This is a genomic window from Arsenophonus apicola, from assembly GCF_020268605.1.
Classification (GTDB): domain Bacteria; phylum Pseudomonadota; class Gammaproteobacteria; order Enterobacterales; family Enterobacteriaceae; genus Arsenophonus; species Arsenophonus apicola.
Window position 1 is genome coordinate 3,056,589 of the sequence record NZ_CP084222.1, and the last position, 57,671, is coordinate 3,114,259.

Genomic DNA, 57,671 nt, shown 5'->3' on the forward strand with positions numbered 1-57,671 from the left:
AAAGTCCATAATAACGACGACGACAATTAGAAGTGAAGTACCACCAAAATAGAATGGAACTTTCATTGCGTCACGCATGAACTCCGGGATTAAGCAAATAAAAGTAATGTACAATGCACCTACTAATGTGAGGCGCGTCATTACTTTGTCGATATACTTTGCCGTTTGCTCTCCCGGACGAATTCCTGGTACAAATGCACCGGACTTCTTCAGGTTATCTGCTGTTTCTCTCGGATTAAAAACTAATGCCGTATAAAAGAAACAGAAGAAGATGATTGCAGATGCATAAAGTAACACATAAAGCGGTTGTCCTGGCTGCAAATACATTGAAATAGCTGTCAGCCAACCCCAACCTGTTCCATCACCAAACCAGGAAGCTATTGTACCTGGGAACAGTATAATACTGGAAGCAAAAATTGCAGGAATAACGCCTGCCATATTTACTTTTAATGGTAAATGTGTGCTTTGTGCAGCATAAATGCGACGACCTTGTTGACGTTTTGCGTAGTTAACCACTATACGGCGCTGACCACGCTCCATAAAAACCACAAAATAAGTCACAGCAAATACTAAAACTGCAATCAACAACAACAGGAGGAAGTGCAAATCGCCTTGCCGAGCTTGTTCAATGGTATGGCCGATAGCCGGCGGGAGCCCCGCAACGATACCTGCAAAGATAATGATAGAGATACCGTTTCCAATACCTCTTTCAGTAATTTGCTCGCCTAGCCACATCAAAAACATTGTTCCTGTCACTAAACTAACAACAGCCGTGAAATAAAACGGAAAACCAGGATTGATTACCAGCCCCTGCATTCCGGCCATATTAGGCAAACCTGTCGCAATACCAATAGATTGGAATATCGCTAATACCAAAGTACCATAACGCGTATACTGGCTAATTTTACGACGACCGGCTTCCCCTTCCTTCTTAATCTCTGCTAACCGTGTATTAACTACTGTCAGTAATTGGACAATAATTGATGCCGAAATATACGGCATAATTCCCAACGCAAAGATAGAAGCACGACTAAGCGCACCACCTGAAAACATATTAAACATTTCAATGATGGTGCCTCTTTGCTGTTCAAGCAATTTGGCAAGCACAGTGGCATCAATACCAGGAATAGGAATAAAAGAACCAATACGGAAAACAATCAGCGCCCCAATTACAAACAAAAGCCTGCGTTTAAGTTCGCCTATGCCACCTTTAGCACTTTGAAAATCTAAACCTGGTTGTTTTGCCATCTGTAACTTATTCCTCGATTTTACCGCCAGCGGCTTCAATTGCAGTCCGTGCACCTTTTGTTACACGAAGACCACGCACAGTAACTGGACGATTAACTTCACCAGAAAGAATAACTTTCGCATATTCTATTTGAATGCCAACTATATTAGCAGCTTTCAGCGTATTCAGATCAATGACATCGCCTTCAACTTTAGCAAAGTCTGACAAACGAACTTCTGCAGAGATCATTGCTTTACGTGAAGTAAAACCAAATTTTGGTAAACGACGATATAAAGGCATTTGACCGCCTTCAAAACCACGACGTACGCCACCGCCAGAACGAGACTTCTGACCTTTATGACCACGTCCGCCCGTTTTACCTAAACCGGAACCAATACCGCGACCTACGCGTTTAGGTGCATGTTTAGCACCTTCAGCTGGAGACAGAGTATTTAAGCGCATCTGTTACTCCTCAACTTTAACCATGTAGGAAACCAAATTGATCATGCCGCGGATCGCTGGTGTATCTTCACGTTCTACAGTATGACCGATACGACGCAGACCTAAACCAGTCAATGTTGCCTTATGCTTTGGCAAACGACCAATAGAACTGCGAACTTGTGTAATTTTAATAGTCTTAGCCATGGTCCATTACCCCAGAATTTCTTCGACGGATTTACCACGCTTAGCTGCGACCATTTCTGGAGACTTCATACTGTCTAAAGCATCCAGTGTTGCACGAACAACATTAATTGGGTTCGTGGAACCATAGGTTTTAGCCAGTACGTTATGAACACCGGCAACTTCCAATACAGCGCGCATTGCACCGCCTGCGATAATACCCGTACCTTCATGAGCAGGTTGCATAAACACGCGAGAGCCTGTGTGAGCACCTTTTACTGGATGATACAAAGTACCATTATTGAGAGCGACGTTTTTCATGTTGCGACGGGCTTTTTCCATCGCTTTCTGGATTGCTGCCGGAACTTCGCGTGCTTTACCATAGCCAAAACCAACACGACCGTTACCATCACCAACAACAGTTAGTGCAGTAAAACTAAAAATACGGCCACCTTTAACAGTTTTAGCTACACGATTTACCGCGATCAGCTTTTCCTGCAGTTCGCCAGCTTGTTTTTCGATGTGAGCCATCTTACACCTCTACCTTAGAACTGAAGGCCAGCTTCACGGGCAGCATCTGCCAGTGCCTGGACTCGACCATGATATTGGAAACCAGAGCGGTCAAAAGCAACTTCTTTGATGCCTTTTTCCAACGCGCGCTCAGCAATTATTTTACCAACTACTGCTGCGGCTTCTTTGTTTCCTGTGTATTTTACTTGCTCATTGATAGCTTTTTCTATAGTAGAAGCAACCACCAAAGTTTCAGAACCGTTTGGTGCAATAACCTGCGCATAAATATGACGAGGGGTACGGTGTACCACCAAGCGCGTTGCACCCAGTTCATGGAGTTTGCGGCGTGCGCGGGTCGCACGACGGATACGAGCTACTTTCTTATCCATAGTGTTACCTTACTTCTTCTTAGCCTCTTTAGTACGCACGATTTCATCGGCGTAACGAACACCTTTACCTTTATAAGGTTCAGGACGACGGTAAGCACGCAATTCTGCTGCAACTTGCCCAATTGCCTGTTTATCTGCACCTTCCAACACAATTTCAGTCTGTGAAGGACATTTTGCAGTAATACCTGCTGGCAGCACATGCTCAACCGGATGAGAGAAACCTAAAGACAAACTTACACTATTGCCTTTAATAGCTGCACGATAACCGACACCAACCAGCTGAAGTTTCTTAGTGAAGCCTTCGGTAACACCAATAACCATTGCATTCAATAAAGAACGCGCTGTACCCGCTTGTGCCCATGCATCAGCAAAACCTTCGCGAGGTGCAAACGTTAATTGATTATCAGCATGTTTGACTTCAACAGCTTTATGGATTGTACGAGTAAGCTCGCCATTTTTACCTTTAATCGCTATATCCTGACCGTTAAGTTTAACTTCTACGCCGGCAGGAATGACGACAGGTGCTTTTGCCACACGAGACATTCTTTCCTCCCGAATTAAGCTACGTAGCAGAGAATTTCGCCACCTAAACCTGCTTGGCGAGCTGCACGATCAGTCATGACACCTTTAGAAGTAGAAATAATAGCAATGCCTAAACCAGCCATAACCTGTGGTAGCTCATCTTTTTTCTTATAGATGCGCAAACTTGGGCGGCTTACACGCTGAATGCTTTCTACAACAGCCTTACCTTGGAAATATTTCAATGTAATTTCCAATGTTGGCTTGATGTCGCCTTCAATTTTATAATCTTCGATATAACCTTCTTCCTTAAGCACTGTAGCAATCGCCACTTTTAGCTTAGCGGAAGGCATGTTGACCGCAGCTTTATTAGCGGCCTGACCGTTACGGATACGGGTTAGCATATCCGCGATGGGATCTTGCATGCTCATCTGTCTTTACTCCCGTGATTCAATTGGTGATAATTACCAGCTAGCCTTTTTAAGACCCGGGATTTCACCGCGCATAGCGGATTCACGGACTTTAATACGGCTTAGACCAAATTTCCGCAGAAAACCATGCGGACGCCCAGTTTGACGACAGCGGTTGCGTCGACGAGAAGGGCTGGAATCACGTGGCAGCGTTTGCAGCTTAAGAACAGCATTCCAACGATCTTCATCAGATGTATTCACATCAGAAATAATAGCTTTCAATTTTGTGCGCTTTGCAAAGAATTTTTCAGCTAATTTTGCACGTTTCACATCACGTGCTTTCATTGATTGTTTAGCCATGAATACCCTGCCTTACTTACGGAACGGAAAGTTAAACGCCATCAACAGTGCAAGACCTTCATCATCTGATTTCGCAGTCGTGGTGATAGTAATATCTAAACCACGTACACGATCCACTTTATCATAATCGATTTCAGGAAAGATGATTTGTTCACGTACACCCATGCTGTAGTTACCGCGACCATCAAATGATTTTGTGGATAAACCACGGAAATCACGAATACGTGGTACAGCAATAAAAATCAGACGCTCAAAGAATTCCCACATACGTTCGCCACGCAGGGTCACTTTACAGCCGATTGGATAGCCCTGACGGATTTTGAAGCCTGCAACAGATTTGCGCGCTTTGGTGATAAATGGTTTTTGTCCTGTTATTGCCGCTAAATCAGCAGCTGCATTATCAAGCAGCTTTTTATCAGCAACAGCTTCACCAACACCCATGTTCAGGGTGATCTTCTCGACCCGAGGGACTTGCATGACAGAATTGTAGCCAAACTGAGTCATCAGCTTTTGGACTACCTCGTCTTTGTAGTAATCATGCAGTTTCGCCATCGTATACTCCAAAAATTACTTAATAGTTTCACTATTAGATTTGAAGAAACGCACTTTTTTGCCATCTTCAATTCTAAAACCTACTCGGTCAGCCTTGCCAGTTGTCACATTAAAGATTGCAACGTTAGAAACATCAATTGCTGCTTCTTTTTCGACGATGCCACCTGGTTGATTCAGAGCCGGGACAGGCTTCTGATGTTTTTTAACCAGATTAATCCCTTCAACAATGACTTTACCAGAAGAAAGAACCTGTTTTACTTTACCGCGCTTGCCTTTATCTTTGCCAGCCAACACGATAACTTCGTCATCACGACGGATTTTCGCTGCCATTGTGCCCGCTCCTTAGAGTACTTCTGGTGCCAGAGAGATAATTTTCATAAACTTCTCAGTACGAAGTTCACGAGTTACCGGCCCAAAAATACGCGTACCGATAACTTGCTCACTTGTATTGTTTAACAACACACAAGCATTGCCATCGAAGCGAATGACAGAACCGTCAGGGCGACGAACACCCTTCTTGGTGCGCACCACTACCGCTTTCAGGACATCACCTTTTTTTACTTTACCGCGTGGAATTGCTTCTTTAACAGTAATTTTGATGATATCACCTACATCTGCGTAGCGACGGTGCGAGCCACCTAGAACCTTGATACACATTACGCGACGTGCGCCGGAGTTGTCGGCTACGTTCAGCATAGTCTGTTCTTGGATCATTTTAGTGCTCCGCTAAATGTCAACTACAACTAAGCCGCTTCCTATATAAATTGAAGAGGCAGTACAATTACCCATATATGAGGGCGCAGCATTATAACACCACATCATCAATATGGACAGAAAAAATAAACGGCCGCTTTGTTAAGAGCCGCTTATTCTATTATGAAATGGCTATCCTATTACAGAACAGCTTTTTCTACAACGCGAACAAGTGTCCATGACTTTGTTTTGGACAGTGGGCGGGTTTCACGGATTTCCACTAGATCACCGATACCACATTCATTGTTCTCGTCATGTACATGCAATTTGGTCGTACGACGGATAAACTTACCATATAAAGGATGTTTTACCATACGCTCAATAGCAACGACAATAGATTTCTCCATCTTATCGCTAGTTACACGACCTTGCAAAGTACGGATTTTATCGCTCATTACGCACCCGCCTTTTCAGTCAATAAAGTCTTAACGCGTGCAATATCACGACGTACTTGTTTCAACAGGTGAGACTGTTGCAGTTGGCCACTTGCTGCCTGCATACTCAAGTTAAATTGCTCACGTAGCAGATTAAGCAGTTCAGTGTTCAACTCTTCAACGCTTTTTTCGCGCAGCTCTTTTGCTTTCATTACATCACCGTCTTAGTTACAAAGGTGGTTTTGATAGGCAGTTTTGCTGCTGCCAACTTGAATGCTTCACGAGCTAGCTCTTCTGGAACACCGTCCATTTCATAAAGAACTTTGCCAGGTTGGATCAAGGCAACCCAATACTCTACGTTACCTTTACCTTTACCCATACGCACTTCAAGTGGCTTTTCAGTAATAGGTTTATCTGGGAACACACGGATCCAGATTTTACCCTGACGCTTAACTGCACGGGTCATGGCACGACGTGCCGCTTCAATCTGACGTGCAGTCAGACGTCCACGACCTACTGCCTTCAGACCGAAAGTGCCGAAGCTAACATCCGTACCCGCAGCCAGACCGCGATTGCGACCTTTATGCATTTTACGGAATTTCGTACGCTTTGGTTGTAACATCAGCGACTCTCCTTGCGGCCTTTACGCTGCTGCTTTTTAGGTTGAACTGTCGGTTTTTCAACCTGTTCAACAGCAGCCATACCACCTAGAATCTCACCTTTGAAGATCCATACCTTAACGCCGAGTACACCATAAGTGGTGTGCGCTTCTGCAGTGTTATAATCGATATCAGCACGCAAGGTGTGCAATGGCACACGGCCTTCACGATACCACTCAGTACGTGCAATTTCAGCGCCGCCTAAACGACCACTGACTTCCACTTTTATACCTTTTGCACCTAGACGCATAGCATTTTGTACTGCACGTTTCATAGCTCGACGGAACATAACACGACGTTCCAGCTGTGAAGCGATACTATCAGCAACTAATTTAGCATCCAGTTCAGGCTTACGTACTTCAGCAATATTGATTTGCGCAGGAACACCAGCAATATCTGCTACTGTCTTACGCAGTTTCTCGACATCTTCACCTTTTTTACCAATAACGATACCAGGACGAGCAGTGTGAATAGTTACACGGATGCTCTTCGCAGGACGTTCGATAACGATACGTGAAATAGATGCCTTTGCCAGTTCTTTATTCAAATACTGGCGTACTTTAAAATCGCTGTCTAGGTTGTCAGCGAATTCTTTTGTATTCGCATACCAAGTAGAGTTCCAAGGTTTGACAATACCCAGGCGAATACCATTAGGATGTACTTTCTGACCCATTGCTAGTCTCCAGAGTCTCAGCGATCGGACACAACCACAGTAATGTGGCTGGTGCGCTTCAAAATACGATCTGCACGGCCTTTCGCGCGAGGCATGATGCGTTTCATAGTTGGACCTTCGTTAACGAAAATTTTCGTAACTTTTAAGTCATCAATATCAGCACCATCGTTGTGCTCGGCGTTAGCGATAGCAGACTCAAGTACTTTCTTCACTAAACCAGCAGCTTTCTTGTTGGTATAGTTCAGAATTTCTAGAGCTTGCGACACTTTCTTACCGCGAATCAGATCAGCCACTAAACGAACCTTCTGAGCAGAAGAACGAGCGTGGCGATGCATAGCGATAGTTTCCATCTCTTCCTCCTACCTTAACGTTTCTTGGCCTTTTTATCGGCCGCATGGCCGCGATAAGTACGGGTCGGCGCGAATTCACCCAATTTATGCCCAACCATTTCGTCGGTAACATAAACTGGAACATGCTGACGACCATTATGGACAGCGATGGTCAAACCGATCATGTTAGGAAAGATCGTTGAACGACGGGACCAAGTCTTGAGAGGCTTTTTGTCTCCGCTTTCCACCGCTTTCTCTACCTTCTTCAGCAAGTGCAGGTCAATAAAAGGACCTTTCTTGAGAGAACGTGGCATGGTTTATCCTCTAATTATTTTTTAGAACGGTGACGTACGATATATTTATCAGTACGCTTATTGCTACGGGTCTTCTTACCTTTGGTTTGAACGCCCCAAGGTGTTACTGGGTGTTTACCAAAGTTACGACCTTCACCACCACCATGTGGATGGTCTACTGGGTTCATCGCTGTACCACGAACGGTAGGGCGAATTCCACGCCAGCGGCTAGCACCAGCTTTACCCAGAACACGTAGCATATGCTCCGCATTACCAACTTCACCTAATGTTGCACGGCAATCAGAAAGTACTTTACGCATTTCGCCAGAACGTAGACGGATAGTTACATAACTACCATCACGTGCAACGATTTGCACATAAGCACCAGCTGAACGAGCCAACTGACCGCCTTTACCTGGCTTAAGCTCAACATTATGAACTGTTGAACCGACAGGAATATTACGCATAGGTAAAGCATTACCTGTTTTAATTGCTGCATCTACACCAGACTGAATTTGGTCACCAGCTTTTAAGCCTTTTGGTGCCAGAATATAACGGCGTTCTCCATCTTTATAGAGAACTAATGCAATATTCGCAGAACGGTTTGGATCATATTCCAGACGTTCAACAGTAGCAGCGATACCATCTTTATTACGTTTAAAGTCAATCAGACGATAATGCTGCTTGTGACCACCACCAATATGACGCGTAGTAATACGACCATTATTGTTACGTCCACCGGTTTTATTGCTTTTTTCTAGCAACGGGGCATAAGGTTTGCCCTTATGCAGCTCAGGGTTAACCACTTTAAATACGTGGCGACGGCCCGGAGACGTAGGTTTACATTTAACAACTGCCATTGTTCTTTACTCCTCCGACTTACTCTGCACCACCGATGAAGTCCAGATTCTGGCCTTCTTTCAGAGTGACGTAAGCTTTTTTCCAGTCGCTACGACGACCAATTCGCTGACCGTGGCGTTTGGTTTTGCCTTTAACCAGTAGTGTATTTACACCTTTGACTTCAACTTCGAACAGTTTTTGTACGGCAGCCTTAATCTCTGCTTTAGTTGCATCTTTCGCAACTTTAAGCACGATGGTGTTACTTTTTTCCATCGCTGTAGAAGCTTTTTCAGAGACATGCGGTGCACGTAGTACTTTTAGCAGACGTTCTTCACGGATCATGCTAGCATCTCCTCAATTTGCTTCACAGCGTCAGCCGTCATAACTACTTTGTCGAAGGCAATTAGACTAACAGGATCGATACCTATTGCATCACGAACATCAACTTTGTATAAGTTACGAGCTGCTAAAAACAAGTTTTCATCAACCTCATTCGTGACGATCAATACGTCATCCAGAGCCATTTCCTTTAATTTTTGCACGAGAAGCTTAGTTTTTGGTGCTTCCAGAGCAAATTTTTCGACAACTATTAGACGATCCTGACGTACCAATTCGGACAAGATGCTTTTCAAAGCACCGCGGTACATCTTTTTATTTACTTTTTGACTGTGGTCCTGTGGTCTCGCTGCGAAAGTGACACCACCAGAGCGCCAAATTGGGCTCTTAACTGAACCAGCACGTGCACGACCAGTGCCTTTCTGACGCCATGGTTTTTTACCAGAACCTGAAACCTCAGCACGAGTTTTCTGAGCACGAGTACCTTGACGAGCACCAGCTGCATACGCAACAACTACTTGATGCACAAGCGCTTCATTGAAATCACGCCCGAAGGTAGTTTCGGAAACAGTCAGCGCGCTTTGCGCGTCTTTCATTACCAATTCCATTCCTATCTCCTCGACGTTATGCCTTAACAGCTGGTTTTACAATCAGGTTGCTACCAGTCGCACCTGGAACAGCACCCTTGACCAACAGCAGATTACGCTCAGCGTCAACGCGTACTACATCCAGACTTTGAACAGTTACACGTTCATTACCCAATTGGCCTGCCATTTTCTTGCCTTTAAATACCTTACCCGGCGTTTGGTTTTGTCCAATAGAACCCGGAACACGGTGTGACAAGGAGTTACCATGAGTAGCGTCCTGAGTGCGAAAATTCCAGCGTTTAACCGTACCAGCAAAACCCTTACCTTTAGAGGTACCAGTAACGTCGACTTTCTTGACGTCAGCAAAAATTTCAACACTAATGCTTTGACCTACGGTAAATTCTTCATTTTCACTCAAACGAAATTCACGTAGGATACGACCAGCTTCAACACCAGCTTTAGCAAAATGCCCAGCTTCAGGTTTTTTTACACGGTTTGCTTTTTTGCTACCCGTAGTAACCTGAATTGCATTATAACCATCGGTTTCCAGGCTCTTAACCTGAGTCACTCGGTTATTTTCTATTTCGATAACAGTTACAGGAATAGAAACACCATCTTCAGTGAAGATACGCGTCATTCCTACTTTCTTCCCGACTAAACCAAACATTGTTTCAACCTCTCAATCGCGCAACGACCTGATTAACCCAGGCTGATCTGCACATCTACACCGGCAGCCAGATCCAGACGCATCAGAGCATCAACGGTTTTTTCAGTTGGCTCAACGATGTCAACCAGACGCTTATGAGTACGAATTTCGTACTGATCACGTGCATCTTTATTAACATGCGGCGAAATCAGAACGGTAAAACGTTCTTTACGTGTAGGTAACGGGATCGGACCACGTACTTGAGCGCCAGTGCGCTTAGCAGTTTCAACGATTTCCGCAGTTGATTGATCAATTAAACGATGATCAAAGGCTTTCAGGCGGATACGGATTCTTTGGTTCTGCATGAGACCAGAGCTCCAACTATTTTATAAACGTAAAAAATTACTCCTCGCACCCATTTCGATTGATAGGGGAGTGTAATCGTTCTCATAATAACCTCCAAATCGGAGGTATTGTTTTTAACGCAGTTTTACTGCTTGCTAGCTTTTACGACCAGGCCCCTAAATTAAAGAGCCCGTGCATTATACGTAATTTCAAAATAAGAGCAAGCCATAGATAAAAAAAATTGCATAAAATTTATATATAAAAATCTTATGCAATAATATTTGTGAGATATCTTAATAAATAAAAAAATAAATACCTGTTAAATCATTTCTCTTCTCGGAGCTGAGACTGTAAGTAATTTTTTAGGCCTATACTTGCTATCAAACTCAATTGCGTTTCCAGCCAATCAATATGATTTTCTTCATCGGTTAGTATTTCAATCATTAAATCACGACTAACATAATCACCAACTGAATCTGCATAAGTAATTGCTGAACGCAAATCTTTCGCTCCATCCAGTTCAAGCTGTAAATCAGATTTAAGCATTTCTTCTACATTCTCACCAATATTTAATTTACCTAAATCCTGCAAATTAGGTATCCCTTCAAGAAAGAGGATCCTTTCGATATATTTATCAGCATGTTTCATCTCATCGATAGATTCTTCATATTCAATATCGTTAAGACGTACTAAACCCCAATTTTTAAACATACGGGCATGTAAAAAATATTGATTGATTGCAACAAGCTCATTACCCAATAATTTATTTAAATGGGTGATCATTTTTTTATCGCCTTTCATTTTTTTCCTCCACTTCCAGTATCTAAAGTGTAGATAGAAATTGTTAGACGAACAGAATAGAAAAATATTTTATTGAAAAAATGACAAGTAATTTATTGATTACAGCTAGAAAGGTTTTTTATAACATTTAAATTTATTCTATTAATTCATTGCACTGTTTCAATTTCAGTAACAGCAGCTAATTTTATTTGTTCAGTTTTAATTAGCTCAGTTGCTTGAGCTAGGCATTTCCCACAATGACTACCAATAGATACACACTTCTTTAATCCACTAATGGAAGTTATGCGATTATCCCGAACTAAAGTTTTTATTGTTTTATCACTAATTCGATTACATAGACAGATATACATTTTCATACCGGTAAATTACAATCCCGCGCTAATATTAAATGATAATAATTTTCATTTCAATATTTAGATGTTGGTTTAAATTATATACACATAGAATTATGTGTATCGGTAAAAATTTTATAGCCTACATAAAAAAAGAGGCTTTCGCCTCTTTTTTCAAATTTAATATCTAATTAAGCAATAATTTTAGCCACGACACCCGCACCAACTGTACGACCGCCTTCTCGGATCGCAAAACGCAACCCTTCATCCATCGCGATTGGCGCTATCAACGTCACTTTCATGTTGATATTATCGCCTGGCATTACCATCTCCACGCCTTCTGGCAATTCGATTGTGCCCGTGACATCCGTCGTTCTAAAATAAAACTGGGGACGATAACCTTTAAAGAATGGCGTGTGGCGTCCGCCCTCATCTTTGCTCAAAATATAGACTTCTGATTCAAATTGAGTATGCGGTTTGATTGAACCTGGTTTGGTCAATACTTGACCTCGCTCTACATCTTCACGCTTTGTACCACGTAATAATACACCTACGTTCTCTCCTGCACGTCCTTCGTCCAACAGTTTGCGGAACATTTCTACGCCCGTACACGTAGTTTTCGTCGTCTCTTTAATCCCTACTATTTCGACTTCTTCACCAACTTTTACTATACCACGCTCTACTCGACCTGTTACTACCGTTCCACGGCCTGAGATTGAAAACACATCTTCAATTGGCAACAAGAATGGCTTATCTATCGCACGCTCTGGCTCTGGAATATAGCTATCCAACGCATCGGCTAACTCAATAATTTTCTCTTCCCACTCTGCAACGCCTTCCAGCGCTTTCAACGCTGAACCTCTGATTACCGGCGTGTCATCTCCTGGGAAATCATACTGAGAAAGCAACTCACGTACTTCCATTTCAACCAGTTCCAGCAACTCTTCATCATCAACCATGTCACATTTGTTTAGGAAAACGATGATATAAGGAACTCCTACCTGGCGGCCTAATAGGATATGCTCACGTGTTTGTGGCATTGGGCCATCGGTTGCTGCTACCACTAAAATTGCACCGTCCATCTGTGCCGCACCGGTGATCATGTTTTTTACATAATCTGCGTGGCCTGGGCAATCTACGTGGGCATAATGGCGGCTAGGGGTATCGTATTCTACGTGAGAAGTAGAAATGGTGATCCCGCGCGCTTTTTCTTCTGGTGCATTATCTATTTGATCAAATGCTCGCGCACTTCCACCATATTTTTTCGCTAATACGGTAGTGATTGCTGCGGTTAAAGTTGTTTTACCATGGTCAACGTGGCCGATTGTACCAACGTTAACGTGCGGTTTTTTACGTTCAAATTTTTCTTTAGACATTAGATTGTCCCTCTAAGACACGGAATCGGTGGTTACACCACATTAACCAAGCAGTGAAAATCATATATTCGTTGCTTGTTTTATCGCAGGAAAAAAATCAGGGAACAATTAAGAACACTTTCTAGGAGTGGTGCTGATAGGCAGATTCGAACTGCCGACCTCACCCTTACCAAGGGTGTGCTCTACCAACTGAGCTATATCAGCACATCTTGGAGCGGGCAGCGGGAATCGAACCCGCATCATCAGCTTGGAAGGCTGAGGTAATAGCCATTATACGATGCCCGCGATGAACTCGGCTACCTGACTTTAATCAGCTGCAAATTTTATCTTAAGTATTTTGCATGAGGTAGCATTTTAAGCTGAACACTTAAGATCAAACTTTATGGTGGTGGGAGAAGGATTCGAACCTTCGAAGTCTGTGACGGCAGATTTACAGTCTGCTCCCTTTGGCCGCTCGGGAATCCCACCTTTTACTTATATCCAAATTTTTAATGGTGCCGGCACCAAGAGTCGAACTCGGGACCTACTGATTACAAGTCAGTTGCTCTACCAACTGAGCTATGCCGGCATCAGGTGCTGCGCATTCTAGGTAGAGAACGAGCATGTTGCAACAAAAAAATTAAAAAAATTGTTTTTTTGCTTATAAAGTATTCACTTTAGCCATTTTTGCTGTTTTTTTCTATAGTAAATGTTTAAATACTCAACAGTGCTAAATTTTTTATTTACTATTTACTCTAGTGAAAAACGACATCAAATTTTTCTCACTAATAAAAAGTATCGTAAATCATACAATATTATTTTATTACTAAAAATAAAAAACGGATAAATTGTGATCAATTATTTATTTGATACAAAAAAACAGAAAAAACTCTACGCCTAAAGATATTCAATCGTTATTATGCAATCTATTTTTTATCGGTTATGAATGATTATGACAACCTGTACACAGGTAAATGTTGACTTATGAAACAACAACAAAACTTTTCAATAACACCTTATTTAGAATTTGATCGTGAACAGTGGGCGACATTACGTGATTCAGTTCCATTAGAACTACTAACGGATGAAGAACTGCTGGAACTAAAGGGTATTAATGATGAAATTTCAATGGATGAAGTTAATAAAATTTATCTTCCTATTTCACGACTGCTTAACTTTTATATCAGTTCAAATTTACGTAGACAAACTGTTTTAGAACAGTTCTTAGGTACTAATGGTACTAAAGTACCTTATGTCATCGGTATTGCAGGCAGTGTTGCGGTTGGTAAAAGTACCACAGCCCGCCTATTACAAACTTTATTAAGTCGTTGGCCTGAACATCGTAAAGTTGATCTTATTACCACAGATGGTTTTTTATACCCTAATCGGATTTTAAACGAACGTGGGATAATGAAAAAAAAGGGGTTTCCGCAATCCTATGATATGCATCGTTTGGTAAAATTTGTTTCTGACATCAAATCTGGGGTTAAGCAAGTCACTGCCCCGGTATATTCCCATTTTACTTACGATATTGTTCCCGGAAAAAAACAAGTGATTGAACAGCCTGACATTCTTATTTTAGAAGGTTTGAATGTTTTGCAAAGCGGTATGGATTATCCGCATGATCCGCATCATGTTTTCGTATCTGACTTTGTCGATTTTTCCATTTATGTTGATGCCCCAGAAAATTTATTAAAAAAATGGTATATCAGTCGATTTTTAAAATTCTGCCAAGGCGCCTTCTCCGATCCTCACGCCTATTTTTACCATTATTCTAAATTAGAGCAAGAAGAGGCGATCAAAACGGCTAAAACAATATGGGAAGAAATTAATAAAATAAATTTGGAAGAGAATATAATACCAACCAAAGAAAGAGCCAGTTTGATCATGACTAAAGGCTCTAATCATTCAATTACAAATGTTAGATTAAGAAAATAATTTCAAACATTGGGTCGATAATTAACTTCGACTCAATTGAGCTAATTATCCGGCCGTAATGAAATTTCACCACCTATATAGGAAACAATTTCACCATTTTGTTCTAACAAAATTGCGCCGTGTTCATTAATTCCTTTCACGATACCGACCTCAAGCTGATCACCAATATGCAACTTTACTTTTTTATGTAAAAAATTATCCAACGCCAGCCAACGTTTAATAAAAGGAACAAGACCATATTTCTCAAATTGCACTAATTCATGGCGTAATGCCAAAATAATCTGACCTGCAATCACATTTCTTTCTATTTGAATACCAGCCTGCTCAAGATTAATCCATCCTTGATTAATATTTGTTTCATAATTGCAACTCATTGCAATATTGAGCCCAATACCAATCACAATATGCGCCGCATCGCCAGTTTTACCTATCATTTCAATTAAAATACCAGCAAGCTTTTTTTCATTAAGATAAAGATCATTAGGCCATTTAACTTTTATATTACTACCGCTCAATTTATTAAGGGTTTCAGCTATTACAATTCCCGCAACTAAACTTAGTCCCATAGCGGCAGCTGGACCTTGGTGTAAATGCCAGTATAATGATAAATAAAGATTACAACCGAAGGGAGAAGCCCAATATCGACCGCGTCGACCTCTACCAGCTGTTTGATATTCGGCAACACAAACATCACCAGAACTTAATTGATCAATACGCTCAAGTAGATATTGATTAGTAGAATTAATAACCGGTTTTACAATTATATTTCCACGTCTTACTAAACCATAAATTCGTTCGTAGTCTAACAAATCCATTTTTTTAGTAAGTTGATAACCCTTACTAGTAATAGTATTAACCTCAATTCCCCATTTACGAAGTGTATGAATATGCTTATTAATACCAGCTCGCGTCATGCCAAGTAATTCACCTAATTGCTCGCCTGAATGTATACTACCATCAGAAAGTATTTTGATGAGTTTTAAAGGAATAGTTACATCTTTCATGAAATAGTATCCATAGCGTTTACTTCTCCATATTTACCAATAAAACGTACTTCTGGTTCTAGTGTAATAGCAAATTTCTCTATAACTTTTTTCTGGATATAACGGGCTAAATCTACAATATCTTTTCCGGTCGCATTATTTTTATTAATTAAAACCAATGCCTGATCACTATGTACCGCTGCACCACCACATTGAAAACCCTTTAGATCACATTGATCAATTAGCCATCCAGCAGCAAGCTTTACTGTACCATCGGTTTGCGGATATTCTGGACATTGACGATAACGCGCCTTTATTTCATTTGCTGCCGTACTAGAAATAACGGGATTTTTAAAAAAACTACCCGCATTTCCTACTAAAAATGGATCAGGTAGCTTACTTTGCCGTATTTTACAAACAGCATCAAAGATTGTTTCCGCTGTCACTGTCTGTGCAGCCAAAGAAGTCAAACCTGCATATGTTAATATGGGTTTCCATCGTTTATTAAGTTTTAAACCCACTGAAACGATAGCAAAATTGTCACGATATTTATGCTTAAAAATACTATCTCGGTAACCGAATTGACATTCAGCAGTATCTAAACGATATTGTTTACCATTATTTAGATCAACAATATCGACATAGTGACATACGTCTTTAAATTCGATGCCATAAGCACCGATATTTTGTATAGGCGCAGCCCCTACCGATCCTGGTATTAACGCCATATTTTCCAATCCGTAAATACCATTTTTTATAAGTTCTTTAACCAATTGATGCCAATTATTTCCTGCGCCAACATGAATAAACCATTCGTGGGATGATTCAGTTATCATCAGTGAGGTAATTTGATTTAAAATGACTAGGCCATCAAAGTCATTAATAAAGAGAATATTGCTCCCGCCGCCCAATAATAAAACAGGCCACTCTTTCAGTCGGGCATTTTTCCATAACATAAGCAATTCTTCTACTGAAGTAGCTGAGTATATTGCTTTCGCCTTGGCATCAAGACCAAAAGTATTATAATTTTTTAATTTACCATGATTATCAGAATGCATATATCAAAACTCAATTCATATATAGTAATTATATAGTCTATTACTATAGATATATAGAGAATAGATAAGAGTTATAAAATCAAACAATAAAACGTCAAAAAGCCACCCTTAGGTGGCTTTTTAAACATAATTAACGTCTGGCAGCTCCCTACTCTCACATGGGGAGACCCCACACTACCATCGGCGCTACGGCATTTCACTTCTGAGTTCGGCATGGGATCAGGTGGCACCACCGCGCTATTACCGCCAGACAAATTCTTTTTTCGCTATCCTGTTTCGTTACGCTACTGCCTCGGGCGCTCATCTCGGCTGCCTCTCGCTATGCGCAGGCCATCTCGCCCGTTGACTTCTAGCGCCGTAACCGCTTACAGGCACCAATCTCTGAACAAGCTAAAATCTCTTCTCTCTTCTCAAAACACCTTCGGTGTTGTCAGGTTAAGCCTCTCGGGTCATTAGTACTGGTTAGCTCAACGTATCGCTACGCTTACACACCCAGCCTATCTACGTCCTCGTCTCGAACACCCCTTATAGGACATTACTGTCAGGGAAGACTCATCTTGAGGCAAGTTTCCCGCTTAGATGCTTTCAGCGGTTATCTCTTCCGCACTTAGCTACCAGGCGATGCCATTGGCATGACAACCTGTACACCAGTGGTGCGTCCACTCCGGTCCTCTCGTACTAGGAGCAGCCCCCCTCAATCTTCCTTCGCCCACGACAGATAGGGACCGAACTGTCTCACGACGTTCTAAACCCAGCTCGCGTACCACTTTAAATGGCGAACAGCCATACCCTTGGGACCTACTTCAGCCCCAGGATGTGATGAGCCGACATCGAGGTGCCAAACACCGCCGTCGATATGAACTCTTGGGCGGTATCAGCCTGTTATCCCCGGAGTACCTTTTATCCGTTGAGCGATGGCCCTTCCATTCAGAACCACCGGATCACTAAGACCTACTTTCGTACCTGCTCGCGCCGTCACGCTCGCAGTCAAGCTGGCTTATGCCTTTGCACTAACCTCACGATGTCCGACCGTGATTAGCCAACCTTCGTGCTCCTCCGTTACTCTTTGGGAGGAGACCGCCCCAGTCAAACTACCCACCAGACACTGTCCTCAGCCCGGATTACGGGCCCAAGTTAGAACATCAAACATTAAAGGGTGGTATTTCAACGTCGGCTCCATGCGAACTGGCGTCCACACTTCAAAGCCTCCCACCTATCCTACACATCAAGGCTCAATGTTCAGTGTCAAGCTATAGTAAAGGTTCACGGGGTCTTTCCGTCTTGCCGCGGGTACACTGCATCTTCACAGCGAGTTCAATTTCACTGAGTCTCGGGTGGAGACAGCCTGGCCATCATTACGCCATTCGTGCAGGTCGGAACTTACCCGACAAGGAATTTCGCTACCTTAGGACCGTTATAGTTACGGCCGCCGTTTACTGGGGCTTCGATCAAGAGCTTCGCCTTACGGCTTACCCCATCAATTAACCTTCCAGCACCGGGCAGGCGTCACACCGTATACGTCCACTTTCGTGTTTGCACAGTGCTGTGTTTTAATAAACAGTTGCAGCCAGCTGGTATCTGCGACTGGCTTCAGCTCCATGGGCGAACCACTTCACCTAACGCCAGCGTGCCTTCTCCCGAAGTTACGGCACCATTTTGCCTAGTTCCTTCACCCGAGTTCTCTCAAGCGCCTGAGTATTCTCTACCTAACCACCTGTGTCGGTTTGGGGTACGATTAATGGTTACCTATCGCTTAGAGGCTTTTCCTGGAAGCCGGGCATCAACTACTTCACCACCTTAGTGGCTCGTCATCACGCCTCAGTGTCTTGGTCATGCGGATTTGCCGGCATAACCCACCTACACGCTTAAACCGGGACAACCGTCGCCCGGATAGCCTAGCCTTCTCCGTCCCCCCTTCGCAGTCACCCTTAGTACGGGAATATTAACCCGTTTCCCATCGACTACGCTTTTCAGCCTCGCCTTAGGGGTCGACTTACCCTGCCCCGATTAACGTTGGACAGGAACCCTTGGTCTTTCGGCGAGCGGGTTTTTCACCCGCTTTATCGTTACTTATGTCAGCATTCGCACTTCTGATACCTCCAGCAGACCTCTCAGTCCACCTTCGACGGCTTACAGAACGCTCCCTACCCAACAACATTGCTGTCGCTGCCGCAGCTTCGGTGCATGGTTTAGCCCCGTTACATCTTCCGCGCAGGCCGACTCGACCAGTGAGCTATTACGCTTTCTTTAAATGATGGCTGCTTCTAAGCCAACATCCTGGCTGTCTAAGCCTTCCCACTTCGTTTCCCACTTAACCATGACTTTGGGACCTTAGCTGGCGGTCTGGGTTGTTTCCCTCTTCACGACGGACGTTAGCACCCGCCGTGTGTCTCCCGTGATTACATTCTTCGGTATTCGGAGTTTGCATCGGGTTGGTAAGTCGGGATGACCCCCTAGCCGAAACAGTGCTCTACCCCCGAAGATGAGTTCACGAGGCGCTACCTAAATAGCTTTCGGGGAGAACCAGCTATCTCCCGGTTTGATTGGCCTTTCACCCCCAGCCACAAGTCATCCGCTAATTTTTCAACATTAGTCGGTTCGGTCCTCCAGTTAGTGTTACCCAACCTTCAACCTGCCCATGGCTAGATCACCGGGTTTCGGGTCTATACCCTGCAACTTGACGCCCAGTTAAGACTCGGTTTCCCTACGGCTCCCCTATGCGGTTAACCTTGCTACAGAATATAAGTCGCTGACCCATTATACAAAAGGTACGCAGTCACCCCATCCTCAAATGTCCCGCTTGTCTTTGCGGCCAATCTTGTCCGCTTTTTTAACTTCCGCTGCTCGTGTACTTTTAGGTACACTGCGCTGCGGCTTGAAAAAACCGAACAACCTTGTTGGCAAAGCCTGCGCTGTTATTGTGATGGTATGCCATCACCCAACTGCCGAGGCACTTGAGTGATGGGGCTCCCACTGCTTGTACGTACACGGTTTCAGGTTCTTTTTCACTCCCCTCGCCGGGGTTCTTTTCGCCTTTCCCTCACGGTACTGGTTCACTATCGGTCAGTCAGGAGTATTTAGCCTTGGAGGATGGTCCCCCCATATTCAGACAGGATAACACGTGTCCCGCCCTACTCTTCGAGCTCACCATACTAACATCTTCGGATACGGGGCTATCACCCTTTATTGCGCGCCTTTCCAGACCCTTCTCCTGATGCTAATATCGATGCTGACTCTGGGCTGCTCCCCGTTCGCTCGCCGCTACTGGGGGAATCTCGGTTGATTTCTTTTCCTCGGGGTACTGAGATGTTTCAGTTCCCCCGGTTCGCCTCGTTTGACTATGTATTCATCAAACGATAGTGCATTAATGCACTGGGTTTCCCCATTCGGACATCGCCGGCTATAACGCTTCATATCAGCTTACCGACGCTTTTCGCAGATTAGCACGTCCTTCATCGCCTCTGACTGCCTAGGCATCCACCGTGTACGCTTCATTCGCTTAACCTCACAACCCGAAGGTGTCTTTATTTCACTATCATTCTGATAGGTTATGGCTGCGCGTACAGTAATTCTTTGTTGGGTAGTGCTCGCAATGCTCACGTACTTTTGTACGCTGCGCTTGCTGCGCGCTGGCCGCCTCGAATTCCTGACTGCTCGCTCATAACGCCTGCCTTCCTGACTGTGATGACACTTCACGTTGGAGTATTGAGAGTTCTCCACATTATTTTCTCAATAATGTGTGTTTCAATTTTTAGCTTGTTCCAGATTGTTAAAGAGCATAATTGTTAAACCAACTCGTTGAATTGGCTTAATCATTATCAAGTAAAGCACCGGCTTCACACATCGGTTCATGCGCGGCCTTTCTAATCACCGAAGTGGCGTCCCCTAGGGGATTCTGAACCCCTGTTACCGCCGTGAAAGGGCGATGTCCTAGGCCTCTAGACGAAGGGGACTACAAGGTCTTCAGTCAATCTTAGATTGGCTTTACTCTCATCTTCATCAGACAATCTGTGTGAACACTCACATTCCATCTATCTCGGTAAGGAGGTGATCCAACCGCAGGTTCCCCTACGGTTACCTTGTTACGACTTCACCCCAGTCATGAATCACAAAGTGGTAAGCGCCATCCCGAAGGTTAAGCTACCTACTTCTTTGCAACCCACTCCCATGGTGTGACGGGCGGTGTGTACAAGGCCCGGGAACGTATTCACCGCGACATGCTGATCCGCGATTACTAGCGATTCCGACTTCATGGAGTCGAGTTGCAGACTCCAATCCGGACTTCGACGTACTTTCTGAGTTCCGCTTCCCCTCGCAGGCTCGCCTCTCTCTGTATACGCCATTGTAGCACGTGTGTAGCCCTACTCGTAAGGGCCATGATGACTTGACGTCATCCCCACCTTCCTCCGGTTTATCACCGGCAGTCTCCTTTGAGTTCCCGACCGTATCGCTGGCAACAAAGGATAAGGGTTGCGCTCGTTGCGGGACTTAACCCAACATTTCACAACACGAGCTGACGACAGCCATGCAGCACCTGTCTCAGCGCTCCCGAAGGCACGCCTCTATCTCTAAAGGCTTCGCTGGATGTCAAGAGTAGGTAAGGTTCTTCGCGTTGCATCGAATTAAACCACATGCTCCACCGCTTGTGCGGGCCCCCGTCAATTCATTTGAGTTTTAACCTTGCGGCCGTACTCCCCAGGCGGTCGATTTAACGCGTTAGCTCCGGAGGCCACAGTTCATGACCACAACCTCCAAATCGACATCGTTTACAGCGTGGACTACCAGGGTATCTAATCCTGTTTGCTCCCACGCTTTCGCACATGAGCGTCAGTCTCTGTCCAGGGGCCGCCTTCGCCACCGGTATTCCTCCACATCTCTACGCATTTCACCGCTACACATGGAATTCTACCCCCTCTACAAGACTCTAGCTAACCAGTCTTGAATGCCATTCCCAGGTTAAGCCCGGGATTTCACATCCAACTTAATTAACCGCCTGCGTGCCCTTTACGCCCAGTAATTCCGATTAACGCTCGCACCCTCCGTATTACCGCGGCTGCTGGCACGGAGTTAGCCGGTGCTTCTTCTGTCGCTAACGTCAATTGCTAAGAATATTAACCTTAACACCTTCCTCACGACTGAAAGTACTTTACAACCCGAAGGCCTTCTTCATACACGCGGCATGGCTGCATCAGGCTTGCGCCCATTGTGCAATATTCCCCACTGCTGCCTCCCGTAGGAGTCTGGGCCGTGTCTCAGTCCCAGTGTGGCTGATCATCCTCTCAGACCAGCTAGAGATCGTCGCCTAGGTGAGCCTTTACCCCACCTACTAGCTAATCTCATATGGGTTCATCCGAAGGTGTGAGGCCTAATGGTCCCCCACTTTGCTCCTTAGAGATTATGCGGTATTAGCCACCGTTTCCAGTGGTTATCCCCCGCCTTCGGCCAGATCCCCATACCTTACTCACCCGTCCGCCGCTCGCCGGCAAGAAAGCAAGCTTTCTCCCGCTGCCGCTCGACTTGCATGTGTTAGGCCTGCCGCCAGCGTTCAATCTGAGCCATGATCAAACTCTTCAATTAAAAGTTTGATGCTCAAAGAATGTTTTACTGGCCGTAACGCTTCTTTTTGCCGCTTTGTCGACGTTTTAACGCCTTCGCTGTGGCCCAAAATCACGTTACTGCTTATTAGTTCATATATGAATTAACTGTTTTGTCACTCTTCAAGACTTAATCTTCAAATAGTTTTTGATGATGTCTTGCGAGTGCCCACACAGATTGTCTGATTAATTGTTAAAGAGCGTGCGACCCAGGTCGCGAGGTGGCGTATATTACGCTTTTCACCTGTAAAGTCAAGTAGTTATTTCTACTTTTCTTTACCCTAAGTCGATAAAATCCTCTTTAATTGATTCGTTCTATCCTGACTCAGTGGGGGCGCATTATAGGGAGTTTTAAATTGCTAGCAAGCTTATTTTGCATAATTTTGTTCAATTGATTAATTAAACAGCAAAGCGTTATATTATACCGAATTATTAACAGAGTTATCCACAAAAATAAAATGATAAAAATTTAGCGAAATACGCAAACGTTTGCGTTACAATTGCGTTTGAAACAAAAAATATTTAATTGAAATCTGTTATTTTTGAATATCATTTGTAATTGCAAATAGCCATAAAATTTAATCGATGTGTTAAAACATTTTATTATTCCAAGGGATCTATTTCATGTCACAACTCCGCCCTATTCAGCGTGCTCTACTGAGTGTTTCTGACAAAGAAGGTATTGTTGAATTTGCCAAAGCTCTATCTCAACGTAAGGTTGAACTTATCTCTACTGGCGGTACAGCTAAATTATTGCTAGCGGCCGGGTTAACGGTTATAGAGGTTTCTGATTATACAGGATGGCCTGAAATGATGGCTGGCCGCGTCAAGACACTTCACCCAAAAGTACATGGCGGTATTCTTGGCCGGCGCGGGCAAGATGATGAAATAATGCAACAACATCATATTAGGCCAATTGATATGGTTGTTGTTAATCTTTACCCTTTTGCTGAAACTGTTGCCAAGCCAGATTGTACGCTGGATAATGCTATTGAGAACATTGATATTGGCGGACCTGCCATGATCCGTTCTGCCGCAAAAAATCATAAAGATGTTGCTATTGTAGTTAATAGTCTGGATTATCCCAAAATCATTCAAGAGATGGATAATCATCAAAACTCGCTAACTGACAGGTTTCGCTTTGACTTGGCAGTTAAAGCTTTTGAACATACCGCAGCTTATGATGGAATGATTGCTAACTATTTTGGTAAGTTAGTACCTTCTTATTATGGCCCAGAGAACCAGCCTTCAGGTAAATTTCCTCGTACATTAAACCTAAATTTTATTAAGCAGCAGGATATGCGTTACGGCGAAAATAGTCATCAAGCTGCTGCTTTTTATATCGAAGAAAATAGAGTCAAAGCCTCTGTCTCTACAGCAAGACAGCTACAAGGTAAGTCGCTTTCTTATAATAATATTGCTGACACTGATGCAGCCTTGGAGTGCGTAAAAAGTTTTTCCAAACCTGCATGTGTCATTGTCAAACACGCTAATCCTTGCGGCGTTGCAATCAGTAACGATATCTGTACCGCTTATGATCATGCTTTCAAAACTGATCCTACCTCAGCATTTGGTGGTATTATTGCATTTAATCGTGAATTAGATGCAAATACGGCTAAAACAATTTTTGAGCGCCAATTTGTTGAAGTCATTATTGCCCCCACTGTCAGTGACGCTGCCCTAGCAATACTTGCAAGTAAGCCGAATGTGCGTGTTCTGGCATGTGGCCAATGGCATTTTGCAGTTGCGAGTTTAGATTTCAAACGCGTAAATGGCGGTTTATTAGTGCAAGATCGCGATCTAGGCTTAATTACCAAAGCTGATTTGCGTGTTGTTTCTAAGCGTCAGCCAAGCGAACAAGAGATAGAAAATGCGCTGTTTTGTTGGCAAGTGGCCAAATTTGTAAAATCCAATGCTATTGTTTATGCCAAAAATAATATGACAATCGGTATTGGCGCTGGACAAATGAGCCGTGTTTATTCAGCAAAAATTGCAGCATTAAAAGCACAGGATGAAAGTTTGGAACTTGTCGGATGTGCAATGGCATCTGATGCTTTCTTTCCATTTCGAGATGGTATTGATGCTGCCGCAGCAGCTGGCATAACCTGTGTTATCCATCCGGGTGGTTCAATTCGTGACGATGAAATCATAGCTGCAGCTAATGAACATGATATGGCGATGATTTTTACTGATATGCGCCATTTCCGCCACTAATTTAGAGAGCAATAGCATGAATATTTTAATTATTGGCAATGGTGGTCGTGAGCATGCTTTAGCATGGAAAGCAGCACAATCACCTCTTGCTGACAAGGTTTATGTTGCACCCGGTAATGCCGGCACTGCATTAGAAAAAAAACTAACCAATATTAATATTGCAGTAACCGATATTGCTGGATTAGTCGATTTTGCCAAAAATAATAATATTGGTTTAACGATCGTTGGACCAGAAATCCCCTTAATCCTCGGTGTAGTTGATGCTTTTCAAGATGCCGGTTTAACGATCTTTGGTCCTAGTCAAAATGCAGCACAGTTAGAAGGCTCTAAAGCTTTTACGAAAGATTTTCTTACTCGTCATCATATTCCAACCGCCACTTATCAGAACTTTACCGAAATTGAACCCGCTCTCGCCTACTTAGACAAAATGGGCGCCCCGATTGTTATTAAAGCGGATGGGCTAGCCGCAGGTAAAGGGGTCGTTGTTGCTATGACCTTAGAAGAAGCAAAAAATGCTGTTCTGGACATGCTCGCCGGTAACGCCTTTGGTCAGGCGGGTCATCGTATTGTTATTGAAGAGTTTCTTGACGGTGAAGAAGCTAGTTTTATCGTAATGGTTGATGGTGAAAATGTCATTCCCATGGCAACAAGTCAAGATCATAAGCGTGTTGGTAATAATGATAGCGGGCCAAATACGGGTGGCATGGGCGCATATTCTCCTGCTCCTGTTGTCACAGACATTGTTCATCAGCGTATAATGGATCAAATTATTTATCCTACAGTACAAGGTATGGCGCTTGAAGGGCGGCGATATCAAGGCTTTTTATATGCAGGATTAATGATAGATAAACAGGGAAACCCAAAAGTTATTGAATTTAATTGTCGATTTGGAGATCCAGAAACCCAACCCATCATGATGCGCTTACAATCTGATTTGGTAGCACTCTGTCTGGCCGGCGCAAAAGGAGAGTTAGCGGGTAAAATATCATCTTGGGATGATCGCCCTGCTTTAGGTGTTGTCATGGCGGCTGAAGGCTATCCGGCCAATTATCGCAAAGGTGATATTATTCACGGGATCACGGATAAATTAGCGGAAAAGTGCAAAATTTTTCACGCTGGAACAGAATTAAAACAAAATCAGGTTATCACTACCGGTGGCCGTGTACTGTGTGTTACCGCCCTTGGCAATACTATTCTTGATGCCCAAAAAACAGCTTATCAGCAAGCAGCAAAAATATCCTGGATCGGTTGTTTCTATCGGGATGATATCGGTTATCGAGCACTGGCTCGTTTAAAATAAAAGATTTAAAGTTTGTCTTTGGTTGGCGCCCATAGACAAAAATCCTCATTGGCAACGAGTAATAACTCGTTGCCTGCTGGTGCTTCTAGCCAAGCAATAGCTAAGTCACCGCTACTCGTCTTCGCTCTTTGCAGCAACCTATTTTCAGCCTGAGCAGTAAACGATATATTACGTTTTTCACCGCTACAAGTTATAATTTGCCCTTCACGCCAATACCCTTGATAGAGATGAACATTACCAGCAATAAGAGTGGTGCTCAACTCAATTAAACGGTCTGATTCAAAGCGCCAGCGAACAATATCATCCTCAGTTAGAGAAACTTTGTTATCATTTACTCTGCGCTGCATAAAAATAACATGGTCATTTTGATCAAATCTTAGCTGTTGTTGTTCTTTATTTTTATAGTCAAAAGATTGATGTCGAATTTGCCAAAGTTTACCTTGACGATATTCAAAAAAAGTAATGGTCGTATTTTTTCCTTGATAAGGACTATATACCGCAACGATTACCTGAGGGTTACTGTTTTGATCATTTAAGCGCCATAGCCTAACGACGCCAGCATCGGAAATAAATCCACTTGCGCTAAATTCGGGGATTTTAGCTTGATTGGTGCAAGCGCCAAGCAGCGAAGCAGCACCAAGTAAAATGAGGATACGCCCAATCAATAAAAGGGGTTTAATACCCCCTCTGAATATTCTATTTGGCAATTGAATTACTTAACTGCTTCTTTCAGTGATTTTCCAGCAACAAATACTGGTACATTAGCCGCTTCAATTTTGAGTTCTTCGCCTGTTTTAGGATTACGACCAATACGTGCAGCACGATGATTAGTCCTAAAAGTACCAAAACCAACGAATTGCACTTGCTCACCTTCTTTCAGTGCATCTGTAATACATTCGATGAGTGCTTCTAAGGCATTTTTAGCTTGAGTCTTATTCAGGTTTGCTTTTTGCATGACATATTGAACTACATCACCCTTTTTCATGGTCTCATTTACAGTCTTATTCATAAGTTATCCTTACACAGTGTGTTTATCATTTGCATAGCATCGAGTACGTTGGATATGTAGAACTTATTAATTCTTAATATACGTCCCGAAAGCACTCCTCTCCGCCTTCACAGTAGAACATAGTACGGGCGAATGTGAAGCGTTAAAAGTCAGCATTTATGGTACCAAATCACGTTTTTAAACACTATGAACGGAAATTAGGTAACCTTAATGCCAATATTGCTGATCCCTACTTCACGGAGGTCGGATTTTAATCCTTTAATCAGCGCTACATCCCGCTCTTCACAAGCGGCAAGTAAACGGTAGATCTCCCATTGAATATCCCATTCTTCTTCAATGGTAAGCAATTCTTTCAGTTCTTCATCAGACATCTCTTTACCTGTCCGAGTCATCTCAAACATTGCAATAGTTCGAATCGAAATTTTACTTACTTCAATAGCACCGTCTAATGTTTCCCCACTTAAGTAAGAATGAATTATTTCACTTAAAGCTATACATGCATCAATAGCAGGATGGACGCCGTATATATCAAAATCATTTGCGACGGGAATAATTTCCTCTAATTTTTCCAACTGATTATCAAAATCAATTTTACTATCTTTAATAATTAGCGATTCCCAAATTAAATCTAAAATAATACGATAACGTATTGGATTTAAAAAGCTCGTTTGTTTACAAAACAATTGATAATTAGGATACATACGCTCACACAAACAAGCCATGAAAGTGATATGCTGCCAACTATTTAATTTTGCCAACCTCAAATGAATGGGGTTTCTTAACATCAAATTTCTACTCACTTGCGTTTTACGCTGAAGTTTACCTGAAAATCAATAGGTTCCACATATTTTAACTTTAATTATGCCAAATTCTGTTTTATTCGATTAAAAAACGCTCTATTAGAAGCGATTCCATCAGCCCAACGAGTAGGTTCTGGTAAACGATAACCTTTAATACACCGCTTAACCCATAATAATGAAGCGTCTAAACTGATTTTATGCCCAGGTGAGATATAAAGTGGTTTACATCTTTTTTTACTACGAAATACCCAACCAATTTGTTCATTATTATCATTCAACGGTTGGCAGCTTTCCACTATCTCATCTAAAGCTTCATGGTGACCACATAGACGTTTTTTCGCTATACCAATCGTTGGGATATCTAATAAAAGCCCCAAATGACTAGCAACCCCAAAACGGCGAGGATGGGCAATTCCTTGGCCATCAACCATGATAAGATCAGGCTTATGTTGCAGTTTTTCCCAAACAGCCAGTAGGGCAGGATACTCTCGGAAAGAGAGTAAACCTGGAATATAAGGGAATTCAGTGGGGATACGAGCAATATGATATTCAACAATAGCAAGTGAAGGCCAACGCATAACAACCATTGCGGCTCGGGTTACACTTCCTTTTTCTTCAAATCCAACATCAGCACCAGCAATAAGATTAGGAATAACAAAATTATCCGTAAGAATAATTTGTTTAGCTTTTATGGCCTGTTCCTGACGTAATAATTTAGTATCAATCATATTTATTTTTACTTAAAAAAAAATTTTATATAAATATATTTTAATATTTGTTTTATAACACAAAATATAAAAAAATATATTTAAATAATTGTAAATATTCAATTTCGATTTAATAATCAATAAAAAAATATAAAAATTAATATTTATTGCTTTTTCTTTCTTTGGATAAACCTTACTTATTGATGATATTGTTCTGATAATTTGTGTACTGAATTAATAAAATTTTTAACATGTTCAGGTGGAATGTCCTGATGAATGCCATGACCTAAATTAAAAACATGGCCACTACCTTGACCAAATTGCTTTAAAATAGTTTTAACTTCAAGCTCAATACGTTCTTTTGATGCATATAATATGGAAGGATCCATGTTTCCCTGTAAAGCCACCTTATCTCCTACCCGAGAGCGAGCATCTTCAATATCTGTCATCCAGTCGATACCTAACGCGTCACAACCGGTCGCAGCCATTGCCTCTAACCATTGACCACCACCTTTAGTAAATAATGTAACCGGAACTTTATGACCTTCATTTTCTCGCAATAGAGCATCGATAATCTGATGCATGTAATGTAAAGAAAATTGATGATAATCACGCCCAGTTAATACACCACCCCATGTATCAAAAATCATCACTGATTGAGCACCCGCCCGTATCTGAGCATTTAGATAGAGAATGACACTTTGGGTCAATTTATCCAATAATAAATGTAACGCTTTTGGCTCGGTATACATCAGCTTTTTAATATGGGTAAAAGCCTTACTACTTCCACCTTCAACCATATAAGTTGCCAATGTCCATGGACTACCCGAAAAACCGATTAATGGCACTTTCCCTTGTAACGCCTTGCGAATAGCGCGTATGGCATTCATTACGTAAACCAATTCTTGTTCTGGATCAGGAATTGGCAGTTTCTCTATATCAGCCAAACAGCCAATCGGACACTGAAACTTAGGCCCTTCTCCGGCTGAAAAATATAGACCTAGCCCCATCGCATCAGGAATAGTAAGAATATCTGAAAAAAGGATTGCCGCATCTAATGGAAATCGATGTAGAGGTTGTAATGTCACTTCACAAGCTAACTCGGTATTTTTACACAGTGAAAGAAAATCACCGGCTTTCTGACGAGTTTCTCGATATTCAGGTAGATAACGGCCTGCCTGACGCATCATCCATACTGGAGTTTTATCAACAGGCTGCCGTAATAGCGCGCGTAAGTAGCGATCATTTGTTAATGCAGACATCATTAGCTCCATTAAATGGCAATAAAAAATTGCCATTATCATCGTGTATTTGCCTTTTTATTGTTGCCTAGATGTGCAACAGCTTTGTTATAGCGTGATTAATATTGTTATTTATATAAGTTATAATTCTCTTGTCGACATAAAGCCAGTGTATCTTCAATTAACCGGCGAGCAATGGTATCAGGAGGCGGTATCTGCGGTAATTTATTATAATGATACCAATCTGCACTAATTAACTCATCAGGATTAGCCTGTATTTCACCACTAACATAATCAGCTAGAAAACCTATCATTAATGAATGAGGAAAAGGCCATGGCTGAGAAGCGACATAACGAATGTTACTAATGACAATATTACTTTCTTCTTTTACTTCCCTTTTCACCGCTTCTTCAATTGTTTCACCTAGTTCAACAAATCCGGCTAAGACTGTAAATATTGGCTTTTTTTTATGGCGGCGATGTTGTGCTAATAAGATATGATCAGCACGCCGGATAGCAACAATAATACAGGGCGCAATTTGTGGATAATAGCGCTCATGACAATGACCACACAAGCATGCCCATTCAGTTAAGCTGGTTGTCATTTTGTTGCCGCAATAGCCGCAATAATGGTGTGAGCGGTAAAATTCTGCCAGTTGAATACCTCGTCCAACCAGTTTAAATAGCCCCCCATCTTCATTGGCAATCCGTCGTGGTGAACACATATCTGTTGGTGATTTTGCCATAATTAACCAAATCGTTTCCGCCTGCCATTCACCAATAGGGAGAGCCTCTTTTCCTATTAGTGACCAAAATTGGGCTGAACCTTTCGGTAAATCACCATTTGGTAACCAAATTCGACCGCCAAAACTAACAACCCACCAACCTGTTTCTGTTCCGGCTAATTGTTTTCTAATCATATAGCTCAGTTCTTCTATATTTTATTGTTCGGTGAATTTTAAAAATATGTCTTGCTTGATCCTAATTAATATAGGCTAACCCATTTTCATCAATATCGAGTAACTATTCTGACTAAAGGTTGTTTGATGAAGAAGTTATCCATTGCAGTTTTCATTATCTCTCTTATATACTGGCATTATCTTGTCGGAGTGCCTAGTAGGTTTAACAATATCTACAGGCTGAGACCGTTAATTCGGGATCCGCGGAACCTGATCAGGCTAATACCTGCGAAGGGAACAAGAGTAATCAACCTGCGATTATGACTTATCAAAAGTAAGTAGCGCAATTATTATACTATTACTCTCACCGAGCTCCAGACAAGCAATTTCTCAATACAATTTATCTCTTTTATGTAAACTCTTTGTAATGATTTTAGGAATTTGCTATGTCTAAGAATATTATTGCAACCAGTGATATAGGTGTTACCACAAATACCAGTTCCCCACGAAAAGTACAACGTGAAGCGACACAACGTTTTCTCGATAATCTACAAAATATCAGCTTTCCCGGCTCAAAACGGATCTACTTAACTGGTTATCACTATAATACCCAAGTTCCTATGCGTGAAATTCAACTTTCACCGACCTTGGTTGGCGGTACAAAAGATAATCCATTGTTTGAAGAGAATGAGGCAATACCGGTCTATGATACTTCAGGTGCCTATGGCGATCCTGATGTTACGGTGGATATTAAAGTGGGTTTAAAAAAATGCCGCCAACATTAGATCTTCGATCGCAATGATACTGAACCAGTTAAAAAGCCAAGCTCCTATTTTACCCAACAACGACTCGCTGATGCCGGATTGAATTATCTTCGTTTCAATCACCGGCCACAACCATTAAAAGCCAAAAGCGGAAAAAGCATCACGCAATTGCACTATGCTCGTCAAGGGATAATCACAGCTGAAATGGAATTTATTGCGATCCGCGAAAATATGGGACGGGAGCGTATCAATAGTAAAATATTAACTCAACAGCATCCAGGTCAAAGCTTTAGTGCTACTTTGCCAAATAACATTACCCCTGAATTTGTTCGACAAGAAGTTGCTGCTGGTCGTGCCATTATTCCAGCCAATATCAACCATCCTGAAGCCGAGCCAATGATTATTGGTCGAAATTTTTTGGTAAAAGTTAATGCTAATATCGGTAATTCCTCAGTCACTTCATCGATTGAAGAAGAAATTGAAAAACTAATCTGGGCGACGCATTGGGGAGCCGATACCGTAATGGATTTATCGACTGGCCGTTACATCCATGAAACGAGAGAATGGCTGTTGCGTAATAGCCCTGTTCCTATCGGTACTGTGCCCATCTACCAAGCATTGGAAAAAGTCAATGGCGTTGCAGAAAATTTGAGCTGGGAAATATTTCGCGACACCCTGCTTGAGCAAGCCGAATAAGGGGTAGATTATTTTACTATTCATGCCGGTGTCTTATTACGCTATGTGCCAATGACCGCCAATCGCTTGACTGGTATTGTCTCTCGCGGTGGCTCAATTATGGCAAAATGGTGTTTGTCCCATCATCAGGAAAACTTTTTGTATAGTCATTTCGAGGAAATTTGTGCAATCTGTGCTGCTTACGATGTATCTTTGTCCCTTGGCGATGGATTACGACCAGGCTCTTTACAAGACGCCAATGATGAAGCGCAATTTGCTGAATTATATACATTAGGCGAATTAACTAAGCTAGCCTGGCAATATGATGTTCAAGTTATGATCGAAGGACCGGGGCATATCCCAATGCAAATGATCCGCCGTAATATGACGGAAGAATTAACCCATTGTCATGAAGCGCCATTCTATACTTTAGGGCCTTTAACCACCGATATCGCACCTGGTTATGATCACTTTACCTCGGGTATCGGAGCGGCTTTAATTGGTTGGTTTGGTTGTGCCATGCTCTGTTATGTCACGCCAAAAGAACATTTAGGCTTACCTAATAAGGAAGATGTAAAACAAGGACTGATTACCTATAAAATTGCCGCCCATGCTGCTGATCTCGCTAAGGGCCATCCTGGGGCGCAAATTCGAGATAACGCCTTATCCAAAGCACGATTTGAGTTCCGCTGGCAAGATCAATTTAATCTCGCTCTCGATCCTGAAACCGCACGTGCCTACCATGATGAAACTTTGCCACAAGCAGCGGGTAAAGTGGCCCATTTTTGCTCAATGTGTGGGCCTAAATTTTGCTCAATGAAAATTTCGCAACAAGTCCGTGAACATGCTGCACAAATGGCACAAATGTCGGCAACATTTCGCACCCAGGGCAGCGAGCTATACCACAGCATGGAGACAATTTCCGATGACAAAATGGCCTGAGCACGCATTTGCATCGACAGAACAGAAACTTGGTCTGTACCCAGTCGTTGATTCTGTCGAGTGGATCAAGCGCTTGCTTAACGCCGGCGTTACCACTATTCAATTAAGGATCAAAAATCCATTAGCCAACAACCTTGAAGCAGATATTAAGCAGGCTATTATGCTAAGCCAACGATATCAAGCCCGCCTATTTATTAATGATTATTGGCAGTTAGCTATAAAACATGGTGCCTACGGTGTCCATTTAGGGCAAGAAGATATTAATTTCGCTGATCTAAATCGCCTACAAAAAGCGGGCTTGCGCTTAGGAATTTCAAGCCATAATCAACAAGAACTCGCCAGAGCAAAGCAGTTAAGACCCTCTTATATTGCATTAGGCCATATATTTCCTACTAGTACAAAATTAATGTCTTCCTCACCACAAGGATTAATTAGCCTAAAACAGCAAGTAAATGTCACACCAGATCACCCAACTATTGCTATAGGCGGTATTACTTTAGCTCGTGTTCCCGCAGTGCTTGCAACAGGCGTAGGAGGTATTGCCATGGTTAGTGCGATCACCAAATCGCCTGACTGGCCGAAAGTTGTTGCTCAGTTACTCTATCTCATTGAAGGTAAGGAAATGAGCCATGCTTGATGATGCTATTTTTATGCGCTATAGCCGCCAACTATTACTTGAAGAAATCGGTTATCAAGGTCAACAAAAATTAACAACAAGCAAAGTGCTTATTGTCGGATTGGGTGGACTTGGTTCACCGGCGGCACTTTATTTAGCTGCTGCCGGGGTCGGTGAACTCTGGTTGGCCGATAATGATAAACTACATCTTTCAAATCTACAGCGACAAATTCTTTACCATACACAAGATATTTCTCAGCCTAAAGTCACATTAGCAGCAAAACAACTTAATCAGCTCAATCCACAAACCAAAGTGAAAACTTTTGCCAAAAAACAAAACTATCATTCACTGCGAACGCTGGTTCGCGATACGGATCTGATATTGGATTGTACTGATAATATGTCAACTCGCCAGGCAATTAATGCGGCATGTGTGGTGGAAAAAAAGACACTCATTAGTGGTAGTGCGGTAGGTTTCAACGGTCAATTATTAGTTCTTGAACCTTCCTATAACCAAGGCTGCTACGCTTGTCTTTATCCTAATATGAATGAACCTTATCGTAACTGTCACAAGGCCGGAGTTTTAGGACCGGTTGTTGGCGTTATCGGCTCGCTGCAAGCCTTAGAAGCCATTAAATTATTAGTCCATTACCCTCATCGCTCAGTGGAAAACTGAAATTATTCGATGGTAAACAATATAGCTGGCATACCTTGCAACTTAGCAAAGCGAAAAGCTGTTTAGTGTGTGGAACCAGGAGATAAATATGCACATTTTGCTAAATGATCGAATGATCGAAATTAACAGTTCGATCACGATCACCCAGTTATTTGATCAGCTGAAACTTAATACGTTAGGTATTGCGCTAGCAATTAATCAGATCATTATTCCGCGTGAAGATTGGAATCATCACTATATTAACCATCAAGATAAGATCCTGTTATTCCAGGCCATTGCCGGAGGCTAAATTATGTTAAAAATTGCTGATACCATTTTTCAATCACGTTTATTTCTCGGTAGCGGAAAATTCGCAAATTCATCATTGATGATCCAGGCCATTCAAGCTTCTGGTAGTCAATTAGTCACCATGGCGATGAAACGGATTGATTTAATTAATAAAAATGATGACATTTTGCTACCATTACAAAAAATTGGCGTCAAATTATTACCGAATACTTCGGGTGCTAAAAATGCACAAGAAGCTCTATTTGCTGCCCGCTTAGCTCGTGATGCCTTAGCCACAAATTGGATAAAATTGGAGATCCACCCCGATACAAAATATTTATTACCTGATCCAATTGAGACGTTAAAAGCGGCTGAATTGTTGGTAAAAGAAGGTTTTATTGTTTTACCTTATTGTAGTGCCGATCCTGTCTTGTGCCGACATTTAGAGGAGGTAGGTTGCGCTGCGGTGATGCCTCTTGGTGCACCTATCGGTAGCAATAAAGGATTAATTACCTATGATTTTCTACAAATTATAATTGAGCAAGCCTCAATCCCTGTTGTTGTTGATGCAGGACTTGGTGCACCCAGTCATGCATTAGCCGCCTTGGAGATAGGAGCCGACGCGGTACTGGTAAATACCGCTATTGCCGTTGCTAATGATCCGGTTGCCATGGCACACGCCTTTCGTATTGCCATTGAAGCAGGTGATATAGTACAAACTGCCGGACTTGCAGCGCAACAGCAGCAAGCCGCACCCTCTAGCTCTTTAACACAATTCCTTGAGGCATTTCAATAATGGCGTCTTTTACTGAAATTTATCAGCAACTTGATTGGCATCAACTGGTAATACAAATTAACAGTAAATCACCTCAAGAGGTTGAAAAAACGATTTGCGCAGATAGACTGTCATTAAATGATTTTATGGCTCTCATTTCACCCGCAGCCTATCCTTATTTGGAAGTTATTGCTCAAAAAGCGCAGAAATTAACCCGCCAGCGTTTTGGCAATATTGTTAGCCTTTATGTACCACTCTATCTGTCTAATCTGTGTGCTAATGATTGTACTTATTGTGGTTTTTCTATGCACAACCCGATCAAACGAAAAACGCTTAACGAAACAGAGATTATTGCAGAATGCGAGGCGATACGTTCCATGGGATATAATAATTTATTGCTTGTAACTGGTGAACACCCAAGTAAAGTGGGCATGAATTATTTCCGTCAATATATACCATTAATTAGACAATATTTCAGTTCGCTATTAATGGAGGTTCAACCATTAACAATAGCGGAATATAGAGAGCTGAAAAAAATTGGCTTAGATGGTGTACTGGTATACCAGGAAACTTATCATCAACCAACTTATCAGCAACACCATTTACGTGGAAAAAAGCAAGATTTTTTTTGGCGGCTAGAAACACCCGATCGCCTTGGTCAGGCCGGTATTGATAAAATTGGTTTAGGGGCACTAATCGGATTATCCAATAATTGGCGGGTTGACTATTATCTAGTAGCAAACCATCTATTTTATCTACAAAAAAAATATTGGAAAAGCCGTTACTCTATTTCTTTCCCAAGAATACGCGCCTGTATTGGTGGTATTAAGCCTGCATCTACTATCCAGGAAGCAGAATTAGTGCAATTAATTTGCGCTTTCCGTTTATTGGCGCCCGAAGTCGAGCTTTCATTATCCACCCGTGAATCGCCTTTTTTTCGTGATAACATTATTCCACTGGTTATCAATAATCTTAGCGCTGGCTCAAGAACCCAACCTGGTGGTTATGCTAAACATCATCAAGCACTGGAGCAATTTGCTACCTATGATAACCGCAGCGCAAAAACCATCGCTAAAGTCATTATCGATGCTGGACTTCAACCTGTTTGGAAAGATTGGGACAACCATTTAGGACGTTGATAAAACACCACCTTAATTGGTGGTGACAACCCGTTTGCTCAATCAAGCTGTTAATTTTTTAATTAGTTGCTTTCAACTTACGAAATAGAATAAAACTTTGCCTATTCACGATCTAATCTATAGTGATATCTTAATAACTCGTCTTTATTGATCAACAATAATGTCTTTATTAATAATTTGTTGCTGCCCATTACCCACCATTTGCGCAAACTTTTTTATGGGATCATCGCGCAATGCATATAACCGTTTTAAGGCATAAGGATTATCACCCAGTTTCACTTTACCTTGAATAGTCGTCAATGCCAAAATCATACCCGAAGCCTCGGCCGCTTCCATTACTTGTTTATTATATGCACCAAAAGGATAGGCCAAGTAACGTTGAAAGGGATTAAACGGTGCTAATTCACGCCGGGAACGGCTAAAATCAAGTTTTACCGTACGATATGATCGACTAAAAATAATCGGTTGATTTTTATTATCTAATCTATGCATAAAATGGGAGTGAGATTGAATGTCAAAGACATCACGGCTCTCTTTCAACTCATGTCTGCTCATAAATTGTAAACCATTCGGATCCCATTTTTGATCATGAAATTTAATACGTGAGGAGATAACGAATAGCGTTGCCAACTGACCGTGAGCTTTTAAGATTGGATAAGCATAGCGATAAACAGATTTTAAACCATCATCAAAGGTTATACTGACTACCTTACCTGGTAAATTAATTTTTTTCTTTAAATAACCATCAACTTCATCCAACGTAATTGTTTGATAACCCGCATGTTTTAAGTAAGCCATTTGTGCCTTAAAGGCTGCTACTGAAGTGGTGGTTGAGGTATGACGAAATAATTTATTTTCATTATTAGGCAGTAAATGGTGATAAGTCAGAATTGGGATCCCTTTATCTAATGAAGCATCCCCACCATCAATAAAAGCTAGTCTACCGCCAAGATCAATAATAAACCAAGAGCTCATTGGTGTTGAGTTGTGCTTAACCTTCTTCGCTATCTGATTAAGCACTGGATAACGTAAATTGGCGGAGAGAAAACCAATAATCTTGCTTTTCTCATCTGCATCTTAATAGATGGCGGTTTGTTTTGTCGTCACTAAATAGTCATAAACGGGCTTATCTAATAGTTTTAAAGTATCCGTTGGAAACTGATTTTGTTTTACCTCAGAAGCTTTTTGCTGAGTAATATAACCATCACTATTACCAAAATGAAAACGGTAAAGATTATTTTTCCCCGGTTGCATGAGTAAAAGCGAATTTTTCAATAACCAACCAGCTTGCCGTATTTTTCCTCCCACGACTGCATAAATCACACTGTCTTGGTTAACTTTCATAGGTTTACTGAACTCAGCATTCGGACGCTTTTCAAACAATGGAACCATGTTGTTTTCCGCATACAGTGGAAAACTGAGAAAAAAAGAAATAAAAATACTCAATGTATATAAAGTAATAAAACGGCAGCGTATCATTAATTTAATATTCTCCATAATATAGCTATAAAAATGCCCTCATTATGAGGGCATTTTTTACAGATCAAGCTGCATTATTCATGGTCTTGATTACCAAAACCCGCATTTAGCAATTCTGCCAAATTCGCCGTTGCCTCATCAGCACTAACTTGTGATGACTCGACAGGTTCATTAACCATGTGACGGCGACGCATCCGATCTTGGTGATATGCATAACCTGTACCAGCAGGAATTAGACGACCAACAATGACGTTCTCCTTCAAACCACGAAGTTCATCACGTTTTCCAGCAACCGCAGCTTCAGTAAGCACACGGGTTGTTTCCTGGAATGACGCTGCTGAGATAAAGGACTCTGTCGCTAGAGACGCTTTGGTAATACCTAGCAGATCACGACTAAAGGTTGCCGGTACTTTACCATCTTGCTCTAATTTGCGGTTCGCTACTTTCACGCGGGCGTACTCTACTTGTTCACCTTCCAAAAATTCAGAGCTACCAGCATCAGCAATGGTCACCTTACGTAACATCTGCCGAACGATAACTTCAATATGTTTATCGTTAATTTTAACGCCTTGTAGACGATAAACTTCTTGAACTTCATTCGTGATATAACGAGCAACAGCATGCGCTCCACGCAAACGTAAAATATCATGTGGTGATTCTGGACCATCAGAAATCACATCACCACGCTCAACTCGCTCACCTTCAAAGACATTAAGCTGGCGCCATTTAGGGATCATCTCTTCGTATGCATCACCACCATCTATTGGTGTGATCACTAGGCGACGTTTACCTTTAGTTTCCTTACCAAAAGAAATAATACCGCTAATTTCAGCCAGAATAGCCGGTTCTTTTGGTCGACGCGCTTCGAATAGATCTGCAACCCGTGGTAAACCACCAGTAATATCCTTAGTACCACCAGATTCTTGTGGAATACGAGCTAAGGTATCACCAATATTAATCGCCGCACCATCATCCAATTGAACAATCGCTTTACCAGGCAAGAAATATTGCGCTGGCATATCAGTACCCGGAATTAATACATCATTGCCTTTCGCATCAACAACACGCAATGCAGGACGTAAATCTTTACTACCCGCCGTACGCTCAGCTGTATCAAGCACAACAATTGATGATAAGCCCGTTAGTTCATCGGTCTGACGTATAATAGATTGTCCATCTGCCATATCAGAGAAACGAATAATACCCGCAACTTCACTGATAACCGGCATGGTATGTGGATCCCAGTTCGCAACGGTTTCACCACCATTAACTCCGTCACCATCACCTTTATTAAGGTGTGCGCCATATGGTACTTTATAGCTTTCTTTGGTTCGACCAAATTCATCTACCACTCGTAATTCTGTATTCCGAGAAGTGATAACTAAGTGACCTTCAGAATTTTTTACAAACTTGGCATTAACCAGTTTGATATTACCTTTGTTACGTACCTGAATACTCGATTCCGCAGCAGCACGTGATGCCGCACCACCAATGTGGAACGTACGCATTGTCAACTGTGTGCCCGGCTCCCCGATTGATTGAGCAGCAATAACACCAACTGCTTCACCTTTATTGATGATATGACCACGCGCTAAATCTCGTCCATAACATTTCGCACAGACTCCAAAGTCAGTTTCACAACTTACAACAGAGCGCACTTTTACGCTATCAACCGAGTTGGCTTCCAGTTCATCACACCATTTTTCACTTAATAAGGTGTTACGTGGTATTAAAATATCAGCTGTACCCGGTACTAATATATCTTCTGCTGTGACTCGACCCAAGACACGCTCACGTAAAGGTTCTTTAACATCACCACCTTCAATAACCGGGGTCATTAAAATACCATCGTGAGTACCACAATCATCCTCAGTGACAACCAAATCTTGTGCAACATCAACTAAACGACGGGTTAGATAACCTGAGTTTGCTGTCTTCAAGGCTGTATCGGCTAGACCTTTACGTGCACCGTGTGTTGAAATGAAGTATTGCAATACGTTCAGACCTTCACGAAAGTTAGCTGTGATGGGTGTCTCAATAATTGAACCATCTGGCTTGGCCATCAAACCACGCATACCCGCTAACTGACGGATCTGTGCCGCAGAACCACGCGCACCAGAATCAGCCATCATAAAGATGCTGTTAAACGAAACTTGTTGCTCGTCTTGGCCTTCGCGGTTAACAACGGTTTCAGTGGATAAATTTTCCATCATCGCTTTTGCGACCCGCTCATTAGCCGCAGCCCAAATGTCAATAACTTTGTTATAACGTTCGCCCGCAGTAACTAAACCCGACTGGAACTGTTCTTGAATCTCAGCAACTTCAGCTTCAGCTTCAGCAATAATGCTGGCTTTCTTCTCCGGTATTACCATATCGTCAATACCAACAGAAGCCCCGGAACGCGCAGCATAAGCAAAACCGGTATACATGATCTGGTCGGCAAAGATAACCGTTGGTTTTAAACCTAAAACGCGGTAACAAGTATTAAGCATTTTAGAAATTGCTTTTTTACCCAACGGCTGATTAACCAATGAGTATGGCAGACCTTTTGGTACGATCATCCATAAGATAGCGCGACCAATGGTAGTATCAACTAACTGAGTTCCAGTCTCAACATTACCTTCACCATCACGCACTTCTTCTGTAATACGTACTTTAACGCGAGCATGTAAGGATGCTAAGCCGGCACGATAAACCCGTTCAGCTTCTTTCGGTCCAGACAATACCATGCCTTCACCTTCAGCATTTACACAATCACGTGTCATATAGTACAAACCAAGCACCACGTCTTGAGAAGGTACAATGATAGGTTCACCACTGGCTGGCGACAAAATATTATTTGTCGACATCATTAAGGCACGTGCTTCTAACTGCGCTTCTAAAGTCAGCGGGACGTGAACAGCCATCTGGTCACCGTCAAAGTCAGCGTTATAAGCAGCACACACTAAGGGGTGTAACTGAATAGCTTTACCTTCAATCAGAATAGGTTCAAATGCCTGAATGCCGAGACGATGCAGTGTTGGCGCGCGGTTTAGCATCACTGGATGTTCACGAATCACTTCATCGAGAATATCCCAGACGACCGCTTCTTCACGCTCAACCATCTTCTTAGCCGCTTTGATCGTTGTCGCTAATCCACGTAACTCCAATTTACCATAAATAAATGGCTTAAATAATTCTAATGCCATTCTCTTAGGCAAACCACATTGGTGCAAGCGAAGATAAGGGCCCACCGTGATAACGGAACGGCCTGAGTAATCAACCCGTTTACCAAGTAAGTTCTGCCGGAAACGCCCTTGTTTACCTTTGATCATATCAGCCAAAGATTTCAGCGGACGTTTATTCGAGCCGGTAATCGCACGTCCACGACGGCCATTATCCAGCAATGCGTCAACCGCTTCTTGTAGCATGCGTTTTTCATTACGTACAATGATATCAGGCGCCGCCAAATCCAATAGACGCTTTAAACGATTGTTACGATTAATAACGCGACGATATAAATCATTTAAATCAGAAGTAGCAAAGCGGCCGCCATCTAGCGGAACAAGCGGACGCAAATCCGGCGGTAATACCGGTAATACATTCAGAATCATCCACTCAGGCTTATTACCAGACTGAATAAATGCTTCTAGTAGTTTGATACGCTTAGTTAATTTCTTACGTTTAGTTTCAGAGTTAGTTGTATTTAACTCTTCACGCAAAACTTCACACTCTTGCTCTAAATCAAGATTTTTTAGCAAAGATTGGATCGCTTCCGCGCCCATTTTAGCGTCAAATTCATCACCAAACTCTTCCAAAGCATCAAGATATTGCTCTTCGGTCAAGATCTGTCCACGCTCTAAGCTTGTCATACCCCCTTCGACCACAACATAGGATTCGAAATAGAGTACTCGCTCAATATCACGCAAAGGCATATCAAGCAACAAACCAATTCGTGATGGTAATGATTTTAAGAACCAAATATGTGCTGTCGGTGAAGCCAATTCAATATGACCCATACGCTCACGACGTACTTTAGTCTGAGTGACCTCAACACCACATTTCTCACAAATCACACCTCGGTGTTTTAATCGTTTGTATTTACCACACAAACATTCATAATCTTTAACTGGCCCGAAAATACGCGCACAGAAAAGACCATCACGCTCAGGCTTGAACGTTCGGTAGTTAATCGTTTCTGGCTTTTTCACTTCACCAAATGACCATGAACGGATCATATCTGGAGAGGCCAGAGCAATTTTGATCGCATCAAACTCTTCGGTTTTAGTCTGTGCTTTCAGAAACTTTAATAAGTCTTTCACGGAATGGCTCCTGTCGGAGTTAAACCTGCGAGGAAGCGGTTTTAGCCACTTCCTCCTAAACCCAGTGTAACAATTTGTAAAGCTTAGTCGCTACTAGGCTTTACAACATCACTTATTACTCGTCTTCCAGTTCGATGTTAATACCCAACGAGCGGATCTCTTTCAACAATACATTGAAAGATTCCGGCATCCCTGGTTCCATCTGATTGTTGCCGTCTACGATGTTTTTATACATCTTAGTACGTCCGTTCACATCATCGGATTTAACGGTAAGCATTTCTTGCAAGGTGTAAGCGGCGCCATATGCTTCCAGAGCCCAAACTTCCATCTCACCAAAACGCTGACCACCAAACTGTGCTTTACCACCCAACGGTTGTTGAGTAACCAGACTATAGGAGCCTGTTGAACGTGCATGCATTTTATCATCTACAAGATGATTCAGTTTCAGCATATACATATAACCAACTGTCACCTGACGTTCAAATTTCTCTCCTGTACGGCCATCATACAATGTAATCTGACCAGAAGTCGGCAACTCAGCTAAAGTCAATAGTTCTTTGATTTCCTTTTCTTTTGCACCATCAAAGACCGGTGTTGCAATTGGCATACCTTTCTTCAAATTATGTGCTAACCGCAGAACTTCTTCATCAGAAAAGGTACTGAGATCAACTGTTTGACGAGGATCATCTCCTAAGTCATAAGCTTTCTGAATAAATTCTCTCAATTTGGCTACTTCACGCTGTTGTTTCAGCATGGTATTGATCTTATCGCCAATACCTTTCGCAGCCATACCCAAATGGGTTTCCAGAATCTGACCAATATTCATACGTGATGGTACGCCCAGTGGGTTCAAAACGATATCAACAGGGTTACCACTTTCATCGTAAGGCATGTCTTCAACTGGGTTAATTTTGGAAATAACCCCTTTGTTACCATGACGACCAGCCATTTTATCGCCTGGTTGAATTTGACGTTTTACTGCCAAATAAACCTTGACGATTTTTAATACGCCTGGCGCTAAATCATCACCTTGTGTGATCTTACGACGTTTAGCCTCTAGCTTCTTCTCAAATTCAGCTTTAAGCTCATCATACTGCTCAGCCAATTGCTCTAACTGATTTTGTTTTTCTTCATCCTTCAACGATAATTCTAACCAACGCTCACGCGGTAATTTATCCAGCTTGTCACCTTCAATACCGCCATTAGTTAGTACTGCTCTGATACGGGCAAATAAACCGGCTTCAAAGATACGCAACTCTTCAGTTAAGTCTTTCTTCGCATCACGAAGCTGCATTTCTTCAATTTCTAATGCACGTTTATCTTTCTCTACCCCATCGCGGGTAAAGACTTGTACATCAATAACCGTTCCTGATACCCCATTAGGTACCCGCAGTGAAGAATCTTTGACATCAGAAGCTTTTTCACCAAAAATAGCGCGCAATAATTTTTCTTCTGGCGTTAATTGCGTTTCACCTTTCGGTGTTACCTTACCAACCAGAATGTCGCCGCCCGTTACTTCGGCGCCGATATACACAATACCTGATTCATCCAATTTAGATAGTGCAGCTTCACCTACGTTAGGAATATCTGCAGTAATCTCTTCTGGCCCTAACTTAGTATCACGCGATACACAAGCTAATTCCTGAATATGAATGGTAGTAAAACGATCTTCTTGTACCACTCGTTCAGAGACCAAAATAGAATCTTCAAAGTTGTAACCATTCCAGGGCATGAACGCAACGCGCATATTTTGACCAAGTGCCAATTCACCTAAATCGGTCGATGGTCCATCAGCCAAAACATCACCGCGCTCTATCGGCTCGCCCAGCGCAACACATGGCATCTGATTAATACAAGTATTCTGATTTGAACGCGTATATTTTGTCAGATTATAAATATCAATGCCGGCTTCACCAGGATACATCTCATCTTCATTAACTTTGATAACTATACGTGAAGCATCTACATACTGGACAGTACCACCACGTTTAGCAACTGCTGTTACCCCAGAGTCAACAGCAACGGCTCGTTCCATACCCGTTCCAACGAGGGGTTTATCTGAGCGTAACGTAGGTACTGCTTGACGCTGCATGTTCGCACCCATCAATGCACGGTTAGCATCATCATGCTCAAGAAATGGAATTAATGAAGCACCAACAGACACAACCTGTTGGGTTGAAACGTCCATATATTCTACTTGATCTTGGCTAAATAGGCTGGATTCACCTTTATTGCGGCAAGTGATTAATTCTTCAACAAACCGACCATCATCATCTAAAACAGTATTCGCCTGAGCAATGATGTAGTTGCCTTCTTCAATCGCTGACAAATAATGAATTTCATCAGTTACGATACCATCCCGCACTAAACGATAAGGTGTTTCCAAAAAGCCATACTCATTGGTTTGTGCATAGACAGACAATGAGTTAATCAAGCCGATATTCGGCCCTTCAGGAGTCTCAATGGGACATACACGTCCGTAGTGGGTTGGGTGTACGTCACGAACTTCAAAGCCTGCGCGTTCACGTGTTAGTCCACCTGGACCTAATGCTGAAATACGACGTTTATGGGTGATTTCCGACAGTGGATTATTCTGATCCATAAACTGCGATAATTGACTTGAGCCAAAAAACTCTTTAACCGCAGCAGAAATTGGCTTCGCGTTAATCATGTCTTGTGGCATTAATGCATCTAAATCACCTAATGACAAACGCTCTTTAACCGCACGCTCTACTCGCACTAAACCAACTCGGAATTGATTTTCAGCCATTTCACCAACCGAACGAATACGGCGGTTACCTAAATGGTCAATATCATCAACTTCACCCTTACCATTACGAATATCAATGAGTTTTTTCATCACATCAATGATATCTTGTTTGCTTAAGATGCTTGAGCCTTCAATCGCATCACGATCAAGTGAACGATTAAATTTCATCCGTCCTACCGCGGAAAGATCGTAACGCTCTTCAGAAAAGAATAAGTTCTCAAACAGATTTTCTGCCGCTTCGCGAGTTGGTGGTTCACCTGGGCGCATCATACGGTAAATTTCAACTAACGCACTTAAACGATCATTGGTTGGATCAGTACGCAATGTTTCTGAAATATATGCCCCGTGATCTAAGTCATTAGTAAATAAGGTCTCAATGGTTTTATAACCACCTTGACTTAGACGTGCCAATATATCCAGAGAAAGCTCTGTATTCGCCGTACAGATCAATTCGCCGGTACTTTCATCAATATAATCTTTAGCTACCACTTTACCTGCAATATATTCAACAGGCACTTCGATACTAGTGATTTTGTCTTTTTCTAGCTGACGAATGTGACGTGCAGTAATGCGGCGACCTTTTTCGATATAGACTTTACCATTGGCTTCAATATCAAAAGAAGCTGTTTCGCCACGCAAACGTTCGGGTATTAACGTCATTAACAGCTTATTATCACGGATTTGAAAAATCGTCTTCTCAAAAAAGAGATTGAGGATTTCTTCGGTACCATAATCCATCGAACGTAGAATAATGGTTGCCGGTAATTTACGACGGCGATCAATACGAACGAAAAGATTATCTTTAGGGTCAAATTCAAAATCTAACCATGAACCACGGTAAGGAATGATACGTGCATTATATAATACCTTACCTGAAGAATGGGTTTTACCTTTATCACTATCAAAAAATACGCCAGGACTGCGATGTAATTGAGAAACAATAACACGCTCTGTACCATTGATAATAAAAGTACCATTATCTGTCATGAGTGGAATTTCACCCATGTAAACTTCTTGCTCTTTTATATCCTTTACTGTGCCTTCTGGTGCTTCACGCTCGTAAATAACGAGACGTAGTTTAACCCGTAAAGGAGCAGAATAAGTGACACCACGGATCTGACATTCTTTAACATCAAATACAGGTTCACCAAGACGATAGCTAACATATTGCAATTCAGCATTGCCGCTATAACTTTGAATTGGAAATACAGAACGGAATGCTGCTTCCAGCCCATTCTGACCTTCTAAATCTTGCTCGATAAACTTAGCGAACGAGTCAAGTTGGATAGATAAAAGATAAGGAACATCCAAAACCTGCGGACGTTTGCCAAAATCCTTACGAATACGTTTTTTCTCGGTATAGGAGTAAACCATAGGGTTCCTCAGCTTGCTGATCAGTGGCCCACTCTGTCCGTCCTAAAGGACAGCATCTGCAACACTATTTTTTGGAACGGAAAACAGATTATTTTCCATAATACTTATTGCTATTACTCTTAAATCATTTCATTGCATTATATAACTACCAAGTTTTAATTGTCAGAGTCATAAACGCAGTATATTAAGTCGTCAATAGCAAAAAGCATTGAAAGGATAACTCAGTAACTAAACAGTGTGAAATATTACTGATACCCTAATACACTTTATAGCGCAAAAAGGCTGGTGACTAAAAAATCACCAGCCGTCAGCCTATAAAATCAGGCTGCCAACTTAAAGCAAAGCTTATTTAATTTCAACAGAAGCACCCGCTTCTTCCAGCGATTTCTTCAATGTTTCAGATTCTTCTTTGCTTACTGCTTCTTTAATTGTTGCTGGCGCTGATTCTACCATGTCTTTAGCTTCTTTTAGCCCTAAACCAGTTGCCGTACGAACAGCTTTAATAACCGCAACTTTGTTAGCACCGATAGCAGACAAGATAACATCAAATTCAGTTTTTTCTTCAGCTGCTTCAGCTGCACCTGGTGCAGCAACCGCTACTGCTGCCGCAGCAGAAACACCAAACTTATCTTCCATCAAAGTGATCAGCTCAACAACATCCATTACAGACATGGCTGCAACTGCATCAAGAATTTGTTCTTTAGTTATAGACATAACAAGGGTTCCTAAAATTCAGAAATATTTTATACGTTAAAAAGCAACGACAGAAATAAACTTAAGCAGCTTCTTTCTGATCGCGTAGTGCCGCCATAATGCGAGCCAATTTACCTGCAGAGGCTTCTTTCATGGTTGACATCAGACGCGCAATTGCTTCTTCGTAAGTTGGAAGAGTTGCCAAACGATCAATTTGATTCGCTGGAATAAACTCTCCTTCAAAGGCTGCTGCTTTAATCTCGAATGCTGGATTCGCTTTGGCGAATTCTTTAAACAAACGAGCTGCTGCGCCCGGATGTTCTTTAGAAAAAGCAATCAAGGTTGGACCAATAAACGCTTCTTTAAGGCACTCGTAAGTAGTACCTTCAACAACACGGCGCATCAACGTATTACGAACAACACGAAGATAAACACCGGCTTCGCGACCTGCTTTACGCAGTTCAGTCATTTTATCTACAGCTACACCGCGGGAATCCGCGACAACTGCAGACAGCGCACCTTTGGCTACTTCGCTGACTTCAGCAACAATCGCTTGTTTGTCTTGAAGATTTAGTGCCATTAGCTTCTTGCTCCTGGATTAACCGGGTTATCCCGGGACTCACATCACTCAAAACATCCCATATGTTTGAGCGTTAAAATACGGTGAGCAGAATCCAGAAATTAATCTTAGTGGCTCTGTCACCGTCTACGTAGGATATTAAGTAATTACTTACACCTACGGTCTTGGACGGGGCCTGGATAAGGCCAGGCACCAACCTAAATTCAGAGTTTGTTATCACTACTAAAATAGAGATAACAAACATAGGGCGTCAAATTCTATACAAATTTAACATAAAGGTAAAGCAAAAAATAATATTCAAAAAATTACGCTGAAGCAGATAATTCTGCTTGATCAACGGCAACGCCTGCCCCCATTGTGGTAGATAGGCTAATTTTCTTAATATAAACACCTTTAGCAGAAGATGGTTTTGCTTTTTTCAACGCAACCAGTAGTGCTTCAAGATTTTCTTTTAATTTACTATCGTCAAAGTCAACCTTACCAATAGTGGTATGAATGATACCGTTTTTATCATTACGATAACGGATCTGTCCCGCTTTGGCATTTTGTACCGCTTCAGCAATATTAGGCGTTACGGTACCAACTTTAGGATTTGGCATTAAGCCACGAGGGCCTAAAATCTGACCTAACTGGCCAACAATGCGCATTGCATCTGGCGAAGCAATAACAACATCGAAGTTCATTTCGCCCGCTTTAATTTTATCAGCCAGATCTTCCATGCCAACTAATTCAGCTCCAGCAGCGGTTGCTGCTTCAGCATTGGCTCCTTGAGTAAATACAGCAACACGAACAGAACGACCTGTCCCATGCGGTAAAACCGTTGCACCACGAACATTTTGATCAGATTTACGTGCATCAATGCCGAGATTAACTGCAACATCCACGCTTTCTACAAATTTAGCAGTCGCTAATTCTTTCAAAAGTGTAATTGCTTCAGAAATATCATATTGTTTAGTTGCATCAATTTTTTCACGGATAGTGCGCATACGCTTGGTTAGTTTAGCCATTGATTAACCCTCCACTACCAAGCCCATGGAACGAGCAGTACCTTCAATTGAACGCATCATCGCTTCAATATCAGCCCCTGTCATATCCGCAGCTTTAGTTTCTGCAATTTCACGAATTTGTGCGCTGGTTACTTTGCCAACTTTCTCTTTATTTGGTTTGCCTGAACCTGACTTAACACCTGCTGCTTTTTTCAGTAATACAGCGGCTGGTGGTGTCTTGGTTATGAATGTAAATGAACGGTCTGAATAGACAGTAATTACAACTGGAATTGGCAAGCCTTTTTCTAAGCTATCTGTTTTAGCATTAAACGCTTTACAAAATTCCATGATATTCACACCTTGCTGACCTAAAGCCGGGCCAACTGGTGGACTAGGATTAGCCATGCCTGCTGCAACTTGCAGCTTAACATAGGCTTGTACTTTCTTAGCCATGCATAATTTCCTCTAATTGGGTAATGTCGCTTCAATTATGAAGCTCCCCTGTGTATATAATGACCTGTACGATTTTCAGGCCATAAAAAAATAAAAGCGCGGAATTGTAGCCAAATTTCCCGCCTTTTACAAGCAAGTTGTCAAGTGTATTACACTTTTTCTACTTGACTGAAATCTAACTCTACCGGTGTTGCACGACCGAAAATAGAAACCGATACTTTGAGTCGGCTCTTTTCATAGTCAACTTCTTCAACCACACCATTAAAGTCGGCAAATGGACCATCACTAACACGAACCATTTCTCCTGGCTCAAACAAGGTTTTTGGTCGTGGCTTATCCCCTACTTGCTGCAAACGATTCATAATCGCATCAACTTCTTTATCGCTAATAGGAGCTGGGCGATCTGGTGTACCACCAATAAAACCCATAACACGTGGTACACTACGCACTAAATGCCAGCTATCATCATCCATGGTCATTTGAACTAAAACATATCCGGGAAAGAATTTTCGTTCACTTTTACGACGTTGGCCACTTCGGATTTCCATCACTTCTTCCGTTGGCACCATCACTTCACCAAACTTATCTTCCATAGCATGTAACTTGATATGCTCACGCAATGACTGGACCACTCTAGCCTCAAAACCAGAAAATGCTTGAATAACATACCAGCGTTTTTTAGGGGATTCAGACATTTTAGAACCTCAGGCCTGTAATAAATGAAACTAAACGCACCAGTATACCATCTAATCCCCAAAGAATTAGTGCCATAACGGCAGTAACTGCCGCAACAATTAATGTTGTCTGTAATGTTTCCTGGCGCGTTGGCCAAATGACTTTACGCATTTCAATACGAGCTTCGCGAGCAAATGCTAAAGTTGCTTTTCCTTTTGCTGTCCACAATGCAATGCCACCAGCAAGCGCGGCAATAGCAACAACTGCTATGACACGTAATGCAAGATTGTATTGTCGGAAATAATAATTACCAACAATAGCAATAACTAAAAGAATCGCGACTAATACCCATTTTGCTACATCAAAACTACGTCCGCTTTCTTGAGCATCGCTATTCGCACTCATAAATCAACCCGTTACTATGATATAATAAAAAGTCAATTTGCCTCGTAAAACAATTCAAATTTGACCGAAATAAAACATACCACTATTGTATCTCACTTTACGCCATAAACCAGTATGACATTCAACTATTGAGAGACATCCAATAATTCTTTATATCAGAGCCTATCTCACCAATAATTGACCATATAAACTATTGATGAGATAGGTTCTTAAGTTATCTAAGCTAGTATAAAAAAGGCACCAGATGATGCCCTTTTTACAATTATTGCTTTAAAGATCAAGCAATAATTTTAGCCACGACACCCGCACCAACTGTACGACCGCCTTCTCGGATCGCAAAACGCAACCCTTCATCCATCGCGATTGGCGCTATCAACGTCACTTTCATGTTGATATTATCGCCTGGCATTACCATCTCCACGCCTTCTGGCAATTCGATTGTGCCCGTGACATCCGTCGTTCTAAAATAAAACTGGGGACGATAACCTTTAAAGAATGGCGTGTGGCGTCCGCCCTCATCTTTGCTCAAAATATAGACTTCTGATTCAAATTGAGTATGCGGTTTGATTGAACCTGGTTTGGCCAATACTTGACCTCGCTCTACATCTTCACGCTTTGTACCACGTAATAATACACCTACGTTCTCTCCTGCACGTCCTTCGTCCAACAGTTTGCGGAACATTTCTACGCCCGTACACGTAGTTTTCGTCGTCTCTTTAATCCCTACTATTTCGACTTCTTCACCAACTTTTACTATACCACGCTCTACTCGACCTGTTACTACCGTTCCACGGCCTGAGATTGAAAACACATCTTCAATTGGCAACAAGAATGGCTTATCTATCGCACGCTCTGGCTCTGGAATATAGCTATCCAACGCATCGGCTAACTCAATAATTTTCTCTTCCCACTCTGCAACGCCTTCCAGCGCTTTCAACGCTGAACCTCTGATTACCGGCGTGTCATCTCCTGGGAAATCATACTGAGAAAGCAACTCACGTACTTCCATTTCAACCAGTTCCAGCAACTCTTCATCATCAACCATGTCACATTTGTTTAGGAAAACGATGATATAAGGAACTCCTACCTGGCGGCCTAATAGGATATGCTCACGTGTTTGTGGCATTGGGCCATCGGTTGCTGCTACCACTAAAATTGCACCGTCCATCTGTGCCGCACCGGTGATCATGTTTTTTACATAATCTGCGTGGCCTGGGCAATCTACGTGGGCATAATGGCGGCTAGGGGTATCGTATTCTACGTGAGAAGTAGAAATGGTGATCCCGCGCGCTTTTTCTTCTGGTGCATTATCTATTTGATCAAATGCTCGCGCATTTCCACCATATTTTTTCGCTAATACGGTAGTGATTGCTGCGGTTAAAGTTGTTTTACCATGGTCAACGTGGCCGATTGTACCAACGTTAACGTGCGGTTTTTTACGTTCAAATTTTTCTTTAGACACGACTCTATTCCTTATAGAGTTCTCTCAAACAATAAGAGAGAACCAGATTAAATAGTTAAACCGAAAGCCAATTACTTAGCTTTACGAGCTTCAATAATTGCTTGAGCAACATTGGTTGGTGCTTCATTATACTTCAAAAATTCCATTGAGTAAGAAGCACGACCTTGCGTTTGTGAACGCAGATCTGTGGCATAACCAAACATTTCTGACAATGGTACTTGTGCACGAACTGTTTTACCAGTTGCTGTATCTTCCATACCTTCAATCATACCACGACGACGGTTCAGGTCACCAATTACGTCACCCATATAGTCTTCAGGCGTTTCAACTTCAACTTTCATGATTGGCTCCAGTAAAACTGGACCTGCTTTCATGAAACCTTCTTTGAAAGCCATAGAACCTGCAATTTTGAATGCCATTTCCGAGGAATCAACCTCATGATAGGAACCATCATACAATGCCACTTTGACATCAACAATGGGGTAGCCCGCCAGAACACCATTTTTCATCTGTTCTTGAACGCCTTTATCCACCGCAGGTATGTACTCTTTAGGTACAACGCCCCCAACGATTTCGTTGTGGAATTCATAACCAATTTCATGGCCTGCTTCCAAAGGTTCAACGCGTATCCATACATGACCAAATTGACCACGACCACCAGACTGACGAACAAACTTACCTTCCTGCTCAATAGACTTACGAATAGTCTCACGGTATGCTACTTGTGGTTTACCAACGTTCGCTTCAACTTTGAATTCACGACGCATACGGTCAACCAATACTTCCAGATGCAACTCACCCATACCAGCAATAATTGTCTGACCAGATTCTTCATCTGTGGACACGCGGAATGATGGATCTTCTTGAGCCAAACGGCCTAAAGCAATACCCATTTTTTCTTGGTCAGCTTTAGTTTTAGGTTCAATAGCAACCGAGATAACTGGCTGTGGAAATTCCATCCGCTCCAAAATAATTGGCGTGTCCATAGCACATAGAGTATCACCGGTAGTCACATCTTTGAGGCCGATAGCGGCAGCAATATCGCCCGCTCGAACTTCTTTAATTTCTTCACGTTTATTAGCATGCATCTGAACGATACGACCAAAACGCTCTTTTTTATCTTTAACTGGGTTAAGAACAGTATCCCCTGAGTTAACCACACCAGAGTAAACCCGGAAGAAAGTCAAATTACCAACAAATGGGTCAGTTGCAATTTTGAATGCCAATGCTGAAAAAGGCTCATCATCACTTGCATGACGTTCTGCTGGGGTGTTTTTACCATCGGTTAAAACACCTTTAATTGCAGGAATATCAGTAGGCGCGGGTAAATATTCAATAACCGCATCCAGCATTGCTTGCACGCCTTTGTTTTTAAAGGCCGAACCACACGTAACCAGAATAATTTCATTATTCAATACGCGCTTACGTAATGCTTGTTTGATCTCATCTTCAGACAGCTCTTCGCCACCAAAATATTTTTCCATCAACTCATCTGATGCTTCGGCCGCAGCTTCAATCAGCTTACCATGCCACTCTTCAGCTTGAGCTTGCATATTTGCTGGAATATCTTCATAAACGAAGGTGACACCTTGATCACTGTCACTCCACTGGATTGCTTTCATTTTAACTAAATCAATAACACCAGTGAATGACTCTTCAGCGCCAATAGGTAACTGAAGTGGAACGGGTATTGCTGCCAGACGTGTTTCTATCTGTTCAACAACACGCAAGAAATTAGCACCCATGCGATCCATTTTATTAACAAATGCGATACGAGGTACTTGATACTTATTTGCCTGACGCCAAACTGTTTCAGATTGGGGTTGAACACCACCAACTGCACAATAAACCATTACCGCACCATCAAGAACACGCATAGAACGTTCTACTTCAATCGTGAAGTCAACGTGTCCTGGTGTGTCAATGATGTTGATACGGTGTTCGTCAAACTGTTTACCCATACCAGACCAGAAAGCAGTAGTTGCAGCTGATGTGATAGTAATACCACGCTCCTGCTCCTGTTCCATCCAATCCATCGTTGCTGCGCCATCATGAACTTCACCTATTTTATGGCTTACGCCAGTATAAAATAGGATACGTTCGGTTGTGGTGGTCTTACCAGCATCAATATGGGCACTAATTCCGATGTTGCGATAACGCGTAATGGGAGTTTTACGAGCCATTTTTTCCTCTCTCGTGAACGTTCAATTCGTATAAGGGTAACGCCATGTTACCCTTACGAAACATAACTAGCGCAAGCTACCAACGATAGTGGGCAAACGCCTTGTTAGCTTCTGCCATACGATGAACATCTTCACGTTTTTTAACAGCAGTGCCTTTATTTTCAGCCGCATCAGATAATTCGTTTGCTAAGCGCAAAGCCATCGATTTATCACCGCGTTTACGAGCAGCTTCAACAATCCAACGCATTGCTAATGCATTCCGACGGACAGGACGAACCTCAACAGGAACCTGGTAAGTTGAACCACCAACACGGCGTGATTTGACTTCCACTGTTGGACGAACATTGTCCAGAGCTATTTCAAAGGCTTCTAAATGATCTTTTCCAGCACGTTGAGCCAGGGCCTCAAGCGCACTATATACAATTGCTTCTGCAGTAGATTTTTTACCATCTACCATCAAAATATTAATAAATTTAGCCAATAATTCTGACCCAAACTTTGGATCTGGTAGAATTTTACGTTGACCAATTACACGACGACGTGGCATGGATATACTCCGTTGTTAAATTCAGGATTGTCCAAAACTCTATGAGTTTATTTTGACATTAAAAATTAAATGTTTGGCCTTACTTAACGGAGAACCATTAAGCCTTCGGCTTCTTAGCGCCGTATTTAGAACGACCTTGTTTGCGATCTTTTACACCAGAACAGTCCAGTGCACCGCGAACAGTGTGATAACGCACACCTGGTAAGTCTTTGACACGACCACCACGAATCAAGATTACTGAGTGCTCCTGCAAGTTGTGGCCTTCACCACCAATATAAGAAGACACTTCATAACCATTTGTTAAACGAACACGGCATACTTTACGCAGTGCTGAGTTAGGTTTTTTAGGGGTAGTAGTATATACACGAGTACATACACCACGTTTTTGCGGGCAAGCATCCAGTGCTGGAACGTTGCTTTTCACAACTTTCGAGCTACGTGGTTTGCGAACCAGCTGATTAATTGTTGCCATTAAAAAAGCTCCTGGTTTTTTGCTTCGTAAACACGGATATTTTCCTCGTTTATCGTCATGATAAAACACGAGGACGCGAAATTTTATTGCTAACAGAGACAGGTGTCAAGAAATATACAAAGGATCATCCATTACCAAGCAAAATATTGTGGATGTTTTACCGTTAATTGCACAAAATCAACATAAGATATCTGACGGACATAAGATGAGATATATGGCATTAAACCCCTTGCTTCTACATCATCTTGTAAAGCAAAAACATGAATCCCTTTATCTTTTAATTGTATTAAATAATGATTATCTTTCTTACCCGATGCTATTTTATGTCCTAGCAAAACACCATCCTGGAGTAATAGCACCTCATCCTGCTCCGTTAATAGGTTAATTAATGAATTAAAGTCACTATAATAAGGGGAAGTAGAAATGGTATATAGCATATTAGTCTTCTATTAACTAGAAAGTCAGAATTACATCATAATCAGCTAGGTTACGTCTAAGTCTATCAACAGAAATAACTGTTGCCGGTAGAATAAAACAACTATCAGAAGAAAATCCTCTTGCTTCAAGATCTTCCTGACAGATATAGCAAGCATGAATATCATATAATGGTAGTAATTTATAGGTTGCAATATAATCACGCGCCAAGAGTTTATTAGGATTTTGTTTTGCCAATAATTGACAAACGCCATCCGAAATAAAGAAAACACCAATATTTTCAGTTAATGCAGAAGTCGCAAGTAAAGCATCTAATCCTTCACGACCACTCGAAGTTCCATGAGGTGTTTTCATAAATACAAATGCTATTTTTTTCATATTTATTTCAAAATTGGACTGTGCGATCACAGACAAGCATGGCCTCAGCCAGAGTACCTAATCCGCTCAATACAAAATCTTCATCTAAATTAGCACAGGGTAAGCCACTATTTTTGGCCGCAGTTTCATCGATAATACCCCGACGCAAAGCAGCAGCAACACAGATATTCAATTGACATCCTGTCTGCTGTGCTAATGTTTTCCAACCCATAAGTAAATTAAATTCATCACTAGCTGGTGAAATTAATTGATTACCGTTATAAACACCTTCCCGATAGAAAAAAACAGTCTTTAATATATGTCCTTCCATAATCAAAGCATTCGCGAATCGCCAAGCATTGGTGGCCTGCTGAGTTCCATAAGCAGGCCCGGTCACTAATAGGCAATAAGTCAAAGACTTATTCAAAACAGAAGCACACATTTATTTACTCACCACTTTTAAACTGCCGGATATAAAGATAAACAGTATGCTTAGAAATATTCAAACGATCAGCAACCTGATTAATCGCATCTTTAATATCAAAAATTCCTTTTTCATATAAATTGAGCACGACTTGTCTGTTTTTCATGTTATTTGGTACATTGCGATCAACATTAACTTCTTCTATGGTAAATTCCAATGCCTGAGCAACAAGATCATCAACACAAGAGGCAAAATTTACGTTGGAAGCAACTTCATGGTTTTTTTCCGGCACAAATGTTTTGACTATCTCCGAAAATGGTACATCTAGATTCATATTAATACAAAGTAAACCAATAACCCGCCGCCTGGGATTGCGGATCGCAATAGTGACTGATTTCATTAAAGCGCCACTTTTTGCACGCGTAAAATAAGCTTTCGAGACACTGGAATCAATATCGGTCATATCATGAAGCATACGTAAAGCTAAATCGGTGATTGGCGAACCAATTTTACGGCCGGTATGTTCGCCATTAGCTATTCTGACCGCTGAACATTTTAAATCTTCAAGTGAATGAAGAACAATTTCACAATGCCCACCAATTAACATAGCCAAACCATCAACCATAGATTCATAAGATTTCAAAATCGCATAATCTACACCATCAAACGGTTGAGCATCCAGTAAATCATTATCACAGCTATCATTAGAATATAATAGGTTAGACATTCAGACTCCATCCTCCACATATTGACGAAACTTTATTAAACGATTATGTGAGTAAACACCGATCTTATTATTAATGTGCAATTTATTTAGCAATCATCAATACGCCAGACTTACGGTAAAAAGAATCTAAAACGTTAAAACCACAAAGACCGATCGTCAAGGGATCTTGTGTCAGACCTTTGGCCTGTCTCACAGGACATAAACAAAAAAGTAACTTAATCATTTAATTTAGACAAAAATCACAAAAAAACCTGTTGATACTATTTTAAGTAAATAAAATAATATTAACATTGATAGAAATGCATTAAATTATATTCGAGATATTTATTGATAATGCGCAATTTCTATTACTGCACTCTTATTGTCACTCATCATAAATTTTATAAATAAATCGTAACTATTATTTTTTAATATAATAAAGAAGCTAAAGACAGAGTTTTACTCTGCCTCTTTTGCCACTCAATTATTTGTTAGTCGGTTTGATATCTAATAATTCAACATTAAAGATTAACGTTGAGTTTGCTGGAATTGCTGCTGCTGCAGATTTACCGTAACCCAGTTCTGGTGGAATAATAAGTTGGATTTTGCCGCCTTTTTTCAATTGTTGAAAACCTTCCGTCCATCCAGGGATCACTGAGTCCAGCGCAATTGTTAACGGTTCATTACGTTTATAAGAACTGTCAAATACCGAGCCATCAATTAAACGACCTTCGTAATTTACCACTACTGTATCTTTATCAGTTGGTTTTGCCCCTTCGCCTGGTTTTTCAATTTTATAAATTAATCCGCTTTTTGTTTTTATTGCACTTTTTTCTTCTTTGAGATATTTGGCGCGATAC

Annotated in this window: 59 protein-coding genes, 5 tRNA genes, 3 rRNA genes, 2 pseudogenes and 1 riboswitch (2 of these 70 cut by a window edge); of the genes and pseudogenes, 9 read left to right on the forward strand and 60 right to left on the reverse strand. The window is 41.8% G+C overall.

Translation table 11 applies throughout. The features are described from left to right. From secY to LDL57_RS14605, 29 genes are all read right to left on the reverse strand, one after another. Nucleotides 1-1,248 carry the 5' portion of a preprotein translocase subunit SecY gene (gene secY / locus LDL57_RS14465; RefSeq protein WP_180558674.1) on the reverse strand. 78 nt of this gene lie to the left of the window's left edge, so 1,248 of the gene's 1,326 nt are visible here — the first part of the coding sequence; the start codon lies at nucleotides 1,246-1,248; the stop codon falls past the left edge of the window. 7 nt (nucleotides 1,249-1,255) lie between these two features. Next, nucleotides 1,256-1,690, reverse strand: a complete 435-nt coding sequence (gene rplO / locus LDL57_RS14470) for a 50S ribosomal protein L15 (RefSeq protein WP_180558673.1) — start codon at nucleotides 1,688-1,690, stop codon at nucleotides 1,256-1,258. A 3-nt stretch (nucleotides 1,691-1,693) separates the two neighbouring features. Beyond that, the gene (gene rpmD / locus LDL57_RS14475; protein WP_026823162.1) at nucleotides 1,694-1,873 is read right to left on the reverse strand and encodes a 50S ribosomal protein L30; all 180 of its coding nucleotides are present in this window, start codon (nucleotides 1,871-1,873) and stop codon (nucleotides 1,694-1,696) included. A gap of 6 nt (nucleotides 1,874-1,879) precedes the next feature. Beyond that, nucleotides 1,880-2,380, reverse strand: a complete 501-nt coding sequence (gene rpsE, locus LDL57_RS14480; RefSeq protein ID WP_026823163.1) for a 30S ribosomal protein S5 — start codon at nucleotides 2,378-2,380, stop codon at nucleotides 1,880-1,882. 14 nt (nucleotides 2,381-2,394) lie between these two features. Then, entirely contained in the window at nucleotides 2,395-2,748 is a 354-nt protein-coding gene (gene rplR / locus LDL57_RS14485; protein ID WP_180558672.1) for a 50S ribosomal protein L18, read from the reverse strand. 9 nt (nucleotides 2,749-2,757) lie between these two features. Further along, the gene (gene rplF / locus LDL57_RS14490; RefSeq protein WP_180558671.1) at nucleotides 2,758-3,291 is read right to left on the reverse strand and encodes a 50S ribosomal protein L6; all 534 of its coding nucleotides are present in this window, start codon (nucleotides 3,289-3,291) and stop codon (nucleotides 2,758-2,760) included. A 14-nt stretch (nucleotides 3,292-3,305) separates the two neighbouring features. Beyond that, nucleotides 3,306-3,698, reverse strand: a complete 393-nt coding sequence (gene rpsH, locus LDL57_RS14495; RefSeq protein ID WP_026823166.1) for a 30S ribosomal protein S8 — start codon at nucleotides 3,696-3,698, stop codon at nucleotides 3,306-3,308. Nucleotides 3,699-3,731: 33 nt separating this feature from the next. Beyond that, complete coding sequence (rpsN, locus tag LDL57_RS14500; protein ID WP_180558670.1) at nucleotides 3,732-4,037, reverse strand: 30S ribosomal protein S14; 306 nt, start codon at nucleotides 4,035-4,037, stop codon at nucleotides 3,732-3,734. Between the two features lie 12 nt (nucleotides 4,038-4,049). Beyond that, nucleotides 4,050-4,589: a 50S ribosomal protein L5 gene (gene rplE / locus LDL57_RS14505; RefSeq protein WP_026823168.1), complete on the reverse strand. Its 540-nt coding sequence runs from the start codon at nucleotides 4,587-4,589 to the stop codon at nucleotides 4,050-4,052. A gap of 15 nt (nucleotides 4,590-4,604) precedes the next feature. After that, nucleotides 4,605-4,919 (reverse strand): 50S ribosomal protein L24, encoded by a 315-nt coding sequence (gene rplX, locus LDL57_RS14510; RefSeq protein WP_026823169.1) that lies wholly within the window; start codon nucleotides 4,917-4,919, stop codon nucleotides 4,605-4,607. Nucleotides 4,920-4,931: 12 nt separating this feature from the next. Further along, entirely contained in the window at nucleotides 4,932-5,303 is a 372-nt protein-coding gene (rplN, locus tag LDL57_RS14515; protein WP_026823170.1) for a 50S ribosomal protein L14, read from the reverse strand. A gap of 179 nt (nucleotides 5,304-5,482) precedes the next feature. After that, nucleotides 5,483-5,737, reverse strand: a complete 255-nt coding sequence (gene rpsQ, locus LDL57_RS14520; protein WP_026823171.1) for a 30S ribosomal protein S17 — start codon at nucleotides 5,735-5,737, stop codon at nucleotides 5,483-5,485. Continuing rightward, nucleotides 5,737-5,928 carry a 50S ribosomal protein L29 gene (gene rpmC, locus LDL57_RS14525; RefSeq protein ID WP_026823172.1) on the reverse strand — a complete coding sequence of 64 codons (192 nt, stop codon included), beginning with the start codon at nucleotides 5,926-5,928 and terminating at the stop codon, nucleotides 5,737-5,739. Before rpmC ends, rpsQ begins: the two co-directional genes overlap by 1 nt. Beyond that, nucleotides 5,928-6,338: a 50S ribosomal protein L16 gene (gene rplP / locus LDL57_RS14530; protein WP_032116388.1), complete on the reverse strand. Its 411-nt coding sequence runs from the start codon at nucleotides 6,336-6,338 to the stop codon at nucleotides 5,928-5,930. Before rplP ends, rpmC begins: the two co-directional genes overlap by 1 nt. After that, nucleotides 6,338-7,048, reverse strand: coding sequence for a 30S ribosomal protein S3 (gene rpsC / locus LDL57_RS14535; protein WP_032116387.1), 711 nt, complete (start codon nucleotides 7,046-7,048; stop codon nucleotides 6,338-6,340). Before rpsC ends, rplP begins: the two co-directional genes overlap by 1 nt. 17 nt (nucleotides 7,049-7,065) lie before the next feature. After that, nucleotides 7,066-7,398: a 50S ribosomal protein L22 gene (gene rplV / locus LDL57_RS14540; protein WP_026823175.1), complete on the reverse strand. Its 333-nt coding sequence runs from the start codon at nucleotides 7,396-7,398 to the stop codon at nucleotides 7,066-7,068. Between the two features lie 14 nt (nucleotides 7,399-7,412). Then, nucleotides 7,413-7,691: a 30S ribosomal protein S19 gene (gene rpsS, locus LDL57_RS14545; protein WP_026823176.1), complete on the reverse strand. Its 279-nt coding sequence runs from the start codon at nucleotides 7,689-7,691 to the stop codon at nucleotides 7,413-7,415. Nucleotides 7,692-7,705: 14 nt separating this feature from the next. Further along, nucleotides 7,706-8,530 (reverse strand): 50S ribosomal protein L2, encoded by an 825-nt coding sequence (rplB, locus tag LDL57_RS14550; protein WP_180558669.1) that lies wholly within the window; start codon nucleotides 8,528-8,530, stop codon nucleotides 7,706-7,708. A gap of 19 nt (nucleotides 8,531-8,549) precedes the next feature. Next, a complete protein-coding gene (rplW, locus tag LDL57_RS14555; RefSeq protein ID WP_032116384.1) occupies nucleotides 8,550-8,852 on the reverse strand; it encodes a 50S ribosomal protein L23 in 303 nt (100 codons plus the stop codon). Beyond that, nucleotides 8,849-9,454 carry a 50S ribosomal protein L4 gene (gene rplD, locus LDL57_RS14560; protein ID WP_026823179.1) on the reverse strand — a complete coding sequence of 202 codons (606 nt, stop codon included), beginning with the start codon at nucleotides 9,452-9,454 and terminating at the stop codon, nucleotides 8,849-8,851. The genes rplW and rplD overlap by 4 nt, the downstream gene beginning before the upstream one ends. A 16-nt stretch (nucleotides 9,455-9,470) precedes the next feature. Beyond that, entirely contained in the window at nucleotides 9,471-10,100 is a 630-nt protein-coding gene (gene rplC, locus LDL57_RS14565; protein ID WP_180558668.1) for a 50S ribosomal protein L3, read from the reverse strand. Nucleotides 10,101-10,132: 32 nt separating this feature from the next. Next, a complete protein-coding gene (rpsJ, locus tag LDL57_RS14570; RefSeq protein ID WP_001181005.1) occupies nucleotides 10,133-10,444 on the reverse strand; it encodes a 30S ribosomal protein S10 in 312 nt (103 codons plus the stop codon). Nucleotides 10,445-10,748: 304 nt separating this feature from the next. After that, entirely contained in the window at nucleotides 10,749-11,225 is a 477-nt protein-coding gene (bfr, locus tag LDL57_RS14575) for a bacterioferritin (protein ID WP_180558667.1), read from the reverse strand. A 146-nt stretch (nucleotides 11,226-11,371) separates the two neighbouring features. Then, a complete protein-coding gene (locus LDL57_RS14580; RefSeq protein WP_225506334.1) occupies nucleotides 11,372-11,581 on the reverse strand; it encodes a (2Fe-2S)-binding protein in 210 nt (69 codons plus the stop codon). A 167-nt stretch (nucleotides 11,582-11,748) separates the two neighbouring features. Further along, nucleotides 11,749-12,933, reverse strand: a complete 1,185-nt coding sequence (gene tuf / locus LDL57_RS14585; RefSeq protein WP_225506352.1) for an elongation factor Tu — start codon at nucleotides 12,931-12,933, stop codon at nucleotides 11,749-11,751. 128 nt (nucleotides 12,934-13,061) lie between these two features. After that, a tRNA-Thr gene (locus LDL57_RS14590) sits at nucleotides 13,062-13,137 on the reverse strand. A 6-nt stretch (nucleotides 13,138-13,143) separates the two neighbouring features. Then, a tRNA-Gly gene (locus LDL57_RS14595) sits at nucleotides 13,144-13,218 on the reverse strand. 98 nt (nucleotides 13,219-13,316) lie between these two features. Continuing rightward, nucleotides 13,317-13,401 (reverse strand) — tRNA-Tyr (locus LDL57_RS14600). A 24-nt stretch (nucleotides 13,402-13,425) separates the two neighbouring features. Further along, nucleotides 13,426-13,501: transfer RNA gene (locus LDL57_RS14605), tRNA-Thr, on the reverse strand. A gap of 395 nt (nucleotides 13,502-13,896) precedes the next feature. Between LDL57_RS14605 and coaA the strand changes: the two genes are divergently transcribed. Further along, the gene (gene coaA, locus LDL57_RS14610) at nucleotides 13,897-14,850 is read left to right on the forward strand and encodes a type I pantothenate kinase (RefSeq protein ID WP_180559542.1); all 954 of its coding nucleotides are present in this window, start codon (nucleotides 13,897-13,899) and stop codon (nucleotides 14,848-14,850) included. Nucleotides 14,851-14,891: 41 nt separating this feature from the next. On the opposite strand, the gene birA is transcribed toward coaA, so the two are convergent. From birA to LDL57_RS14640, 6 genes are all read right to left on the reverse strand, one after another. Continuing rightward, nucleotides 14,892-15,854, reverse strand: a complete 963-nt coding sequence (gene birA / locus LDL57_RS14615; RefSeq protein ID WP_180559541.1) for a bifunctional biotin--[acetyl-CoA-carboxylase] ligase/biotin operon repressor BirA — start codon at nucleotides 15,852-15,854, stop codon at nucleotides 14,892-14,894. Further along, nucleotides 15,851-16,891 (reverse strand): UDP-N-acetylmuramate dehydrogenase, encoded by a 1,041-nt coding sequence (gene murB, locus LDL57_RS14620; RefSeq protein WP_225506359.1) that lies wholly within the window; start codon nucleotides 16,889-16,891, stop codon nucleotides 15,851-15,853. Before murB ends, birA begins: the two co-directional genes overlap by 4 nt. A 135-nt stretch (nucleotides 16,892-17,026) precedes the next feature. Next, nucleotides 17,027-17,142 (reverse strand): 5S ribosomal RNA (gene rrf / locus LDL57_RS14625). Nucleotides 17,143-17,322: 180 nt separating this feature from the next. Then, nucleotides 17,323-20,396: ribosomal RNA gene (locus LDL57_RS14630) — 23S ribosomal RNA — on the reverse strand. Nucleotides 20,397-20,767: 371 nt separating this feature from the next. Continuing rightward, nucleotides 20,768-20,844: transfer RNA gene (locus LDL57_RS14635), tRNA-Glu, on the reverse strand. Nucleotides 20,845-20,931: 87 nt separating this feature from the next. Then, nucleotides 20,932-22,468 (reverse strand): 16S ribosomal RNA (locus LDL57_RS14640). The 16S, 23S and 5S rRNA genes sit together here with 1 tRNA gene alongside, the layout of an rRNA operon. Nucleotides 22,469-23,109: 641 nt before the next feature. Between LDL57_RS14640 and purH the strand changes: the two genes are divergently transcribed. Then, nucleotides 23,110-24,699: a bifunctional phosphoribosylaminoimidazolecarboxamide formyltransferase/IMP cyclohydrolase gene (gene purH, locus LDL57_RS14645; RefSeq protein WP_225506361.1), complete on the forward strand. Its 1,590-nt coding sequence runs from the start codon at nucleotides 23,110-23,112 to the stop codon at nucleotides 24,697-24,699. Between the two features lie 16 nt (nucleotides 24,700-24,715). After that, complete coding sequence (purD, locus tag LDL57_RS14650) at nucleotides 24,716-25,999, forward strand: phosphoribosylamine--glycine ligase (RefSeq protein ID WP_180558661.1); 1,284 nt, start codon at nucleotides 24,716-24,718, stop codon at nucleotides 25,997-25,999. A gap of 5 nt (nucleotides 26,000-26,004) precedes the next feature. Here purD and LDL57_RS14655 read toward each other — a convergent pair whose 3' ends face one another. The 6 genes from LDL57_RS14655 to nudC form a co-directional block, all read right to left on the reverse strand. Next, nucleotides 26,005-26,706 (reverse strand): DUF1481 domain-containing protein, encoded by a 702-nt coding sequence (locus LDL57_RS14655; protein ID WP_225506379.1) that lies wholly within the window; start codon nucleotides 26,704-26,706, stop codon nucleotides 26,005-26,007. A 5-nt stretch (nucleotides 26,707-26,711) separates the two neighbouring features. After that, nucleotides 26,712-26,984, reverse strand: coding sequence for an HU family DNA-binding protein (locus LDL57_RS14660; RefSeq protein WP_180558665.1), 273 nt, complete (start codon nucleotides 26,982-26,984; stop codon nucleotides 26,712-26,714). A gap of 221 nt (nucleotides 26,985-27,205) precedes the next feature. Then, nucleotides 27,206-27,793: a YjaG family protein gene (locus tag LDL57_RS14665; protein ID WP_180558660.1), complete on the reverse strand. Its 588-nt coding sequence runs from the start codon at nucleotides 27,791-27,793 to the stop codon at nucleotides 27,206-27,208. A gap of 74 nt (nucleotides 27,794-27,867) precedes the next feature. Beyond that, entirely contained in the window at nucleotides 27,868-28,536 is a 669-nt protein-coding gene (gene nfi, locus LDL57_RS14670) for a deoxyribonuclease V (protein ID WP_180558659.1), read from the reverse strand. A 176-nt stretch (nucleotides 28,537-28,712) separates the two neighbouring features. Further along, the gene (gene hemE, locus LDL57_RS14675) at nucleotides 28,713-29,777 is read right to left on the reverse strand and encodes a uroporphyrinogen decarboxylase (RefSeq protein ID WP_180558664.1); all 1,065 of its coding nucleotides are present in this window, start codon (nucleotides 29,775-29,777) and stop codon (nucleotides 28,713-28,715) included. 107 nt (nucleotides 29,778-29,884) lie between these two features. Further along, entirely contained in the window at nucleotides 29,885-30,676 is a 792-nt protein-coding gene (gene nudC, locus LDL57_RS14680) for an NAD(+) diphosphatase (protein ID WP_180558658.1), read from the reverse strand. 175 nt (nucleotides 30,677-30,851) lie between these two features. Beyond that, nucleotides 30,852-30,969, forward strand: a riboswitch (TPP riboswitch). A gap of 132 nt (nucleotides 30,970-31,101) precedes the next feature. Between nudC and thiC the strand changes: the two are divergent. From thiC to thiH, 6 genes and pseudogenes are all read left to right on the forward strand, one after another. Then, nucleotides 31,102-33,036: pseudogene (gene thiC, locus LDL57_RS14685) on the forward strand (phosphomethylpyrimidine synthase ThiC). Then, nucleotides 33,020-33,673, forward strand: a complete 654-nt coding sequence (gene thiE, locus LDL57_RS14690) for a thiamine phosphate synthase (protein WP_180558657.1) — start codon at nucleotides 33,020-33,022, stop codon at nucleotides 33,671-33,673. The pseudogene thiC and the gene thiE overlap by 17 nt, the downstream one beginning before the upstream one ends. Continuing rightward, nucleotides 33,666-34,414: pseudogene (locus tag LDL57_RS14695) on the forward strand (HesA/MoeB/ThiF family protein). Before thiE ends, LDL57_RS14695 begins: the two are co-directional and overlap by 8 nt. 2 nt (nucleotides 34,415-34,416) lie before the next feature. Continuing rightward, entirely contained in the window at nucleotides 34,417-34,617 is a 201-nt protein-coding gene (gene thiS, locus LDL57_RS14700; RefSeq protein WP_180558655.1) for a sulfur carrier protein ThiS, read from the forward strand. 3 nt (nucleotides 34,618-34,620) lie between these two features. Then, nucleotides 34,621-35,391 carry a thiazole synthase gene (locus tag LDL57_RS14705; RefSeq protein WP_225506394.1) on the forward strand — a complete coding sequence of 257 codons (771 nt, stop codon included), beginning with the start codon at nucleotides 34,621-34,623 and terminating at the stop codon, nucleotides 35,389-35,391. Then, nucleotides 35,391-36,509 (forward strand): 2-iminoacetate synthase ThiH, encoded by a 1,119-nt coding sequence (thiH, locus tag LDL57_RS14710; protein WP_370520616.1) that lies wholly within the window; start codon nucleotides 35,391-35,393, stop codon nucleotides 36,507-36,509. Before LDL57_RS14705 ends, thiH begins: the two co-directional genes overlap by 1 nt. A gap of 144 nt (nucleotides 36,510-36,653) precedes the next feature. Here thiH and LDL57_RS14715 read toward each other — a convergent pair whose 3' ends face one another. The 19 genes from LDL57_RS14715 to fkpA form a co-directional block, all read right to left on the reverse strand. Next, nucleotides 36,654-37,484, reverse strand: a complete 831-nt coding sequence (locus tag LDL57_RS14715; protein WP_225506409.1) for a polysaccharide deacetylase family protein — start codon at nucleotides 37,482-37,484, stop codon at nucleotides 36,654-36,656. A 102-nt stretch (nucleotides 37,485-37,586) separates the two neighbouring features. After that, on the reverse strand, nucleotides 37,587-37,901 hold the full coding sequence (locus tag LDL57_RS14720; RefSeq protein ID WP_225506412.1) for a hypothetical protein: 315 nt from the start codon (nucleotides 37,899-37,901) through the stop codon (nucleotides 37,587-37,589). 161 nt (nucleotides 37,902-38,062) lie between these two features. Further along, entirely contained in the window at nucleotides 38,063-42,289 is a 4,227-nt protein-coding gene (rpoC, locus tag LDL57_RS14725) for a DNA-directed RNA polymerase subunit beta' (protein ID WP_180558653.1), read from the reverse strand. Between the two features lie 115 nt (nucleotides 42,290-42,404). Beyond that, nucleotides 42,405-46,433 carry a DNA-directed RNA polymerase subunit beta gene (gene rpoB, locus LDL57_RS14730; RefSeq protein WP_225506426.1) on the reverse strand — a complete coding sequence of 1,343 codons (4,029 nt, stop codon included), beginning with the start codon at nucleotides 46,431-46,433 and terminating at the stop codon, nucleotides 42,405-42,407. A 345-nt stretch (nucleotides 46,434-46,778) separates the two neighbouring features. Further along, complete coding sequence (rplL, locus tag LDL57_RS14735) at nucleotides 46,779-47,147, reverse strand: 50S ribosomal protein L7/L12 (RefSeq protein ID WP_180558651.1); 369 nt, start codon at nucleotides 47,145-47,147, stop codon at nucleotides 46,779-46,781. Nucleotides 47,148-47,208: 61 nt separating this feature from the next. Further along, entirely contained in the window at nucleotides 47,209-47,706 is a 498-nt protein-coding gene (rplJ, locus tag LDL57_RS14740; RefSeq protein WP_180558650.1) for a 50S ribosomal protein L10, read from the reverse strand. A 305-nt stretch (nucleotides 47,707-48,011) separates the two neighbouring features. Then, nucleotides 48,012-48,713 (reverse strand): 50S ribosomal protein L1, encoded by a 702-nt coding sequence (gene rplA, locus LDL57_RS14745; protein ID WP_225506429.1) that lies wholly within the window; start codon nucleotides 48,711-48,713, stop codon nucleotides 48,012-48,014. 3 nt (nucleotides 48,714-48,716) lie between these two features. Further along, on the reverse strand, nucleotides 48,717-49,145 hold the full coding sequence (gene rplK / locus LDL57_RS14750) for a 50S ribosomal protein L11 (RefSeq protein WP_026823564.1): 429 nt from the start codon (nucleotides 49,143-49,145) through the stop codon (nucleotides 48,717-48,719). Nucleotides 49,146-49,294: 149 nt separating this feature from the next. Then, nucleotides 49,295-49,840, reverse strand: a complete 546-nt coding sequence (nusG, locus tag LDL57_RS14755; protein ID WP_180558648.1) for a transcription termination/antitermination protein NusG — start codon at nucleotides 49,838-49,840, stop codon at nucleotides 49,295-49,297. A 1-nt stretch (nucleotide 49,841) separates the two neighbouring features. Continuing rightward, complete coding sequence (gene secE, locus LDL57_RS14760; RefSeq protein WP_026823562.1) at nucleotides 49,842-50,225, reverse strand: preprotein translocase subunit SecE; 384 nt, start codon at nucleotides 50,223-50,225, stop codon at nucleotides 49,842-49,844. Between the two features lie 277 nt (nucleotides 50,226-50,502). Beyond that, on the reverse strand, nucleotides 50,503-51,687 hold the full coding sequence (tuf, locus tag LDL57_RS14765; RefSeq protein ID WP_225506447.1) for an elongation factor Tu: 1,185 nt from the start codon (nucleotides 51,685-51,687) through the stop codon (nucleotides 50,503-50,505). Nucleotides 51,688-51,758: 71 nt separating this feature from the next. Then, nucleotides 51,759-53,870 carry an elongation factor G gene (gene fusA, locus LDL57_RS14770; RefSeq protein ID WP_180560396.1) on the reverse strand — a complete coding sequence of 704 codons (2,112 nt, stop codon included), beginning with the start codon at nucleotides 53,868-53,870 and terminating at the stop codon, nucleotides 51,759-51,761. A gap of 76 nt (nucleotides 53,871-53,946) precedes the next feature. Continuing rightward, nucleotides 53,947-54,417 (reverse strand): 30S ribosomal protein S7, encoded by a 471-nt coding sequence (rpsG, locus tag LDL57_RS14775; RefSeq protein ID WP_026822991.1) that lies wholly within the window; start codon nucleotides 54,415-54,417, stop codon nucleotides 53,947-53,949. Between the two features lie 97 nt (nucleotides 54,418-54,514). Continuing rightward, the gene (gene rpsL / locus LDL57_RS14780; protein ID WP_180560395.1) at nucleotides 54,515-54,889 is read right to left on the reverse strand and encodes a 30S ribosomal protein S12; all 375 of its coding nucleotides are present in this window, start codon (nucleotides 54,887-54,889) and stop codon (nucleotides 54,515-54,517) included. Between the two features lie 131 nt (nucleotides 54,890-55,020). Then, entirely contained in the window at nucleotides 55,021-55,326 is a 306-nt protein-coding gene (gene tusB, locus LDL57_RS14785) for a sulfurtransferase complex subunit TusB (RefSeq protein WP_180560394.1), read from the reverse strand. 16 nt (nucleotides 55,327-55,342) lie between these two features. Then, entirely contained in the window at nucleotides 55,343-55,702 is a 360-nt protein-coding gene (gene tusC, locus LDL57_RS14790; protein WP_180560404.1) for a sulfurtransferase complex subunit TusC, read from the reverse strand. A 7-nt stretch (nucleotides 55,703-55,709) separates the two neighbouring features. Further along, entirely contained in the window at nucleotides 55,710-56,123 is a 414-nt protein-coding gene (gene tusD / locus LDL57_RS14795) for a sulfurtransferase complex subunit TusD (protein ID WP_180560393.1), read from the reverse strand. Between the two features lie 4 nt (nucleotides 56,124-56,127). Then, nucleotides 56,128-56,832: a helix-turn-helix transcriptional regulator gene (locus LDL57_RS14800; protein WP_180560392.1), complete on the reverse strand. Its 705-nt coding sequence runs from the start codon at nucleotides 56,830-56,832 to the stop codon at nucleotides 56,128-56,130. Nucleotides 56,833-57,295: 463 nt separating this feature from the next. Beyond that, on the reverse strand, nucleotides 57,296-57,671 hold the 3' portion of the coding sequence (gene fkpA / locus LDL57_RS14805; RefSeq protein WP_180560391.1) for an FKBP-type peptidyl-prolyl cis-trans isomerase. Its footprint extends 362 nt past the window's final position; only the last 376 of its 738 coding nucleotides appear in the window; its start codon lies off the right edge, out of view; it ends in the stop codon at nucleotides 57,296-57,298.

Coding starts and splice junctions, on each gene's coding strand:
- rplO (WP_180558673.1), bottom strand. CDS start 1,690: ATGCGCTTAAATACTCTGTCTCCAGCTGAAGGTGCTAAACATGCACCT.
- rpmD (WP_026823162.1), bottom strand. CDS start 1,873: ATGGCTAAGACTATTAAAATTACACAAGTTCGCAGTTCTATTGGTCGT.
- rpsE (WP_026823163.1), bottom strand. CDS start 2,380: ATGGCTCACATCGAAAAACAAGCTGGCGAACTGCAGGAAAAGCTGATC.
- rplR (WP_180558672.1), bottom strand. CDS start 2,748: ATGGATAAGAAAGTAGCTCGTATCCGTCGTGCGACCCGCGCACGCCGC.
- rplF (WP_180558671.1), bottom strand. CDS start 3,291: ATGTCTCGTGTGGCAAAAGCACCTGTCGTCATTCCTGCCGGCGTAGAA.
- rpsH (WP_026823166.1), bottom strand. CDS start 3,698: ATGAGCATGCAAGATCCCATCGCGGATATGCTAACCCGTATCCGTAAC.
- rpsN (WP_180558670.1), bottom strand. CDS start 4,037: ATGGCTAAACAATCAATGAAAGCACGTGATGTGAAACGTGCAAAATTA.
- rplE (WP_026823168.1), bottom strand. CDS start 4,589: ATGGCGAAACTGCATGATTACTACAAAGACGAGGTAGTCCAAAAGCTG.
- rplX (WP_026823169.1), bottom strand. CDS start 4,919: ATGGCAGCGAAAATCCGTCGTGATGACGAAGTTATCGTGTTGGCTGGC.
- rplN (WP_026823170.1), bottom strand. CDS start 5,303: ATGATCCAAGAACAGACTATGCTGAACGTAGCCGACAACTCCGGCGCA.
- rpsQ (WP_026823171.1), bottom strand. CDS start 5,737: ATGAGCGATAAAATCCGTACTTTGCAAGGTCGTGTAACTAGCGATAAG.
- rpmC (WP_026823172.1), bottom strand. CDS start 5,928: ATGAAAGCAAAAGAGCTGCGCGAAAAAAGCGTTGAAGAGTTGAACACT.
- rplP (WP_032116388.1), bottom strand. CDS start 6,338: ATGTTACAACCAAAGCGTACGAAATTCCGTAAAATGCATAAAGGTCGC.
- rpsC (WP_032116387.1), bottom strand. CDS start 7,048: ATGGGTCAGAAAGTACATCCTAATGGTATTCGCCTGGGTATTGTCAAA.
- rplV (WP_026823175.1), bottom strand. CDS start 7,398: ATGGAAACTATCGCTATGCATCGCCACGCTCGTTCTTCTGCTCAGAAG.
- rpsS (WP_026823176.1), bottom strand. CDS start 7,691: ATGCCACGTTCTCTCAAGAAAGGTCCTTTTATTGACCTGCACTTGCTG.
- rplB (WP_180558669.1), bottom strand. CDS start 8,530: ATGGCAGTTGTTAAATGTAAACCTACGTCTCCGGGCCGTCGCCACGTA.
- rplW (WP_032116384.1), bottom strand. CDS start 8,852: ATGATCCGTGAAGAACGTCTGCTAAAAGTACTACGTGCACCGCATGTC.
- rplD (WP_026823179.1), bottom strand. CDS start 9,454: ATGGAATTGGTAATGAAAGACGCGCAAAGCGCGCTGACTGTTTCCGAA.
- rplC (WP_180558668.1), bottom strand. CDS start 10,100: ATGTTTGGTTTAGTCGGGAAGAAAGTAGGAATGACGCGTATCTTCACT.
- rpsJ (WP_001181005.1), bottom strand. CDS start 10,444: ATGCAGAACCAAAGAATCCGTATCCGCCTGAAAGCCTTTGATCATCGT.
- bfr (WP_180558667.1), bottom strand. CDS start 11,225: ATGAAAGGCGATAAAAAAATGATCACCCATTTAAATAAATTATTGGGT.
- LDL57_RS14580 (WP_225506334.1), bottom strand. CDS start 11,581: ATGAAAATGTATATCTGTCTATGTAATCGAATTAGTGATAAAACAATA.
- tuf (WP_225506352.1), bottom strand. CDS start 12,933: ATGTCTAAAGAAAAATTTGAACGTAAAAAACCGCACGTTAACGTTGGT.
- coaA (WP_180559542.1), top strand. CDS start 13,897: ATGAAACAACAACAAAACTTTTCAATAACACCTTATTTAGAATTTGAT.
- birA (WP_180559541.1), bottom strand. CDS start 15,854: ATGAAAGATGTAACTATTCCTTTAAAACTCATCAAAATACTTTCTGAT.
- murB (WP_225506359.1), bottom strand. CDS start 16,891: ATGCATTCTGATAATCATGGTAAATTAAAAAATTATAATACTTTTGGT.
- purH (WP_225506361.1), top strand. CDS start 23,110: ATGTCACAACTCCGCCCTATTCAGCGTGCTCTACTGAGTGTTTCTGAC.
- purD (WP_180558661.1), top strand. CDS start 24,716: ATGAATATTTTAATTATTGGCAATGGTGGTCGTGAGCATGCTTTAGCA.
- LDL57_RS14660 (WP_180558665.1), bottom strand. CDS start 26,984: ATGAAAAAGGGTGATGTAGTTCAATATGTCATGCAAAAAGCAAACCTG.
- LDL57_RS14665 (WP_180558660.1), bottom strand. CDS start 27,793: ATGTTAAGAAACCCCATTCATTTGAGGTTGGCAAAATTAAATAGTTGG.
- nfi (WP_180558659.1), bottom strand. CDS start 28,536: ATGATTGATACTAAATTATTACGTCAGGAACAGGCCATAAAAGCTAAA.
- hemE (WP_180558664.1), bottom strand. CDS start 29,777: ATGTCTGCATTAACAAATGATCGCTACTTACGCGCGCTATTACGGCAG.
- nudC (WP_180558658.1), bottom strand. CDS start 30,676: ATGATTAGAAAACAATTAGCCGGAACAGAAACAGGTTGGTGGGTTGTT.
- thiE (WP_180558657.1), top strand. CDS start 33,020: ATGACAAAATGGCCTGAGCACGCATTTGCATCGACAGAACAGAAACTT.
- thiS (WP_180558655.1), top strand. CDS start 34,417: ATGCACATTTTGCTAAATGATCGAATGATCGAAATTAACAGTTCGATC.
- LDL57_RS14705 (WP_225506394.1), top strand. CDS start 34,621: ATGTTAAAAATTGCTGATACCATTTTTCAATCACGTTTATTTCTCGGT.
- thiH (WP_370520616.1), top strand. CDS start 35,391: ATGGCGTCTTTTACTGAAATTTATCAGCAACTTGATTGGCATCAACTG.
- LDL57_RS14715 (WP_225506409.1), bottom strand. CDS start 37,484: ATGAGCTCTTGGTTTATTATTGATCTTGGCGGTAGACTAGCTTTTATT.
- LDL57_RS14720 (WP_225506412.1), bottom strand. CDS start 37,901: ATGGTTCCATTGTTTGAAAAGCGTCCGAATGCTGAGTTCAGTAAACCT.
- rpoB (WP_225506426.1), bottom strand. CDS start 46,433: ATGGTTTACTCCTATACCGAGAAAAAACGTATTCGTAAGGATTTTGGC.
- rplL (WP_180558651.1), bottom strand. CDS start 47,147: ATGTCTATAACTAAAGAACAAATTCTTGATGCAGTTGCAGCCATGTCT.
- rplJ (WP_180558650.1), bottom strand. CDS start 47,706: ATGGCACTAAATCTTCAAGACAAACAAGCGATTGTTGCTGAAGTCAGC.
- rplA (WP_225506429.1), bottom strand. CDS start 48,713: ATGGCTAAACTAACCAAGCGTATGCGCACTATCCGTGAAAAAATTGAT.
- rplK (WP_026823564.1), bottom strand. CDS start 49,145: ATGGCTAAGAAAGTACAAGCCTATGTTAAGCTGCAAGTTGCAGCAGGC.
- nusG (WP_180558648.1), bottom strand. CDS start 49,840: ATGTCTGAATCCCCTAAAAAACGCTGGTATGTTATTCAAGCATTTTCT.
- secE (WP_026823562.1), bottom strand. CDS start 50,225: ATGAGTGCGAATAGCGATGCTCAAGAAAGCGGACGTAGTTTTGATGTA.
- fusA (WP_180560396.1), bottom strand. CDS start 53,870: ATGGCTCGTAAAACTCCCATTACGCGTTATCGCAACATCGGAATTAGT.
- rpsG (WP_026822991.1), bottom strand. CDS start 54,417: ATGCCACGTCGTCGTGTAATTGGTCAACGTAAAATTCTACCAGATCCA.
- rpsL (WP_180560395.1), bottom strand. CDS start 54,889: ATGGCAACAATTAATCAGCTGGTTCGCAAACCACGTAGCTCGAAAGTT.
- tusB (WP_180560394.1), bottom strand. CDS start 55,326: ATGCTATATACCATTTCTACTTCCCCTTATTATAGTGACTTTAATTCA.
- tusC (WP_180560404.1), bottom strand. CDS start 55,702: ATGAAAAAAATAGCATTTGTATTTATGAAAACACCTCATGGAACTTCG.
- tusD (WP_180560393.1), bottom strand. CDS start 56,123: ATGTGTGCTTCTGTTTTGAATAAGTCTTTGACTTATTGCCTATTAGTG.
- LDL57_RS14800 (WP_180560392.1), bottom strand. CDS start 56,832: ATGTCTAACCTATTATATTCTAATGATAGCTGTGATAATGATTTACTG.